Genomic DNA, 54,165 nt, shown 5'->3' with positions numbered 1-54,165 from the left:
CGTCAACGAGTCGCAGCGAGCCCGGCTGGAGGAGGCCGCGCGCTCGAGCTCGCCCGAGCAGTCGCTCGCCGCGCTCGACGCCATCGGGCAGGCCCGCCGTCGGGTCGAGGGCAACACCCCGCCGGTGCTCGCCCTCGAGGCCATGCTGATCACGGCTAGCGGGCGGGTGCCCGCGTTAGGCTCGCCCGCGTGAGGACCCGAACCCGCCTATCCGCCGTCGCCCTCCCTCTGGTCGCGGTTCTCGCGCTCTCCGGCTGCGTGCCGACCTGGCTGAGCGGCCTCACCGGCCAGGACACCTCGACGCCCACCGGCGAGGAGGTCGAGGCCGCGCTCGAGCCCTACTACCGTCAGGCGCTCGTCTGGGAGCGCTGCGGGGGCGGGGCACAGTGCGCGACGGCGATCGCCCCTCTCGACTGGGACGACCCGGGCGCCGGCGACGACATCGAGCTCGCGCTCGTGCGCTATCGCGCGACCGACGAGGCTCAGGGGTCGCTCTTCGTCAACCCCGGCGGCCCCGGCGCCTCGGGCTTCGACTTCGTGCGCGACAGCGTCGACTTCGCGGTGAGCGAGCGCCTGCGCGCGAGCTTCGACGTCATCGGGTGGGACCCTCGCGGCGTGGGACGCTCCTCGGCCGTGACCTGCTTCACCGACCCGGCCGACATGGACGAGTTCATCTACGGCGTGCCGGAGGCCGAGCCCGAGACCCCCGAGTGGGTCGCCGAGGTCGAGCGGAGCGCGCAGCGCTTCGTCGACGCGTGCGCCGAGAACACCGGCCCGCTGCTCGAGCACGTCGACACCGACTCCACGGTGCGCGACCTCGACATGCTGCGCGCGGTGGTCGGCGACGAGGCGCTCAACTACTTCGGCTACTCGTACGGCACGGAGATCGGCGCCCGCTACGCCGACCGCTTCCCCGATCGCGTCGGCCGGCTGGTGCTCGACGGCGCCACCGACCCGACGACGACCCAGTTCGAGGTCGTCCTGGCCCAGTCGATCGGCTTCGAGGCCGCGCTCACGACCTACCTGACCGAGTGCTCCGCCGCGGCGAGCTGCCCGTTCCCGACCGACACGACCGCCGCTCTCGCGATCGTCGAGCAGCTGTACCAGCAGCTCGAGGCCGATCCCATCCCGGCCGCCGACGGGCGCCTGTTCACCGACTCGGTGCTCGACATCGCGGTCGCCACGGCCCTCTACGACGAGGCCTCGTGGGAGTTCCTGAGCCAGATGTTCACCGAGCTGCGCACGGGCGTCGTCGAGACGGGCTTCCTCCTCGCCGACTTCTACTACGGGCGCGAGAACGGCGAGTACGTCGACAACTCGCTCGAGGCCTTCATCGCGATCAACTGCCTCGACTACCCCGTCGAGCGCGACCCGGAGACGATCGTGGAGCAGAACGCCGCGATCGCCGAGGCGGCTCCCGTGACCTCAGACCCGAGCATCCTCGGCGACGTGGTGTGCCAGAGGTGGCCGTTCGCCTTCGAGGGGCAGCTCGGTCCGGCGAGCGCCGAGGGCGCCCCGCCGATCCTCGTCGTCGGCACCACGGGCGACCCCGCGACCCCCTACGTCTGGGCCGAGGCGCTCGCCTCCCAGCTCGACAGCGGCGTGCTGCTGACCTACGACGGCGAGGGCCACATCGCCTACGACGAGGGCGACCCGTGCATCAACGAGCTCGTGGACGACTACTTCGTGACTGGGGCGGTGCCCGCGCGCGATCCCGTCTGCGCGGGCTGAGCGCACCGAGCTGCCGCTCGCCCCGCCGCCACGGCGCCGCCCGGTGCGAACGGCGCCCTCCGGATGGGCTAGACTCCATAGCCGTGTCCCGGTGAGAGCCGTGCACGCCGCCTTAGCTCAGTCGGCAGAGCGATTCACTCGTAATGAATAGGTCGTGGGTTCGATTCCCACAGGCGGCCCCACCTCCCATCCAGCTCCGGCCCGCTCGCGATCGGAACCGCGATCGCGCGCAGTGCGACGGTGCAGCCCTGCGCGTGGCCGGTCGCGTTCGGGTGGAACGCGTCGTACTCCGCCTCGCCGCCGCCGGGCTCGCCGCCTCGCGGTCGGAACCCGCAGCCCCCCGAAGGGGGGTGGACGGGAGCCGCGTGCGCGAGCGGCCGCCCGATGCGCGACGATGGGACGGTGGATCAGGGTGAGGACGACGCCGGCATCGGGTCGAGGGCGTCGTCCGACCCGCCGAGCACCCCGGTCTCGGCCCTCCGCCGGACCGTGCTGACCGTCGCGGTCCTCAACCTCGCGTACTTCTTCGTCGAGGGGGGAATCGCCGTGGCCATCCGGTCGGTCTCGCTCCTCGCCGACAGCGTGGACTTCCTGGAGGACACCGCGGTCAACCTCCTCATCGCGCTGGCCCTGGGCTGGACGCTCGCGGCGCGAGCGGCGGTCGGCCGCGCGCTCGCGGTCATCATCCTCATCCCCGCGGTCGCCGTCGTCGTCCAGCTCGTGCTGAAGGTCGGCGAGCCGGAGGCTCCGGGCGTCGTGCCCCTCATCCTCACCGCGGCCGGCGCGGCGGTCGTGAACCTGATCGCGGCCCTCCTGCTCGCCCGCATCCGCGCCTCCTCGGGCGCGATGGGCCGCGCCGCGTGGCTCGCCGCGCGCAACGACGTCGTGGTCAACCTCGCGATCATCCTCATGGCGCTCATCACGCTCGCGGTCGGCACGGGCTGGCCCGACATCGTGCTCGGGGCGCTCATCATCGCCCTCAACGGCCGGGCCGCTCTCGAGGTGTGGCGGCTGGCCGGCGAGGAGTCGCTCGCGGCCCGCGCTCTCGCGGGGGAGGACCCCGATGTCGACTGAGCCCCGCCACGCCCTCCTCGTCGCGGTCGCCAGCGTCGCCACGGTGATCGCCGGACTCGGCGTCGCCGCGCAGCACCGCGTCAACGGCGAGCTCGGCCAGGTGATCGGCGACGGGTTCACCGCCGCGATCATCTCCTTCTCCACCGGCCTCGTGATCCTCCTCGTCGCCTCGGCGGCCTCACCGCGCGCTCGCGCCGCCTTCCGCGCGATCCGTCCGCTCGTCGCGTCGGGCGAGCTGCGGTGGTGGATGCTCCTGGGCGGGCTCGGCGGAGCATTCCTGGTGCTCGGCCAGAGCCTTGTCGCGGGCATCCTCGGGGTCGCGATCTTCACGGTCGCGACGGTGACCGGTCAGACGGCGATGGGTCTCTGGATCGACGCCACCGGCTTCGCGGGGGGTCGCCGCGCCCCCGTGACGCCGCAGCGGCTCATCGGCACGGTTCTCACGCTGGCCGCGGTCGTCGTCGCCGTCGCGCCCGAAATCGGCGGCCAGGTCCCCGTCGCCGCTCTCGTGCTGCCGCTCCTCGCGGGCCTCGGTGTCGGCGCCCAGGCCGCGGTCAACGGGCGCGTCCGCGTCGCGACGGACTCGCCGATCGCCGCGACGACCATCAACTTCATCGTCGGCACCGCGGCGCTCGCGGTCGTGACGGGTGTCCACCTGCTGATCTCGGGGCTGCCCGCGTCGTTGCCGACCGACCCCGTGCTCTACCTCGGCGGGGCGATCGGGGCGGGCTTCATCGCGATCCAGACGATCACGGTCGCGCGGATCGGCGTGCTCGTGCTCGGGCTCTGCCTCGTCATGGGCCAGCTCATCGGCGCCCTCGTGCTCGACCTCGTCGCCCCGATCGGCGTCCCGACGACCGCCTCGACGGCGATCGGCGCGGCCCTCACCCTCGTCGGCGTGCTCGTGGCCGCCATCCCCGCCCGCCGACGCCGCGATGGGGCCGCGCCGGCGACCGTCGAGCGGTAGGGGCGGGTCCGCGACTCCTGGGCGCTCCTACGCCTCGTCGTTCGCCTGGAAGTCGAGCGCGAGCGAGTTCATGCAGTAGCGGTCGCCCGTGGGCGTGCCGAAGCCGTCGGGGAAGACGTGGCCCAGGTGCGAGCCGCAGTTCGCGCAGCGCACCTCGGTGCGCGTCATGCCCAGAGAGGTGTCCTCGAGCAGCTCGACCGCCTCGGGCCGCACCGACTCGTAGAAGCTCGGCCAGCCGCAGCCGGAGTCGAACTTGGTGCCCGCGACGAACAGTTCGGCGTGGCAGGCGCCGCACGTGTAGATGCCGGAGCGGCTCTCGTCGAGCAGCTCTCCCGTCCAGGCGCGCTCGGTACCGGCCTGCCGCAGCACCTGGTAGCGCTCCTCGCCGAGCTCCTCGCGCCACTGCTCCTCGGTCTTCTGGACGGCGTACGTGCCGGTCTGCTGCTCGGTCATCGTGTCTCTCCTCCTCGCCCCGCAGGGCGGTACGTCACCTCTCATTAAACTCGACGCCGCGGCGGACTCTTCCCCGATCCAGCGTTCCTGGAGCCAGATGACGCCCGATGACGCGTTCGAGATCGTCGCTCTGCGCACGAGCGTCTTCTCCCTCGAGCAGCGCATCGACGAGGAGGGGCTCGACGCGCGCGACCGCGATGAGTCCACGCTGCACGTCTGGATCCGCGACGACGCCGGGGTGGCGAGCTCTCTGCGCGTGCTCGAGAACGACGAGCCCCGTCCCGGTGACGCGGATGCCCGGCGCCTGATCGGCCGCGTCGTCACCCGCGCCGACCGCCGCGGGCGGCTTCGCGCCCTACAGGACGAGCACTTCGAGGCGGGCATCCCGCACATCGGGATGCGGCGCGCGCCGACCGCCTGATCGCGCCGCATCTGCCAGGATTCGAGCGTGATCTCGACCGCCGAGAGGTACCGCCGCTTCGCCCGCGAGGCCGCTCCGCGCTCGCCGATCTACGCAGCGTGGTCGGAGGCGATCGCGGGCGACGACGAGCTTCTCGCCCTCATCGACACGCTGCCCGTCGCCGATCGGCAGCCCGTGCTCGTGCTCACGGCGGCACGTTTCACCGGCCTGAGCCCGCGCGGCGACGTGCGCACGTGGCTCGAGGGGGAGTGGGACGCCGTCGCCGCCGTCGCCCGCGCCCGCGCGACGCAGACCAACGATCCGCGGCGCACGGGCCCGCTCATCGCGGCGCTGCAGGGCATCCCCGGGCCCATCGCGCTCCTCGAGGTCGGAGCCTCCGCGGGGCTCGGCCTCCTCGCCGATCGCTACAGCCACGTCTTCGCCGGGCCGTCCGGTGAGCGCCGCATCGACCCGCTCGACGGTCCGTCGAGCCTCGAGCTGCGGTGCGAGCTCGGCGCGGGCGTGCCGCTCCCGGGACGGATGCCCGACATCGTCTGGCGCGCCGGTCTCGACCGCAGCCCCCTCCGCCTCGATCGCGCCGACGACGAGCGCTGGCTGCGCACCCTCGTGTGGCCCGAGGAGCGGGCGCGAGCGGCGCAGCTCGACGCGGCGATCGGCATCGCGCGCGAGCATCCGCCGCATCTCGTCGCCGCCGACGCGGTCGACGGGGTCGCCGCGCTCGCCGCCCACGCGCCCGCCGACGCGACGCTCGTGGTGTGGAGCCCGGCCGTGCTCGTGTACCTCGCGCCCGCCGAGCGCGACCGCTTCGCGCGCACGGTCGCGCGTCTTCCCGGGAACTGGATCTCGCTCGACGGCCGGCGCGTGCTCGCCGGGGTGGGCGAGCGCGCCGACGAGAGCCTGCCGGGCGCCGACGGCGACTTCCTGCTCAGTCGCGACGGGCATCCGCTCGCCGTCGTCAGCCCGCACGGCGAGCGCATCGACAGGTGGGCCGCTCGCGACTGAGTCGGGAGCGCGCGTCACGAGCGACGACGGGCCGCCGCGGGCCTACCATGCGAGCGTGACCACCGTGCCCGACGCCGACCGCATCGCGAGCGTGCTCGAGTTCGAGCGGCGCTGGTGGGGGGCCGCGTCGGGCCGCAAGGAGGTCAGGATCCGCCAGGAGTTCGGCTGGAGCCCCGCCCGGTACTATCAGGTCCTGAACGCTCTCCTCGACGAGGAGGCGGCCGTGCGGTACGACCCCGTGCTCGTCGGCCGCCTGCGCGAGGTGCGCGCCACCCGCGCCGAGCTGCGCCGCACGCGGCGCCCCGGCACCGGGGCCGCCTGAGCGCCGCCGAACCTCCCCGCTCCGACCGACCCCTCGCCCACCCGCCCCGGAGGCAGCCGACAGCATGGCCGAGTACCCGAGCGATCGCTTCGACGACGTGCCCGCCGAGCTCGGCCGCGTCGGGGCGCACCGCGCCCCCGTCCCGCCCTCGCGCGGATGGGTCGCGGCGGGCGTCATCGCGCTGGCCACGGGGATGCTCGTGGGGCTGGGCCTGCTGGCCCTCCAGGCCATCGACAGCGGTCTCGATCTCGGCGCACCGCCGCCCGTCTCCGAGCCCTCGGCCGAGCCCGAGCCGGAGGTCGCACCCGTCACCGACCCCTCGACCGTCCAGCTGCCGGAAGGCTTCACGATCACGGTGCTCAACGGCGCGGGCGTCGACGGGCTCGGGCAGTCGAGCGCCGATGCGCTCATCGCGGCCGGCTGGCCGGTGGGGGCCGTGACGAACGCCGCGGCCGACGACATCGAGACGACCACCGTGTACTACTCGGACCCCGCGGACGAGGGGATCGCGCTGGGCATGGTCGAGCTGCTCGGGCTCGGGACGATCGAGCTCTCCGACGCCTTCCCCGGGGCCCCGATCACGATCGTCGTCGGGGCCGACGCCGCCGGTTGAGCCGCCCCTGGGGTGCTCGAGGGGCCCCCATCGCTCCGTTCGGGGGCGCGCCTCCGAACGGAGCGCGGCGCGCCCGATCCCCCTGCGCCGCCCGTCCGCGCGCCCGGGTTATCGTGACCGCATGGATCGCCCCGCCCGCCGCCGCTCGACCGCTGTGATCGCGCTCGGCGCCGCGGCGGCGCTGCTCGTCGGGTGCACCGGCGCGGCGGAGCCCGACCCCGTCTCGACGAGCGCGGCCCCCGAGGCGACGCCCGAGCCGGCCTTCACCTCGACCTACGTCGCTCCGGAGGACTTCGATCTCGCCCCGCTCACGGGCGAGCGCATCGCGGTCGGCGGTCTCGCCGCGCCGTCGCTCGCGGCCAAGATCGACAACCACCCGCGCGCCCGACCGCAGATCGGGATCGACCGCGCCGACATCGTGTTCGAGGAGCTCGTGGAGGGCGGCCTCACGCGCTACGTCGCGGTCTGGCACTCCGACATCCCCGCCGAGATCGGCCCGATCCGGTCGATCCGCCCCATGGACCCCGACATCATCTCGCCGCTGCGCGGCATCGTCGCCTACTCGGGCGGCCAGCAGCGATTCGTCGACATGATGCGCGCCACCGACGTGTACAACGCCATCCACGGGCAGGCCGACACGGACGCGGTGATGTACCGGGGCGGCGGCGCCCCCGCGCCGCACAACGTGATCGTCCGCGCCCCGCAGCTCATCGCCCAGCACTCCGAGCTCGCGCCGCCCCAGCAGCACTTCGGCTACGCCGCCGACGCGGCGTCCGCGACCGCCGCGCGCGAGGGCGCTCCTGCCTCCAGCGCCGCGCTCGTCTTCGGCTCGCTCGCGACGCCCTCGTGGGCGTGGGATGCCGGGTCCGCGACGTGGCTGCGCACCATGACCGGCGGCGCGCCGGACGTCGCGGCCGGGGGCGCGCGGCTGTCGGCGGTCAACCTCGTGATCGTGCGCGTCCCGGTCGACGTGATCCAGGACATCCCGACCACCCAGATGATCGGCAGCGGCGAGGCCTGGGTGCTGCAGGCGGGCAAGGCCCTGAAGGCGACCTGGAGCAAGGCGGATCGGAGCTCCCCCGTTCGCCTGGTCGACGCGAACGGGCTCGCGGTGCGCCTCGCCCCTGGCAACACCTGGGTCGAGCTCGTGCCGAACGCGGGCTCGGTCGCCATCGGCTGACGAGGCTCGCTCGCCGCCGCTTCCTCAGTGGGCCCTCGGCTTGCACTCGGCCTACGAGAGTGCCAGAATCGCTTTTAGCACTCCGGTTCTGCGAGTGCCAGAAGCTACCGTACGTACTGCGTCCGGGAGGGACGAAAGACACACATGGCTAAGATCATCGCTTTCAACGAGGAGGCCCGTCGCGGCCTCGAGCGCGGCCTCAACATCCTGGCCGACGCCGTCAAGGTCACGCTCGGCCCCCGTGGTCGCAACGTCGTGCTGGAGAAGAAGTGGGGCGCCCCCACGATCACCAACGACGGCGTCTCGATCGCCAAGGAGATCGAGCTCGACGACCCGTACGAGAAGATCGGCGCCGAGCTGGTCAAGGAGGTCGCCAAGAAGACCGACGACGTCGCCGGTGACGGCACGACCACGTCGGTCGTCCTCGCCCAGGCGCTCGTCCGCGAGGGCCTGCGCAACGTCGCGGCCGGCGCCGACCCCATCAGCCTCAAGCGCGGCATCGAGAAGGCCGTCGCGGCCGTCTCGGAGCAGCTGCTCAAGAACGCCAAGGAGGTCGAGACCAAGGAGGAGATCGCCGCGACCGCGAGCATCTCCGCCGCCGACCCCGAGATCGGCGCGCTCATCGCCGAGGCGATCGACAAGGTCGGCAAGGAGGGCGTCGTCACCGTCGAGGAGTCGAACACCTTCGGCACCGAGCTCGAGCTCACCGAGGGCATGCGCTTCGACAAGGGCTACCTGTCGGCGTACTTCGTCACCGACCCGGAGCGCCAGGAGGCGGTCTTCGAGGACCCGTACATCCTCATCGTCAACGGCAAGATCTCGGCGATCAAGGACCTCCTCCCCGTCGTCGACAAGGTGATCCAGAGCGGCAAGCAGCTGCTCATCATCGCCGAGGACGTCGAGGGCGAGGCCCTCGCGACGCTCGTCGTCAACAAGATCCGCGGCATCTTCAAGTCGGTCGCCGTCAAGGCCCCCGGCTTCGGCGACCGCCGCAAGGCCATGCTCCAGGACATCGCGATCCTCACCGGCGGCCAGGTGATCAGCGAGGAGGTCGGTCTCAAGCTCGAGAACGCGACCCTCGACCTGCTCGGCCGCGCCCGCAAGGTCGTCATCACCAAGGACGAGACCACGATCGTCGAGGGCGCCGGCGAGGCCGACGCGATCGCCGGTCGCGTGAAGCAGATCCGTGCCGAGATCGAGAACACCGACTCGGACTACGACCGCGAGAAGCTCCAGGAGCGCCTCGCCAAGCTCGCCGGCGGCGTCGCCGTCATCAAGGCGGGTGCCGCGACCGAGGTCGAGCTCAAGGAGCGCAAGCACCGCATCGAGGACGCCGTCCGCAACGCGAAGGCCGCCGTCGAGGAGGGCATCGTCGCCGGTGGTGGCGTCGCGCTCATCCAGGCCGGCAAGCTCGCCTTCGAGTCCGACGCCCTCACGGGCCTCGTCGGCGACGAGGCGACGGGTGCGAACATCGTGAAGGTCGCGATCGACGCCCCGCTCAAGCAGATCGCCCTCAACGCCGGCATGGAGCCGGGCGTCGTCGTCGACAAGGTGCGCCACCTCGCGGTGGGCCACGGCCTCAACGCCGCGACCGGCGAGTACGTCGACATGCTCGGCGCCGGCATCGCCGACCCGGTGAAGGTCACGCGCTCCGCCCTGCTCAACGCTGCGTCGATCGCCGGTCTCTTCCTCACCACGGAGGCCGTCGTCGCCGATAAGCCCGAGAAGAACCCCGCCCCCATGGGCGACCCGTCGGGCGGCATGGACTTCTAGGTCTCGCTCGTACGACACGAGAACGGGGCGGTTCCCTTCGGGGAGCCGCCCCGTTCCGCGTGTCCGGGCGCGGCAGCCGGTGGGGGGAGCCGACCTCTCGTGCCGGAGCGGCTCGAGAGCGTCGCGCGTCGGGTCGCGCGACGGCCACGAGCCGGTCGATGCCGGAACGATCAGCGCGCGAAGAGCCGCGCGTTCGCCTGCTCGATCTCGGCGTAGTGCTGGCCGGCGCTGCCGAGCGCCTCGGTGAGGGCCGCGAGCGTCTGCTCGATGCGCTGCTGCGTGGCCGTCCACTCACCGACGAGCGACTGGAACGCCGTCGCGGCCGAACCCTGCCACGAGCCCTGCAGCGCGCCGAGCTGGCCGCTGAGCGAGGCCACCTCCGCCTGCAGGCGCCCGATCGAGGCGCGGGCCGCACCCGTCGCGCTGATGATCGCGTCGCTGTCGACCTGGTACCGGGTCATGAGTGCCTCCTGAGCTCGGTGCGGCGGGGCGTGCCCCCGCCGACGCGAGCAGGTTAGGAGGCCGAGGCGGTGCGGCGCGCCGCGGTGCCGCTCGCGGCGGAGAGCGTCGCGCGACGCGGGCTGGGGAGGAGCGGCAGCGACACCATGAACGTCGCGCCGCCGCCCGCGGTGTCGAGCACGTCGATCCGCCCGCCGTGCTGGTTGACGATCGACGCCACGATCGCGAGGCCGAGCCCCGACCCGCCCGTGTCCCGGGTGCGCGACGAGTCCGCGCGGAAGAAGCGCTGGAAGATCTTCTCCTTGAGCGCCGCGGGGATCCCCTCCCCGTGGTCGACGACCGAGATCGTGCCCATGCTCCGGGCGCGGTCGATGCCGACGACGAGCTCGATGGGCGAGCCGGCCGGGGTGAAGCGCATGGCGTTGCCGACGAGGTTCGTCACGACCTGGCGGATCTTGTTCTCGTCGCCGAGCACGACGGCCTCCGCGGCGGGCAGCTCGGGCACCGCGAGCTCGAGGACGGGCTCGGCCGCGGCGGCGGCGGTGCGGCTCCGTCGCCCGCGCAGGCGGGCGATCGCGGCGATGGCCGCGGTGCTCAGTGAGGAGGTGGTGGCGGGCTCGGGATTCCGTGCGGGCTCGGGCCGGGCATCCGTCGCAGGCGTCGCGGGGGATGCGGCGGCCTCGTCGACCGCGACCGTCACCTCGCGATCGGGGGCACCGGCCATCGCGTCGAGGGCCGCGTCGCGCGCGAGCGGCACGAGGTCGACGGGGCCGGCCTCGAGCGGCTTCGACTCGTCGAGGCGCGCGAGCTCGAGCAGATCGGAGACGAGCGCGCCCATGCGGATCGCCTCCTTCTCGATGCGCTCCATGGCCTGGGCGACGTCCTCCGGCTTCTGGATGGCGCCCATGCGGTAGAGCTCGGCGTAGCCGCGCAGCGAGACGAGGGGGGTGCGCAGCTCGTGGCTGGCGTCGCCGACGAAGCGGCGCATCTGGTCGATCGTCGCGGCGCGGTCGGCGAAGGCCCGGTCGATGCGGGAGAGCATCGTGTTGAGCGAGCGGCTGAGGCGCCCCACCTCCGTGTTCGGCGTCGCGCCGCCGAGGCGCTGACTGAAGTCGCCGCCGGCGAAGCGCGCCGCCGTGGCCTCCACGTCGCGCAGGGGGCGGAAGGTCGAGGTCACGAGCAGCCGCGTCAGGGCGGCGCTGATGATGACCGCGACGATGCCGAATCCGAGGAAGATCGAGGCGAACGATCCGATGATGCCGTTGGTCTCGGCGAGGTTGGCGCCGATGACGAGGGTCGCCCGCATGGGCTCGCCGTCCTCCTCGTCGCGCAGCGTGAGCGAGAACGGGGCGAGCCGCCACTGCGCGGTGCGGTCGGCGCTCGCGACGGTGACGCCCTCGCCGTAGCGCCCGTCGATCGTGTCGAAGGTCAGCCGGCTGACGTCCGGGGCCTGCCGCAGCTGGCTCGCGTCGACGTTGTCGACGAGCACGTCGCCGTCGGAGTCGACGGCCGCGAAGTAGAACGGGCTCGAGAACACCGAGCCGGTGAGGTCGCTGAAGTCGTCGAAGTCGTCGATCGAGAGCTGGTCGGGAGCCTGGGGGAGCTCCGTCGCGGCCTGCCGCAGCTGCCGGTCCACCTCGCCCACGAGGGTCTGCTGCAGCACGGTGAGCGTGCCCATGCCGACGACGAGCAGCCCCACCGTCACCACGAGGACGGTCACGCCCGTGATCTTCGATCGGAGGGAGATGCCCTCCCACCACTGGCTCAGCTGCTCATGCATCGCGCACGACGGCGCCCGTCGGCACGGTCTNGTGCTGGTCGAGCTTCCGGCGCAGGTACGAGATGTAGCTCTCGACGATGCCGGCGTCGCCGTTGAAGTCGTACTCCCACACGTGGTCGAGGATCTGCGCCTTCGACAGCACCCGGTTGGGGTTGAGCATGAGGTAGCGCAGCAGCTTGAACTCGGTGGGGCTGAGCTCGATGACGGCGTCGCCGACGGTGACCTCGTGGGTGTCCTGGTCCATGGTGAGCTCGCCGGTCCGGATGATCGCGTCGTCCTCCTCCTGCATGGTGCGGCGGAGGATGGCCTTGATGCGCGCGACGATCTCGTCGAGGCTGAACGGCTTGGTGACGTAGTCGTCGCCGCCGACGGTGAGACCCATGATCTTGTCGTCGGTGTCGTCCTTGGCGGTGAGGAAGAGGATGGGGCTCGTGTACCCGCTCGAGCGGAGGCGCTTGGTGACGCCGAAGCCGTTGATGTCGGGGAGCATGACGTCGAGGATGATCAGGTCGGGCTCCTCCTCGAGCACCGCCGAGATCGCCTGGGCGCCGTTTCCGACCGCGCGCACCATGAACCCCGCGAAGCGGAGCGACGTGGTGAGGAGGTCGCGGATGTTGGGTTCGTCATCGACGATGAGGATCTTGGGACCGTCAGCCATGGCCTTAGTATCTGCGCGTCCGTTGCGAGTTCCCTGAATGCCGCGCCGATGCGGCCAGAACGGGATGCCCGACCCGGGCCGGAGCGCGCTGTGAGCCGGCGGGGCGACGGTGTCGGTGCCCGGCCGTAGATTCTCCCCATGGACATCGTGCTCATCCCCGGCTTCTGGCTCGACGGCGACTCGTGGAGCACGGTGACCCCGCCGCTCGCGGCCGCCGGCCACCGCGTGCATCCGCTCACCCTTCCCGGCAAGGAGGCCGACCCCGCGGCGCACGCCGGCATCGGCCTCGGGACGCACATCGATGCGGTGGTCGCCGAGCTCGACGCGCTCGCGGCAGCCGGCTCGACGCCCGTCGCGCTCGTCGGGCACAGCGGCGGGGCGGCGATCGCGTGGGGTGCGGCGGACGCCCGACCCGAGCACATCGCCCGACTGGTGTTCGTCGACGCCTTCCCCCTCGGTGACGGCAGCGTCGTCAACGACGAGCTGCCCGTCGAGGGCGACTCGGTGCCGCTCCCGGCGTGGGACGTCTTCGAGGAGGCCGATCTGCGCGATCTCGACGACGAGCTGCGGTCGCGCTTCCGCGCGATCGCCGTGGCCGAGCCGGCGGGGGTGGCCCGCGATCCGCTGCGTCTGACGAACGAGTCGAGGTACCGCATCCCCGCGACGGTCATCGCGTGCGAGTTCCCGGCGTCCGACCTCGAGGGCGCGATCGAGCGCGGGGCGCCGTGGGCCGACGAGCTCGCGCGACTCGACGTGCTCGAGGTCGTCGAGCTGCCGACCGGGCACTGGCCGCAGCTGACGCGTCCCGTCGCCCTCGGCGAGAGCATCCTCGCTGCGGTCGGGCCCGCGCGGTAGCGAGGGCGGCGGCTCCTCCGCGGCCGCTCCTACGCGGCGGCTCCGATCGAGGTCGCGTCCATGATCGTGTAGCTGTAGCCCTGCTCGGCGAGGAAGCGCTGGCGGTTCTGCGCGAAGTCCTGGTCGACGGTGTCGCGCGCGACGAGCGTGTAGAAGTGCGCAGGCAGCCCGCTCTCCTTCGGGCGCAGCAGGCGCCCGAGGCGCTGGGCCTCCTCCTGCCGCGAGCCGAACGAGCCCGAGACCTGGATCGCGACCGTGGCCTCGGGCAGGTCGACGGAGAAGTTCGCGACTTTCGACACGACCAGCACGGGCGTCTCGCCGACGCGGAACTCCTGGAACAACCGCTCGCGCTCGTCGACAGGCGTCGAGCCGGTCAGCTGCGGCACTCCGAGCGCCTCGCTCAGCTCGTCGATCTGGTCGAGGTACTGCCCGATGATGAGGATGCGCTCGCCCTCGTGCTGGGCCACCAGCTGCTTCACGACCTCGAGCTTCGCCGGGGCCGTCGCGGCGAGCCGGTACCTCTGGTCGTCGGCGCTCGCCGCGTACTCGAGCCGCTCGGTCGCGGGCAGGTCGACGCGCACCTCGTAGCAGGAGGCGGGGGAGATGTAGCCCTGCGCCTCGATCTCCTTCCACGGCGCGTCGAAGCGCTTCGGGCCGATGAGGCTGAACACGTCGCCCTCGCGGCCGTCCTCGCGCACGAGCGTCGCGGTGAGACCGAGGCGCCGGCGGGCCTGAAGCTCGGCGGTGAGCTTGAACACCGGGGCCGGCAGCAGGTGCACCTCGTCGTAGATGACGAGACCCCAGTCGAGCGCGTCGAGCAGCGCCAGGTGGGCGTACTCGCCCTTCCTCTTGGCCGTGAGGATCTGGTACGTCGCGATCGTGACGGGCTTGATCTCCTTCAGCTGCCCCGAGTACTCGCCGATCTCGTCGGCGGTGAGCGAGGTGCGGCGCAGCAGCTCGTCGCGCCACTGGCGGGCCGAGACCGTGTTGGTCACGAGGATGAGCGTCGTGGTGTCGGCCGCGGCCATCGCGGCGGCGCCGACGAGGGTCTTGCCCGCGCCGCAGGGCAGCACGACGACTCCCGACCCGCCTTCGAAGAAGTGGTCGACGGCGGTCTGCTGGTACGGCCGCATGCTCCAGCCGCTCAGATCGAGGTCGATCTCGTGCGGGGTGCCCGGGGTGTACCCGGCGAGGTCCTCCGCGGGCCAGCCGATCTTCACGAGCTCCTGCTTGACCTGGCCGCGGGCCCAGGCGGCGAGCTCGAACGCGGAGTGGTCGATGCGCCGCGTGAGAAGCGGGGCGACCCGCTTGCTGTGGGCGATCTCGGTCAGTACCGCCGCATCCGTCGATCGCAGCACGAGATTGCCCTCGTCGTCGCGCACGATGATCAGGCGGCCGTAGCGGCCCACCGTCTCGGTGATGTCGATCGACACCGACTGCGGCACGGGGAACTTCGCGTACTTCTCGAGCACGGCGAGCATCTCGGCGGCCTCGTGGCCGGCGGCTCGGGCGTTCCAGAGGCCGAGGCGCGTGATGCGGTAGGTGTGCACGTGCTCGGGCGCGCGCTCGAGCTCGGCGAACACGGCGAGCGCGTGGCGGGCCTCGTCGGCGAGCGGGTTGGCGACCTCCAGCAGCACGGTGCGGTCGCTCTGGACGATGAGCGGGCCCTCGGGATTCATAACGGGCCAGTCTAGGTGCGCCGGCTGAGAGGGGCGGGCGCGCCCTACTCGAGAGGCTCGAGCGCCGTGATGCTCGAGATCGGCAGGGTGCGCTCGACGTCGGCCTGCAGGTCGCGGCCGCGGACGCGCGAGCCGGCGATGCCCGTGGGCTCGAGCTCGAGCACGCGCTCGGTGCCGTCGGGCATCGCGATCGTCGCGCGCACGCCGAGCCTGCCGCGCACCGCGAGCTCCCACTGCCGCGAGACCCACGCCGCGCCCGACTCGCTGCTCGTCGAGGCGGCGGCGTGCCGCAGGCGGGCGACCGCGGCGAGCACCGGATCCTCCGTCGGAGCGGCGGGCGGGCGGGCCGAGCTGGAGCGCGGGCGCTCCGGCGGGAGCGCCCCGTCGTCGGGAGCTGCAGGGTAGCGGGCGTCGATGAGGGTCCAGAGCACGATCGCGGGCTCGACGCGACTGACGAGCCGGTGCGGCCCGGTGCGGCGCAGACCGAGGGATGCGGTGGCCGCGTCGACGAGGACGGCCTCGAGCATGACGCCGTCATCGCTGCGCACCGCCGTCCGGGCGCCGAGCGCCGTGCTCTCGTCGTGGTCGAGCGCGCCGACGCGCACCGCGCCGTAGCGCCGCGCGGTCTCGCGCACGAGGTACTCGAGCGGCTGCGGCACGCCCGTGAGCGAGATCTCCTGGAGGAACGTCACGAGCGTGTCGGCGGTCTCGCCGAGCGCGATCGCGCGCGTCACCGACTCCTGCGTGACGCGGTAGCGGCCCGCGAGCCCCGCGGCCTCCATGACGGCGACGCGGCGCAGCCGCTCGTCGAGCGCACCCTCGAGCGGTCCGGGCGAGACGATCGTGAGATCGTGCTGGAGGTAGACCCTGTCGACCGCCGGCGGGATGAGCGGAGCGAGCACCTCGGCGGCCGCCGCGGCCCCGGAGGTCACGAGCGCCGCACCGATCGACGACGGGCGGCCGTCGGTCGCGATGCCGAGGCGATCGCCCTGGGCGCCGCGCCGGTGCAGGCGGCGCAGGAGGGCATCCCCGCCCGCCGGGTACAGCCAGTCGACGAAGTCGGCGATGCCCTCGCCCCAGCGGGCGTCGACGCGGTCGGCGAGCAGCTCGCGCAGCTCCTCCGGCAGGGCGGATGCCCAGGCGTCGGCGAGCGCGGCCCACCGGTCGGCGACGGGGAGGCTGCGCCACGCGTCCACGGCAGGCAGGGGGCGCGTGTGGCCCGCCGCGTCGTCGACGAGCCCGGCGAGGACGGCGAGGTCGAGCAGCACGGGGACCTCGTCGAGGTCGGCGTCGGCGGCGGCCGCGAGGCGCTTCGCCTCGGGCAGCGACAGCCCGCCCTTCGCGAGGAGGCGCGCGGGGCTGTCCTGCAGGGCGATGAGCAGCTCGGTGACGCGCGTGACGGTCGTGTAGGCCTTCTCGGCGGCGCCGCGGTCCAGGAATCGGCGGTCGGAGTCGTCGACGGGCTCGAGCGCCGGGGGAGCGGGGTCGTCGCGGAGCGCCTCCGTGCTCGGCAGTCCTCGGGCCGGCCAGCTCGCGAGCTCGGCGGCGACGGAGGGCCAGACGAGCACGGTCGGGTCGCCGGCGACCGTGGGCTCGGTCCGGCCGTCGGCCGCCTCGCCCAGGGCCACGAGCGCCGCGCGCTCGGCGGGCACGAGGTCGTGGAGGACGGCGGCAGGGTCGCGGTCGAGCCCGGAGGCCAGGTCCGAGAGCGGCACGCCATCGGAGTGCTGGGCGGCGGTCGCGATCGCGGCGAGCGCGCGCCGGCTGAGGGCGGCGAGGGAGGAGGCGACGGTGCCGCCGTCGAGCAGCGCCTCGGCGAGGTCGAAGACGTCGCGGAGCCCCGCGGGGCTCACGCCGCGGTCGCGGATCAGGCGAGCCAGGCTCGCGTCATCCCGGTCGCGCAGCCGCGCGGCCAGGGCCAGGGAGGCGGCGCTAGTGCCCGGCATCCCGCGCGGCCCGCCCCCGGCGCACGGCGCTCACGACGAGCAGCGTGATGATGAGGACGAACCCGATGGGCAGGCCGATGAGGGGCAGGACGGTCACGGCCGGCCAGATGCCGACGGCGAAGTCGCCGCGCTCGAGCCCGGAGGCGGTCGCGATGATGACGGCCACGAAACTCGCGAGGCTCAGCACGATGATGCCGGCGACCATGTAAGCCAGGATGCGCTCCACGCGGTTGGTCATCACGACGGATTCTTCTGGCACGTCACCAGGATAGGTGCCGCCGCCGACGCGGCAGTACCCCCGATCCTGGGGCCGCGGGTTCGCGGTATCCTCGAAGGCTGGATCATCCACAGGCGAGGAGTGAGCGCATGCCCACCGGCAAGGTCAAGTTCTACGACCAGGAGAAGGGTTTCGGGTTCATCAGCGGCGACGATGGCTCCGAGGTCTTCCTGCACGCCTCCGCGCTGCCGGAGGGGGCGGTCGTCAAGGCCGGCAGCCGCCTCGAGTTCGGCGTGGCCGACGGCAAGCGCGGTGCGCAGGCACTCTCGGTGCGCGTGCTCGACGCGAAGCCGAGCCTCGCGAAGGCACACCGCAAGCCTGCCGACGAGATGTCGATCATCGTGGAGGACCTCATCAAGCTCCTCGACGGCGTCGGCGGCCGGCTCAAGGGCGGGCGCTACCCCGATGGCGAGCACGGCGCCAAGATCGCCGCGGTGCTGCGCCGCGTCGCGGACGAGCTGGATGCCTGAGTCGCCCGAGGGCTCGACGATCGACCGAGTGACCCTCGAGTCGCTCGCGCGTGCGGCGCTCGGCGAGATCACGAACCCCAAGCACGTCGGAGCGCTGCGCGACGTGACGATCGCCGATGACGTCGCCACGGTGCGCTTCTCGACCACCCAGGGCGGCTACCCCGGCTGGGCCTGGACGGTCAGCATCGCCGTCAACCCCGGCATGGAGCCCGCCATCCTCGAGACCGAGCTCATGCCGGGCGACGGCGCACTCGTCGCGCCCGACTGGGTGCCGTGGTCCGACCGGCTCGAGGACTACCTCGCGCAGCAGGCGGAGGCGGGTGCCGGCGAGGGCGACGAGTCGGACGACGACGACCACGACCACGACCACGACCACGACGACGACCACGAGCTCGATGACGACGTCGACGGCGTCGACATCGACCTGCACGCGGACGACCTCGACGACGATGACGACGATGATGACGACGACATCGAGGACGACGAGGACGACGAGGACGACGAGGACGACGAGGACGACGACGACGACGAGGACGACTCGGGCCTCTGAGCCCCGAACCCCGTCCGGGAGGGGCTAGGTCCGGCGGGAGGAGAAGACCCAGCCGGCCACGCCGAGCAGGAGCCCGACCCCGATCGTGACCAGGGCGCCGACGCTCGCCTCGCGATCGGTCAGCACGAGCATCCCGACCGTCACGATGCCGGCGATGATCCAGCCGACGATGCCGATCGTGAACGCGAGGCGGTCATCGGTGCGCAGCGGCGCCGGGTCGGCCCGGCGCTCGTCGCTGCGCACCCACAGCCGCACGCCTCAGCCCGCCGTGCTCTCGAGGACGAAGTCGATCGCGCGCGTCAGCTGTCGGACGTCGTCGGGCTCGATGGCGACGAACGTCGCGATGCGCAGCTGGTTGCGGCCGAGCTTGCGGTAGGGCTCGGTGTCGACGATGCCGTTGGCGCGCAGCGTCTTCGCGACCGCGGCGGCGTCGACCGAGTCGTCGAAGTCGATCGTGACGACGACCGGCGAGCGGTGGTCGGGGTCGGTGACGAAGGGGGTCGCGAGCGCGTGCGCCTCGGCCCACGCGTAGAGGTGGTTCGAGCTCTCGGCGGTGCGAGCGCTCGCCCAGGCGAGGCCGCCCTCGCCGTTGATCCAGCGCACCTGCTCGTCGAGCATGACGAGGGTCGCGAGGGCCGGGGTGTTGAGCGTCTGCTGCAGGCGCGAGTTGTCGATCGCGGCGGTGAGGGAGAGGAACGGCGGAATCCAGCGCCCGCTCGCGCCGATGCGCTCGGCCCGCTCGATCGCGGCGGGGCTCATGACGGCGAGCCAGAGCCCGCCGTCGCCGGCGAAGTTCTTCTGCGGGGCGAAGTAGTAGACGTCGGTCTCGGTCACATCGAAGTCGATGCCGCCGGCCGCGCTCGTCGCGTCGACCACCGTGAGGGCGTCGGGGGATGCTCCGATCCGCGTGACCGGAGCGCTCACGCCCGTCGACGTCTCGTTGTGGGGGTAGGCGTAGACGTCGACGCCGTCGACGACATCGAGCGAACCGCGCGTGCCGCCGGGGGTCTTGACCACGTGCGGGGCCTCGAGCCAGGGCGCGCTCGCCGAGGCGACGAACTTGCTGCCGAACTCGCCGAAGTCGAGGTGGGCGCTGCGCTGCTCGATGAGGCCGGCCGCTGCGACGTCCCAGAAGGCGGTCGACCCGCCGTTGCCGAGGACGACCTCGTAGCCGTCGGGGAGGCGGAACAGGTCGGAGAGCCCGCTGCGCACGCTCGCGACGAGATTCTTCACCGGAGCCTGACGGTGCGAGGTGCCCAGCAGATCGTGGGCCGCGGCCAGCGCGGCGAGCTGGTCGGGGCGGACCTTCGACGGGCCGCAGCCGAACCGCCCGTCGCGCGGGAGGAGGTCGGCGGGGATCACGGTCTCGGCCATGCCCTGATCCTACCGACGTCGGGTGCGACGGAGCGCCGTCGGGCGTTCCCGTTAGGCTAGCCTCACCATCCGGAGTGCGACGAGGAGGCACCGCGTGACCGATCTGGTCGACACCACCGAGATGTACCTGCGGACCATCCTCGACCTCGAGGAGGAGGGGATCATCCCCCTCCGGGCCCGCATCTCGGAGCGCATCGGGCACTCCGGCCCCACCGTCTCGCAGACGGTCGCGCGCATGGAGCGCGACGGGCTGCTGAGCGTGGAGGGCGACCGTCATCTCGAGCTCACCGCTGAGGGCCGGCGCAAGGCCGTGGGCGTCATGCGCAAGCACCGCCTGGCCGAGCGCCTGCTCGCCGACGTCATCGGGCTCGACTGGTCGCTCGTGCACGACGAGGCCTGCCGGTGGGAGCACGTCATGAGCGAGCAGGTCGAGCGCCGCCTGCTCACGCTGCTGGAGTCGCCGACGGAGTCGCCGTACGGCAACCCCATCCCGGGCCTGGAGGAGATCGGCGGCCCCGCGGCCGAGTCCTTCCTCGACGGCGTCATCTCGCTCCCGACCGCGGTCGCCGCGGGAACCCGGCACTGCACGATCCGGCGCCTGGCCGAGCCCGTGCAGTTCGACCCCGATCTGCTCCACCAGCTCCAGGAGGCAGGGGTCCTGCCCGGTGCGGAGGCCACGATCCGCGGCGAGTCCTCCGGCTACGTGAGCGTCGAGATCGACGGTCGGGCCGAGGGGATCGAGCTGCCGCTCGAGGTCGCGCGGCACATTTACGTCGGCGACTGACGTATTTACACAACATCTAGTGTTCGTGTCCTGATTGTGACCTTCTCGTAACCTCGCGTACACTCGCACAGTCCGACACGGCCACCCAGCCGGCAAGGGCTCTTCGCGCGGCGCTCTCGCTCGCCCGTCCCGCGCGGGGACCGTGGAATACACGAAAGAGGACGGGCCGCCCCAAGGAGCGGCGAGGCGCAGGAGGTCACACTCTTGATCCAAGGCACTGATTCCGGCTCCGTCGCCCGAACGGACACCGGCAGCTCGACCCCCCGCACCACCCGCTCACGCCGCTCCTCCGTGCGCGGCACGGCGCTCAACGTCACCGTCATGGCCGTCGCCACCGGAATCGTCGCCACCCTCGCCCTTCCCGGCTACGCCGTGAATCCCGCCGCCAACGCGGACGGCGTCGAGGCGGCGGAGGCCATGGCGCAGCTGCGCGCGACGCAGTCGCAGAGCCTCACCGTCGAGTCCGAGACGGCGCAGACCGTGTCGCGCGACCAGTTCACCGCCACGAGCGAGGAGGAGCTCGCCGCCGCCCAGGCCGCGCAGGCCGCCGCCGAGCGTCGCGCCGAGCTCGCCGCCAGCTACACGGCGTACAGCGGGCCGACCGCGCAGGACTTCCTCGCCGCGCCGCCCGCCTCGTACAGCCAGAGCGCGGTCGTCAACATCGGCCTGCAGTACGTCGGCACGCCCTACCAGTACGGCGGCACGACGCCCGCGGGCTTCGACTGCTCGGGCTTCACCGCCTACGTCTTCGCCCAGGTCGGCATCGCCCTCCCGCACAGCGTGTCGGGCCAGGCCTCGATGGGCACCAGGATCTCGCGGGCGGATGCCGTGCCCGGCGACCTCGTCGTGCTCAACGACCACAGCCACATCGGCATCTACATGGGCAACGGCGCGATCCTCGACGCGCCCTACCCCGGCAAGACCGTTCAGGCCCGCCCGCTCTGGACCGACGCGTACTACATCGTCCGCATCGGCTGAGCGCCCCGGGCGTCACCGCGCACTCCGGTGAACAGACCATGAATCGGCGTGCCCGCTCAGGCGGGTGCGCCGATTCTGGGTTAGCCTGATGCCCTCGGCGCCATCAGAGGACATAACCGGGAGAGGCCATGTGCGAGCGACGCGACATCCAAACCGTGGATGCGCGCGCCGTCTTCCGCATACGGCACAGCGTTCGCACGGCCCTGCCCTGTCGGGGCCGCGCNCCTCCCGCCCGCGGCGGCACCGGGACGCAAGGACAGCCCGCAGGCCATGCGGGCTCCGTTCATGGAGGTCAGCGGATGCGCACTCTCGTTCTCAACGCCGGATACGAGCCCCTCGCGGTCGTCTCGTTCCGTCGAGCCCTCGTGCTCGTGATGAACGGCAAGGCCGTGGTGCTCGCGCGCGACGACGCGCACCCCGTCATCGGGATCCACGACGCCTTCGAGCGACCGAGCGTCATCGTCCTGCGCCGCTACGTGCGCATCCCGCACGCGCGGCAGGTGCCCCTCACGCGCCGCGGCGTGCTGCGTCGCGACGGCAACCGCTGCGCCTACTGCGGGTCATCGGCCACGACGATCGACCACGTCATGCCGCGCTCGCGCGGCGGCGCCGACTCGTGGGAGAACCTCGTCGCCTGCTGCCTGAAGTGCAACAACATCAAGAGCGACCGCACCCCGGCGGAGATGGGGTGGCGCCTGCGCGTCCAGCCCAAGGCCCCGCACGGGACGGCCTGGCTCGTGCGCGGCATCGAGCGCCCGCAGCCGGCGTGGGACGAGTACCTCGCGCCGCTCGCGGNGCGGGCATCCGCCGGTCGTCGCCGACCGGCGGGCCCGCCCCAGCCGGCGGTCAGCCCGCGAAGGCCGCGTCGTAGAGCGCGCGGAGCTCGGGGGAGTCCTCGCCCGTGACGCCGCAGCCCGTGATCATGCCGTCGAGGGCGCCGACGAGGAACTCGCCGCCGACCGTGAACGGCACGCCCGAGTAGTCGGACGAGGTCGCGTCGATCTGCGGCACCTCGACGCGATCGGCGACCTCGCCGGCGAACGTCTCGGTGACCTCGAGGGTGACGGTGCCGCCGTCGACCTCGAGCACGGTGGCGGCGAAGGCCTGATCCTGCGCGGCGATCGTCGCGGGGTCGAGGGCGAGGCAGCTGCCGCTCGCGAGTCCGCCGCCCTCGGGGGCGGCGAGCTGCTCGACGGTGGGCTGCGTGCCGCCGAGGGCGAGGGGCGCGACGATCGCGGCGGCGATCGCGACGGCCGCGGCGGCGCCGGCCACGGGCATCCAGCGGGGGATGCGCGAGCGGGCGTGGGTCGCCGACTCGGGGGCGGTGGCGGTGCTGGTGTCGGTCATGAGCTGCTCCATCCTGTGGTCGAGCCACGTCGCAGGGAGGGGAGCGAGCGCCCGCGCCGGGTCGGCGGCGCCGAGCTGCTGGCGCAGCTCGCGGTCATCGTCGGACATCGATGCTCCCTTCCTCTTCCCTGACATGTCCAGATGAAGCGGCTGCTTTCAGCGCGGCGTGCGACTCGTCCGACAGCTCGGCCTTCAGTCGCGCCTTCGCGCGGTGCAGGCGGATCGACGCGGCGTTCGCGCTGATGCCGAGCACGACTGCGATCTGCGGGCTCGTGAGCTCGTCCCACGCCCACAGGCGGAGGATCTCGGCGTCGTCGCGGCGCAGTCGGGCGAGGGCGGCGCGGAGCCGGACGTGATCGTCACCATGGGGGTCATCGTCGTCTGCCGCGGCGTCGGGCGCGTCGATCGGCGGCGGGTCGATCGCGATGATGCGGCCGACGAGGCGCGTGCGGCGGCGCTCGGCGCGCTGGGCGTTCGCGAGGCACTGGCGGGCGACGACGATCGCCCAGGGCAGCGCGTCGGCCTCGGCGGGAGGGACCTCGTCGAGCCTCCGCCAGCACACGAGCAGCACGTCGCCGAGCACGTCGTCGGCGGTCGCGGCGTCGGTGCGGCGATGCAGATAGCGGCGCACCGGGTCGGCGAGGAGGTCGACGAGGGCGCGCATCCGCCGCTCGCGATCGGTCGAGGTGCTCACACCCTGCTTATGTCGCGGCGCGGGGCGATCTTTCGTGCTCGCGCCCAGGCAGACCCGCGCTGACTCCGCGTCTCAGTGGTCGAGGGCCGCGTCGATCTCGTCTCGCCGGGCGAGCAGCATCGCGTCGAAGGCCTCGCGCGGCAGCGGCCGGGCATCCGTGAACGCGACGGCGCCCTTCGATCGCTTCAGATCGCCGAGCAGCGGCGCGACCGCCACGATCACGGCGGGGCTGAACGGGTACACCGAGTAGCCCGCGGCGGTCGCGGCGACGGCGATGAGCGGACGCCCGCGGTAGCGCAGGGCGGGCATGCCGTACGAGACTCCCTCGGCGGCGCGCGGCTCGAGCTCGAGCGCGCGAGCGTACCAGCCGGCGAGGACGTCGCGGGAGGGGTGCGGGGCCGCAGCGATCGAACCGGTGAGCGGATGCTCAGGGCTCGAGTCGGGCATCCGGTCATGGTTGCAGAGGCCGGCGCCGGCGGGAAGGGGCCGCGACCGCGGTGCCGTGCCGACGCCCGCGGTTTAGAGTGGAGGCGTCAGCCTCTGTAGCTCAATGGAAGAGCAGTTCCGTCCTAAGGAAAGGGTTGGGGGTTCGAGTCCCTCCAGGGGCACGCACGGAACCATGCGCGGGGACAGGGTCCTGCCGTGGTCGTAGGGTCCTCCACCGAGGCCAGTGAGGCGGCGTCCATGATCGAGTTCCTCGCCGGAGTGGCGGCCGAGATCGGGTGGGCGCTTCCCGTCGCAGCCGTGCTGTGGTTCATCGCGCGACGCGTCACGCGCATCGAGACCACGGCCGGCTCGACCCGCACCGCGGCTACTCGCCCGGCCTGGCAGCGTGCGGTCGGTCTCGTCGGCGCCGCCGCGGCCCTCTGGGGGCTGCTCATCGGGATGGGCGCGCTCATCACGACCGTCCTGGCGCCGGTGCGCGACCTCGACGTCGCCATCATCGAGCGCCTGGTCGAGAGCCGGACCGATCCGCTGACCGCGCTCGCTCACATCGGCGACAAGATCGGGAACACGCCGGGCATCATCGCGATGGTCGTCATCTCGGCCACCGTCGCGCACGCGCTGACGCGGCGCTGGGCGCCGGCGCTGGTCGTCGTGGCCGCTGCGGCGGGCGAGACCTCCATCTTCCTCGCGACCCAGGTGGCGATCAGTCGGGCGCGACCGGATGTCGAGCAGCTCGCCGGCGAGCCGGCGACGTCGTCGTTCCCGTCCGGGCACGTCGCGGCGACGATCGTCACCTACGGCTGCATCGCCCTGCTCGTGCTCGCCTGGTCGCGCGGCGCGGTGCGCGTCGTGGCCGTCGCCGCGGCCATCGTGCTCCCGCTGCTGGTCGCGTGGGCGCGCATGTACCAGGGGATGCACTTCCCGAGCGACGTGCTCGCGAGCTTCCTCTTCGCGCCGCTGTGGCTGGCCGTGTGCTGGTGGGCGATCCGACCGCAGCCGCGAGGCGAGACGGTGCGGATGGGCCGGGCAGTGGCGGACGTGGAGAACGCGACGCCCCCCGCACGCTGAGTCCTCTAGGTTCGTGCGGGCGCCACCGCCGTCTTTCGGAGAGGACCCCATGAGGACAGACCACTACGACTCCTTCGCCGAGGCCTACGACGCGGAGAACGCCTCGAGTCTCGTCAACGCCCATTACGAGCGGCCCGCGATGATCGCGCTGGCGGGGGATGTCCGCGGCCGGCGCATCCTCGACGCCGGCTGCGGATCGGGCCCGCTCTCGGCCGCCCTGCGCGAGCGCGGCGCCGAGATGTCCGGCTTCGACGGCAGCCCCGCGATGATCGAGCTCGCGCGCCGGCGGCTGGGCGACGGCGTACCGCTCGAGGTGGCGGATCTCGCCGAGCCGCTTCCGTACGACGACGAGTCGTTCGACGACGTCGTCGCCTCGCTCGTGCTGCACTACCTCGAGGACTGGTCGGGGCCGCTGGCCGAGCTGCGTCGCGTGCTGAAGCCGGGCGGGCGGCTGATCGTGTCGGTGAACCATCCGACCGTCTACATGGTCAACTACCCGCAGGAGGACTACTTCGTCACCCGGCGGTTCTCGGAGGAGTACGAGTTCGCCGGGCAGCAGGGCACGCTGACCTACTGGCACCGGCCGCTCCACGCGATCACCGACGCCGTCGTCGCGGCCGGGTTCCGGATCGCGGCGCTCGCCGAGCCGCTCGTCGCGCCCGACGCGCCGCCGGAGCTGCTGCCCCCGAAGCTCCGGAGCGGCGAGAAAAGCGGGTTCCTGTGCTTCCTGTTCCTAGTCCTCGAGAAGGCCTGATCGAGGCGGCGTCGGCCGGTTCGGATCCGCACGGGCCTAGGGTCGGGGCATGACCGACTCGCTCCTCTCGCTGGGTGATCAGCGCTTCCTGCTCCTGACGACGTATCGCCGGACGGGAGCCGCAGTCTCCACACCCGTGTGGGTCGCGCGCGACGGTGACGCTCTCCTCGTCTCCACGCCGCGCGATTCGGGCAAGGTCAAGCGACTGCGCAATGATGCGCAGGTGGAGCTCACGGCGTGCGGACGATTCGGGCGGCCGCGGCGGGGCAGTCGAGCCGTCCGCGCCGTGGGACGCCTCCAGGACGATCAGACGGCCGTGGATCGCGTCACCGCGCTGCTGCGCGCCAAGATGCCGCTGGAGTACCCCCTCGTCATGCGGCTCGAGGGCTCCCTGGGCTCCGAGCGCGAGAAGCGCGTGGTCATCCGGATCACCGAGGAGTAGGCGCCCGCCACGGCCGGAGCCGAGCTACGACTCCTCGTCGTACATGAACTCGCGCAGCTCCTGCGGGCACCGGCACGCGGCTGCGATCCGCTGCGCCCAGTGCAGCGCCTCCTCCCGCGTCGGCACCTCGATGATCGTGAAGCCGCCGTCGAAGGGCGGGTAGATCGGCGCGCTCACGGCGCCGTCCGCGGCGACCGTGACCGGCTCGACGTCCTCGTCGATGCCTCCGCCGAAGACGTAGGCGCCTGCGGCCTTGAGATCGCGGATCACCTGGTGCGAATCGTCGACGACCTGCTGCCACTGGCCGTCGGGCACTCGCATGACACCGCTCGGGAACGAGATCACGTACTTCGTCATCACAGACCTCCGATACGGGCGGCGACCGTGCGGGCGACGACGCCGATGACGGAGAAGCTACACCTGCCGCAGCCTCACGGCTGCGGAGTGCCCACCCGGACCGTCCGCCACGTGTCGATCGCGATCACGCCGCCGAGCACGATGAGCGAGAGCGAGATCGACGCGAGCGCATCGGTCGGCCAGTGGTAGCCGAGGTACACCCGGCACACCGCCGTCGCGGCCACGAGGACGATCGCGACGAGGAACGCGATCACGGTCGAGATCGGGTACCGGCGGCGCGAGAACACGAGGAAGGTCGTGATGAGCAGGAAGTCGGTCGCGCCCATGACGTGCCCGGAGGGGAACGACGGCGTGTAGTCCGCGTCGAGCAGCATGAGGGAGATCGGCGGGCGGTCGCGGCCGATGATCGGGGCGAGCGTCTGCACGATCGCCACGCCGACGATCATGCCGCCGGCGAGAACGAACGGTCGCCAGGCGTGCTTGGCGGCGAACCCCCACCACACGGTCGTGACGAGGACGATGATCGGCATCGCGATGGGGCCGAAAACGTTCGCGATGATCGTCATGACGATCGTGAGACCCGGCGACTCCATGCTCCGCAGCCAGTCCTGGATCGGCTGATCGATGACCGACAGCCCATCGCTCTCACGGACCGAGTCGAGGATGACGAGGAAGGCGACGAGCCCGATCGCGCCGAGCGACCCGGCGATGATGTACAGATTCCGTCGGGCGGACGGGCGCACCGTCCGCTCCTCGACGACGAACTTCTCGTGGAAGCGACGCAGCGCCCCCGGCTTCTTCGCGGCCGTCTCTGTCACTCCCGGTACTCCTCCGTCGCTCCGCCCGGCACGCCGAGATGTCACCGCAGGGTATCGCGACCTCCGCTCTACCGCAGGCGCCAGGGAGCGACGGCGTGCAGGGCCGGCAGCGCGGCGGCGATGACCAGCACCGTGCCGAGGACCTCGTCACCCGGGCGGAGGATCGCGCCCGCGATGAGCAGCCCCGCCGCGAGGATCGCCGAGGTCGTGCGGCGCACGCTCGCGTCGATGACGCGCAGGCGCTGCTCCACCTCGGGGCTGCGGACGGCGAGCTCGCCGCGGTCGAGGCGCGTGGCGAGAGCATCCACCCGCTGGGGGAGCCGGGCGAGCGCGGACAGGATGGACACGGCCTCGCGACCGAGCGATCGAGCCGTCGACGCGCCGCCGCCGTTGAGGAGGGTGCGGGCGAAGGGGTCGACCGCGTCCCACATGTTGAAGTCGCGGTTGAGGGCGCTCGTGACGCCCGAGATGAGCGAGATGGTGCGGATCAGCAGCAGGAAGCTCTCCGGCAGCTGGAACGGGAGCGTGCGGATAACCTCGCTGAACTGGCGAGCGAACGCCTCGAGCTCGCGCGGGTCGATGCGCGTGAGCTCGGCGACGCCCATGCCGCCGAAGCGGTCGAAGAGGGCCGAGATCGCGCGCTCGAGCTCGACCGTGTCGGCCGAGGGCAGCAGCACGCCGAGGCGCTGGGTCGCCGCGACCCAGCCGCGGGCGTCCCGGGCGGCCACCGCGAAGATGAACTGCCGCAGGCCGTCGCGCAGCTCGTCGTCGATCTCGCCCATCATGCCGAAGTCGATGAAGGTGAGCGCGAAGCCGCCCGGGTCGCCGCCGGCGGCGGGGGTGACGAAGATGTTGCCGGGGTGCGGGTCGGCGTGGAAGAACCCGGCGACGAAGATCTGCTCGAACGTCGCACGCGCGAGCTCGGCGGCGACGGCGTTCGGGTCGATGCCGGCGGCCTGCAGCGCGGCGATGTCGGTGATCTTGATCGCCGTCACGTCGCTGAGCGTCAGCAGGCGGCGGGCGCTGCGCTCCCACACGACGACGGGGGTGCCGACGCGCGGATCGTCGGCGAAGTCGGCGGCGAAGCGCTCGACGTTGACGGCCTCGTGGACGTAGTCGATCTCCTCCAGGCTCGTCGTCGCGAACTCCTCCACGAGCGTCGGGGCGTCGGTGCGCCGGTTGACGAGCCGCACGCGCGAGAGCCAGCGGCCGACACGGCGCAGCGCGGCGAGGTCGACCTCGACGATCTGCTCGATCCCGGGGCGCAGGACCTTCACGACGACGTCCTCGAAGCCGAGGTCGGCGGCGATGCCGGGCGACAGGCGGGCCCGGTGCGCCTGACCGAGGGAGGCGGCCGCGATGGGCGTCGGGTCGACGAACCCGAACGCGCGATCGAGGGGGATGCCCAGTTCGCGCTCGGCCTGCGCGACGATCGCCGCGAACGGCTCGGGAGCCACCTCGTCCTGCAGCCCCTCGAGCTCGCGCGTGATCTCCGGCGGCAGCACGTCGAGCCGCGATGACAGGAACTGGCCGACCTTGATCATGAGCCCGCCGAGATCGGCGGCGAGGTCGTGGAATCGGCGCGAGAGCCGCTGCAGGCGACGGATGCGCCCGCGCGCTGCGAGCCGGCCGAGGCCGAACCGCGGCAGCACGAGCTCGAACCACCACGCCTGCACGAGCGCGCGCGCCGCGAAGCGCATGATCCGCCGGTAGCGCGCGCGAAGAGCCGGGTTGCGCTGGACCTCGGCGGAGAGCGTCTCGTCGCCGGGTGTCGGCACCCTCCTAGCCTTCGGCGAGGAGGGCGTAGAGCTTGCGCCGCGTCTCGTCGAGGAGGGCGGCCGCGCGCTCCTTCTGCTCGCGCGAGCCCGACTGCGCGACCTGCGCCGCGGCCTGGGCGAGGCGGGCGCCGGCGCGCGGCACGGCGGCGGAGGTCTCGTCCCAGCGGGGCAGGCGCCAGTCGTGCTCGTCGCGTCGGGCGTGCTCGTGGTCGTGCGCGTCGGCGGCCGCGGCCGCATGGGCGGTCGCCTCGGCGGCGGCCGCGCGACCCGTCTCGGTGAGCGAGTAGACCGTGCGCTCGCCGTCGTTCTGCGTGTGGAGGAGCCCCTCATCGGTGAGCTGCTGCAGCATCGGGTAGACGGCGCTCGCGCCGGGCGTCCACGCCCCACCGCTCGCGGCCGCGATCGTCTGCATGACCTGGTGGCCGTTCATCGGCTCGCGGGAGAGCGCGGAGAGCACGGCGACCCGGATGTCGCCGTGGCCCGAGGTCGTGGAGGAGCGCCCGCCGGAGCGAGGCGAGAACGCGTCGCGGAGGCCGTCGACGGCCTCGCGGAGGTCGAAGCCGGCGGAGGAGGAGCTGCGCATCGGGGAGTCCCTTCGGGAGAGGGCGGCGCGAACGGCCGCCGTGCTGATGCCGACGGTACGCCGCGTCTCTGGATGCGCGCTCACCGCCGGCCGCAAGCCCCTGTCGAGCGACCTGAGCGCGTGCTTACCCTTGCCCGATGCTCCTCATCTTCGGCACGACCCTCCGTGATCGCGTGCTCGCCGACGTGCTCTTCGTCTGCGACCGCTGCGGGGTCGCCGCGCCGCAGCGGATCATCGAGACCGCCACGAAGCTCTCGATCTTCTTCATCCCGCTCGCGACCCTCGGGCGCTCGCACGCGGTCGTGTGCTCGAACTGCGGCGCCGCCACCGCGCTCACGCGCGATCAGGCCGAGCACGGCCTGCAGTGGGCCGAGGGCAACCGCCGGATGGTCTAGCGCTCAGCGCAGGTCGGAGAGCGCCTGGATGAGCTCGTCGACCGCGTGCGTCGCGTTCGACGGGTGCCGCATCGGCTGCTCGGGGTGCAGCACGTAGTGGTTGCGGCGCCCGCGGCGCTCGCGCTCGAGGTACCCGGCCGCCTCCAGATCGTTGAGGATGCTCACCGCCGACCGCGTGGAGATCGCGACTCCCGCGGCGATCTCCTGCACCGTCGCATCCGCGTTCTTCGCGACCTCGAGCAGCACGTGCGCGTGGTGCGTCAGGAACGTCCAGTCGGCCATGCGCCCATCCAAGCAGGTCGAGCGCGCGGCGCCGCGGCCCGCCCTCAGTCGGTGAGCAGCTGGGCGATCCGGTGCTCGATGAGCTCCTTGAGCACGAGCGACGTCGCGGTGCGTCGGATGCCCGGGCACCGCAGGATCTTCTGGCCCACCTCGTACAGATGGTCGGCATCGCGCGCGACGACCTGGATGAGCAGGTCGTCGACGCCCGACATCGCGACGCACTCGATGATCTCGGGGATCTCGCGCAGCGCGACCATCGCGTCGTCGAAGCGGTGCTGATCGACCTCGGCGGTCACCATCGCGCGGACCGCGTAGCCGAGCGATTCGGGATGCGCGGTGATCGAGTGCGGGCGCAGCGTGCGGCCGTCGAAGAGCTGGCTGATGCGGTTCTGCACCGTACCGCGTGCGAGGCCGAGCGCCTCGGCGAGCCAGCCGACCGTCGCGCGCGGGTCGCGATCGAGAGCGGCGAGGATGCGCCGGCTCGACCGATCGAGGAGTCTGGGCGAATTGACCATGGTGCGCTCACAGTACGCGCTCATCATGGTCGGATCGACCACTTGTCGCCGGCGCACTGGCGCAGAACGCGCAGACGGCGTTGACTCACTGGTCATGATGCGCACCGGTGCGCGAGCGGCGATCCCGCGCGGGCGCCGGATCGATCCCGCCCACGACCGCACCGATCTCCCTGGAGTCATCATGCCGACCGCACCCCTGCCCGAGTTCACCCACGAGCGCGTCTCGACCGTGCGCGGCGAGCGCTCGGGCCTCGCGATCACCGTCGCTCTGCACTCCTCGGCGATCGGGCCGGCGCTCGGCGGCTGCCGCATGTGGCGCTACCCGCAGTGGATCGACGGGGTCGCCGACGCGATGCGCCTCGCCTCCGCGATGACGATGAAGAACGCGCTCGCCGACATCGGCGCGGGCGGCGGCAAGTCGGTCATCGCGCTCGGCCCCGACGACGTCGTCGACGACGAGCGCCGCCGTGCCGCGCTGCTCGACCTCGGCGACCTCATCGAGACCTTCGGCGGGCGCTACCGCACGGCCGAGGACGTCGGCACCACCGAGCACGACATGCTCGTCGTGCGCGAGCGCACCGAGCACGTCGTCGGCCTCCCTGCCGCGAACGGCGGGGCGGGGGAGCCCGCCGAGGGCACCGCTCTCGGCGTGTACGTCTCGATCGAGCGCGTGATCGAGGAGCTCTTCGACTCCGGCTCGCTCGTCGGCCGCTCGTTCGTGATCTCCGGTCTCGGCCAGGTCGGCTCGCGCCTCGCCGAGCGGCTCGCCCGCGCCGGCGCGCGACTGTTCGTCACCGACATCGCCGAGTCGAAGCGCGCCCTCGCGGCTGACCTCGGCGCGACCTGGATCGACGTCGACGCCGCCCTCACGACCCCCGCGGACGTGTTCGTGCCCGCCGGACTCGGCGGGGTGCTCACCCCGGCGACGATCGCGACGCTGCCGGTCCGCGCGGTCGTCGGCCCGGCCAACAACCCGCTCGCCTACCGGTCGGGAGCGGAGCACCTGGCGGCCCGCGGCATCCTCTACGCACCCGACTTCGTGGTCAACGCGGGCGGCGTCATCCACCTCGCGCTCACCGGCGACGGCGCCTCGCCCGCCGCGATCGACGCGCGCCTGCGCGGCATCGGCGACACGCTGTCGGAGATCCTGTGCGCGGCGCGCGCGAAGGGCGTCACGCCGCTCGCGGCGGCCGAGGCCCTCGCAGTCGAGCGCGTCGAGCGGGCGCGCGCGGCGTCCGCGGTCGGGGTGCTCGCGGTCTGACGGATGTCGCACCCGACGAGTCGACGCCGGTCGCCGTCATCGCGACGACGCTCGACGCACCGACCTTCATCCCGGTCTCCGTCCCGCAGCGCCTGACGCGAGCGGAGGAGGACGAGCAAGGACGCTGCGTGGGCATCGCGACACCGCGCACTGCATCCTTCGTGGGGTCGGTCGGACGCAGCGTTGGGCGGCCAGCGACGGCCGACTGCGGCCAGCGATCCGGCGCGCCCGACGCCTGCGCCCCGGCGGCCGCGAGCAGCCCTGCTCGGAAGCGTCGTGCCGCCGTGCCCCGTCCTGGTCGGCGTTCTCCTGCGCGGCACCTCACGCGCGGACGCCCGCCGAACCTGATGCACGCTCGCGCATTCGTCTGCGTATACGGTTGCGCAATCGCATGCGGAGCTGTTTGACTGTGTTTCGGCACCAACGGGGGATGACCGATTCCAAGGAGGATTCAATGAAGAGTCAGACTGCACGAGCACCGCGCTTCGGACGGATCACCACGGCGACGGCCGCATTCGCGTCCGCTGCCCTGCTGCTCTCCGGATGCGCCGCCTCCGCCGACAGCGGCGCGACCGAGGGCGCCGAGGGCGACGACCCGATCGGCGTCACGCTGATCGTGAAGACCGAGGCGAACCCGTTCTTCGTCGCGATGCAGGAGGGCGCCGAGGCGGCCGCCGAGGAGGCCGGCGTCGAGCTGACCTTCGCCGCGGGCAGCGAGGACGGCGACGAGGCGAGCCAGATCACCGCCATCGAGAACGCGATCGCCCGCGGCGACGAGGGCATCCTCATCGCCCTCAACGGGCCCGGCGTCAACAGCGCGATCGAGCGGGCCCGCGACGCGGGGCTGTACGTGATCGCGCTGGACACCGCGCCCGACCCGGCCGATGTCGTCGACATCACCTTCGCCACCGACAACCGTCGAGCGGGCAACCTCATCGGCTCGTGGGCCGCCGCGCAGCTCGACGGCGAGAAGGCCGTCATCGCCCTGCTCGACGTCTTCGACGACCGCATCGTGAGCGTCGACTACAACCGCGACCAGGGCTTCCTCGAGGGGATGGGGATCGACGTCGCCGACCCGAACCTCAACGGGGATGAGGCGCCGACCGGCACGTACTCGGGCGGCGACTACGAGATCGTCGGCAACGAGGCCACCGGAGGCGCCGAGGACGGCGGCCGCGCAGCGATGGAGACCCTGCTGTCCAAGAACCCGGACATCAACATCGTCTACACGATCAACGAGCCGGCCGCCTTCGGCGCCTACCAGGCCCTCGAGGCGGCAGGACGCGAGGACGACGCCCTGATCGTCTCGGTCGACGGCGGATGCGCGGGCGTCGAGTACGTCTCCGATGGCATCATCGACGCCACGGCTCAGCAGTACCCCGTCGACATGGCGCGGCTCGGCGTCGAGGCCATCGTCGAGCTCGTCGAGACCGGCGAGGCCCCGGAGGTCACCGACGGACTGGACTTCTTCGACACCGGGGTCGCCCTCGTGACGGACGACCCGGTCGACGGCGTCGAGAGCATCGACACCGCCGAGGCCAGCGAGCTCTGCTGGGGCTAGACGGCACCGGATCCACCACGGGCGTCGGCCCTGGGGTCACCCTCAGGGCCGACGCCGCACATCCTGATCCGCGACGAACGAAAAGGCCATCGACATGACATCGAATCCGCCCACGGATGGCATCCATCTCGCCACCGAGTTCCTGGACAGGTCCACGCCGGCGTCGCGGATCCGCCATCTGCTGCTGAGGTACCCGGCGCTCAGCCCGGCGATCGTGCTGCTCATCGCCGTCATCATCTTCGGCCTGCTCAACGAGCGCTTCCTCCTGCCGAACAACCTCTCGCTCATCGTCCAGCAGGTCGCGATCGTCGGGACGGTCGCCGCGGCGCAGACGATCATCATCCTCACCGCCGGCATCGACCTGTCGGTCGGCGCCGCGATGGTGCTCTCGTCGATGGTCATGGCGCAGCTCGCGACCGAGGCCGGCGGGCTCCCCGCGGCCGTCGCGCTCGTCGTCGGGTTCCTGGCCGCGGTGGGCGCCGGGGCCCTCAACGGGGCGCTCGTCACGCGGCTCAAGCTGCCGCCGTTCATCGCGACGCTCGGCACTCTCAACATCTTCATCGCCCTGACCCTCCTCTATTCGGGCGGCCAGACGATCATCGGGGCCGACCTGCCCGAGCTGCTGACCTGGACGGGCTCGATCATCGACATCGCGGGCGTGCGCATCACGACGGGCGTGCTCATCATGGTCGTCCTGTACCTCGTCCTCGCCTTCGTCCTCGGACAGACGGCCTGGGGCCGCCACGTCTACGCGGTCGGCGACGACAAGGACGCCGCGCGTCTCGCCGGGATCCCGGTCACCCGCGTGCTCATGAGCGTCTACCTGACCGCCGGGGCGATCCTCGCGATCGCCGCCTGGCTGCAGATCGGTCGCAGCGACGCGGCCGGACCGAACGCGGCGGTCGACGTCAACCTCGACTCGATCACCGCCGTCGTCATCGGCGGCACGAGCCTGTTCGGCGGTCGAGGGATCATCTGGGGAACCCTCCTCGGCGCGCTCATCGTCGGCGTCTTCCGCAACGGGCTCTCGCTCGCGGGCGTCGACTCGCTCTACCAGACCTTCGCGGTGGGCGTGCTCGTCATCGCCGCGGTCTCGATCGACCACTGGATTCGGAAGGCGAAGTGATGACTGACCGTGAACCCGTGATGCGGGCCGAGCGCCTCGTCAAGACCTACGGCCGCGTCGTCGGCCTCGACGGCGTCGACTTCGAGCTCATGCCGGGCGAGGTGCTCGCCGTCATCGGCGACAACGGCGCGGGGAAGTCGACCCTGATCAAGTGCCTCACGGGCGCCGAGATCCCGGACGAGGGCGACATCTACCTCGACGGGAAGAAGGTGACGCTCTCCCGGACCCAGGACGCGCGCGCGCTCGGGATCGAGACCGTCTACCAGAGCCTCGCCGTCTCGCCCGCGCTGGACGTGGCCTCCAACCTCTTCCTCGGCCGAGAGCTGCGGCGGCCCGGGCCGCTCGGCTCGATCCTGCGGATGATGGACACGCCGGCGATGCGGCGGCGCGCCCGCGAGGAGCTCACCGAGCTCGGGATCACCACGCTGCAGGACGTGACCGTCCCGGTCGAGAACCTCTCGGGCGGCCAGAGGCAGGCCGTCGCCGTGGCTCGAGCGGCGGCGTTCGGGTCGAAGGTCGTCGTCCTCGACGAGCCCACCGCCGCGCTCGGCGTGCGCGAGTCGAACCAGGTGCTCAACCTCATCGGGCGGCTGCGGGAGCGCGGGGTCTCGGTGATCCTCGTCAGCCACAACATGCCGCACGTGTTCGACGTCGCCGATCGCATCCACATCCAGCGGCTGGGCAAGCGCGCGACCGTCATCACCCCGCAGTCGCACAGCATGACCGACGCCGTCGCGATCATGACGGGCGCCGCGCGCTCCTGAGCTCGAGGGGGCCCGCGCGCTCGTCGAGCGTGCGGGCGCTCCTCGCGCTCAGCGGCGCAGGGCTCCGGAGTCGCGCACGATCAGCTCCGTGCGGAGGCGGACCTGGCGTGCGGCGAGCTCGGGCGCGGCCATGCGATCGAACAGCATCGTGACCGCGCGCGAGCCCAGCAGGTCGACCGGCTGGCGGACGGCCGTGAGGCGGGGGTGGAAGAGGTCCGCCCACGGGAAGTCGTCGAAGCAGGCGAGCGCCAGGTCCTCCGGGATGCGGATGCCCCGCTCGGCGAGGCGGCGCATCGAATCGATGGTGGCCTGGTTGTTGCCCATGACGAGCGCGGTCGGAGGCTCGGGGAGCGCGAGCAGAGCATCCACCGCCGCACCGGCGTCCTCCGCGCCGTGCGCGACGTCCGCCTCGCTGCTGGCGAGACCGCGGCGGCTCATGCCCAGATGGAAGCCCTCGATGCGCTCGATCGTCGTCTGCAGGCCCTTCTTGCCCGCCACCATCGCGATGCGCCGATGGCCCTGGTCGACGAGATGCTCGACGAGCTCGGCCATGGGCTCGACGTTCTCCACGCCGATCGCGTCGAAGGGCCAGCTGTCGATCTCGGGGTGCACGCGGTCGATGAGGACGGTGGGGATGCGCCGGCTCGCGATCCGGTCGAGCGCCGTCTGCGGGTCGGAGGACGGTGCGATGAGGATGCCGTCGGGCCGATGGGCGAGCAGGTCGGTCACCGCGCGCAGCTCGTGCTCGGGGTCGTCGTGCGTGTCGGCGAGCAGGAGGGAGTGGCCGTTGGCACTGACCGTCCTCTCGATCGCGTGGACGACGTCCGCGAAGTAGGGGTTCGAGATGGCGGAGATCGCGAGCCCGATCGTCATCGTCTTGCCGGTGCGCAGCGAGCGCGCGACCCGGTCATTGAGGTAGCCCGTCTCGGCGATCGCGGCGAGGACGGCCCGTTCGGTCTCCGCCTCGATCTTGCGGGTCTTGTTGATGACGTGCGAGACCGTCGTCGCGGAGACGCCGGCGACTCGCGCGACGTCCGACATCGTCACCATGGGGTTCTCCGTTCGCGTGCCTGGGGTGCGGGGTGTCAGGGGTGCTCGGGCGGGGGTTCCGCGCGCGTGGGCGCGCGCCTCACAGTAATGATCCGATCGGCCGACGCGCGGGTCGCCTCGACCTCCTCGGCGTTTCGCTGATCGGTGCCGGTGGCCCAGGCCCTCGCGTCGGCGGCGGGCTTGCCGAACTCCATGTGGCGCGCCACGAGCTGGGGGAGCCGGATCTCGGGCGGCGTGTCGAGGTACCACACGGCGTCGAGCAGCCCGCGGACCTCCTGCAGAATCGGGTCGGCGGAGAGCAGGTAGTTGCCCTCGGTGATGATGAGGGGCGTCTCGCGCGGAACGGGGATCGCCGAGGCGATCGGCTCCTCCAGGCCGCGCACGAAGGTGGGCGCGTAGACGGTTGCCTCGTCGCGGCGGCGCAGTCGCTCGATGAGGGAGCGGTAGGCGCCGAGATCGAAGGTCTCGAGGGCTCCGCGACGGGCGGCGAGCGGGGTGCCCTCGAGCACGCTGCTCGCGAGGTGGAAGCCGTCGAAGGGGACGACGACCGCGGTGTCGCGCGCGAGGTGGGCGGCCAGCGCGTCGGCGAGGACGGACTTGCCCGCGCCCGGAGCCCCGCAGATCCCGAGGATGACGCGATGGCCCGACTGCCGCGCCATCGCCAGCAGGTCGTCGGCGAGCTCGCCGATCGTCGATTCCGGCACGAGGTCGCCGCGCGGGGAGGCGCCGAGGCGCTCTGCTGCCGGCCCGTCATCTCGCACGACGCGTTCCTTCCTCTCCTGGTCGGCACGGACATCCACCCCTCGATCATGCCCGTGCGCATGCGATTGCGCAATCGGGTGCGCCTCAGTGTCCCGGGCGCCCCCGATCCGGGCTCAGCGGGTGAGCGCGCCCTCGGGCAGCGACAGCTCGCGCTCGACGACGCGCGCGATGAGGGCCAGGCCCGGGCCGGTCGGGCCGTAGCCGACGAGCCCGTGCGCGTTGAGCCCGTCGACCATCGCGAGCACGTGCGCCGCCACCCGGTCGAGCTCGCGCGCGGGCATCGACGCCGGCGCGGCCTGCGTCAGCACCTCGACGATGGCCGCGTGCCAGGCCGTCATCTGCTCGCGCACCGCGGCGGCGAGGGGGGATGACCGGCGCGCGATGCTCCACGCGTCGACCCACACGCCCGTGACGTCGTCGCGGCTGCCGTCGAGCAGGGTCGCGAGCAGCGCCTGCAGCCGGGCGGTCGGATGACGCACGACGCTCGCGTGCGCGCGCACCTCGGCGAGCTCGGAGGCGACGATGGATGTGAACGCGTCGGCGACGAGCTGCTCCATGCTCGGGGCGTAGTGCGCGACGAGGCTCGAGGCGACTCCGGCGCGCGCGGCCACGGCGCGCAGGGTGAGGGCGTGCAGACCCTCCTCGAGCGCCAGGGCCTCCGCGGCGGCGGCGATCTGGGCGGCGCGCTCAGTGGGCGAGGTCCGGGGGGCGCGGGGGCGGGCATCCGCCCCGCTGCTCGCTGTTGACACGCCGACCCCCGCCTCGGTAGCTTTCGAGCAGTCTAGATATTGATCGCCTGATCAACAAGAGATGCCGCGCCGCGGTCGCGGCGGCGGCGTCCGACACGACGAGGAGCCGACGATGGCCTGGCGCATGCCCGCGGAGACCGCTCCGCACGACCGCATCTGGATGGCGTTCCCGCGCGAGGGCGAGGTGATGGGCGACAGCTCGGCCGCCCGCGAGGCCACCTACGACGCGTGGACGACCGTCGCCCACGCGATCCTCCCCTTCGAGCCCGTCACGATGGTCGTCGACCCGAGCGAGCGCGAGCGCGCCCGCCGCATGCTGAGCGCCGACATCGACATCGTCGAGGCCCCGCTCGACGACTTCTGGATGCGCGACTTCGGCCCCACCTTCGTCATCGACGACGCCACGGGCGAGCGCGGCGGCGTCGACTGGATCTTCAACGCCTGGGGCCAGGGCGCCGACTGCGAGAACGATGCGCTCATCGCCGCGCGCATCCTCGGCGAGCTCGGCCTCGCGCGCGTGCCGAGCCTGCTCGTCAACGAGGGCGGCGGCATCCACGTCGACGGCGAGGGCACCGTGCTCGTCACCGAGACCGTGCAGCTCGACCCCGACCGCAACCCCTGGGCGACGAAGGAGCGCGTCGAGGCCGAGCTCGCCCGCACGCTCGGCGTCGAGACGGCCATCTGGCTGCCGCGCGGCCTCACGCGCGACTACGACGAGCTCGGCACCCGCGGGCACGTCGACATCGTCGCGACCTTCGCGAGCCCGGGCCGCGTGCTCGTGCACGCGCAGCACGACCCGGCCCACCCCGACCACGCTGTGATGCCCGCCATTCACGACGCCCTGCGCGCCGCGACCGACGCGCGCGGCCGCTCACTCGAGCTCATCGAGCTGCCCGCTCCCGCGCAGCTGCGCGACGAGGAGGGCTTCGTCGACTACAGCTATGTCAATCACCTCGTCGTCAACGGCGGCGTCATCGCGTGCGGCTTCGGCGACGACGCGGCGGATGCCCGGGCTCGCGACATCCTGCGCGACGCGTACGGGCGCGAGGTCGTGACGGTCGACGCGCGCGAGATCTTCGCGCGCGGGGGCGGTATCCACTGCATCACGCAGCAGCAGCCGCGGGCGGGGCTCGCGACGCTCGCGGGCGGCGACGCGGCGGGCGCGGGCGACCGGTGACGAGCATCCCCCTCGTCGAGGCGTCGATCGGCGAGCTGCGCCGCGCGCTCGACGACGGCCGCCTCACCGCGGTCGAGCTCGTGCAGGGCTACCTCGATCGCATCGCGGGCTACGACGCGGCCGGCCCGACTCTCAACGCCTACGTCGTCATGAATCCGGATGCTCTCGCCGAGGCCCGCGCGAGCGACGAGCGACGAGCCCGCGGTGAGGTGCTGAGCCCGCTCGACGGGATCCCGTACGCGGCGAAGGACAGCTACATGGTGCGCGGCCTCACGGTCGCGAGCGGCTCGCCCGCGTTCGCCGACCTCGTCGCGCAGCGCGACGCCTTCACGATCGAGCGGCTGCGCGCCGGGGGAGCGATCTGCCTCGGGCTGACGAACATGCCCCCGATGGCCAACGGCGGCATGCAGCGCGGGCTCTACGGTCGCGCCGAGAGCCCCTACAACGCCGACTACCTGACGGCGCCGTTCGGCTCGGGGTCGTCGAACGGCTCGGGCACCGCCGCGGGCGCGAGCCTGTGCGCCTTCGCCCTCGCCGAGGAGACCTGGTCGAGCGGCCGCGGCCCGGCCTCGAACAACGGTCTCGTCTGCTACACCCCGAGCCGCGGCATCATCTCGGTGCGCGGCAACTGGCCGCTCGTGCCGACCATGGACGTCGTCGTGCCCTACGCGCGCACGATCGACGAGCTGCTCCTCGTGCTCGATCAGATCGTCGCCGACGACCTCGAGACGCGCGGCGACTTCTGGCGCGTGCAGCCCTGGGTGGGCATCCCCGCCGCATCGACCGTGCGCCCGCTCTCGTACGCCGCCATCGGCGCGCCCGCGGCCCGGGACGCCGCGCTCCGGGGAGCCCGGGTCGGCGTGCCCCGCATGTACATCGGCGCCGAGCCCGACTCGGACGACCCGATCGAGACGCGCGCGACCGTCATCGCGCAGTGGGAGCTCGCCCGACGCGACCTCGAGGCCGCGGGCGCCGAGGTCATCGAGGTCGACCTCCCCGTCGTGACGAACTACGAGAGCCGCGGGCGCGCCGACGACCGCTCGCTCACCGTGCGGGGCCTCGTGCCGGAGGGCTTCGCCGACTCCGAGCTGTGGGAGCTGTCGATGTGGGGGTGGGAGGAGTTCCTGCAGGCCAACGGCGACCCGCACCTGCACCGCCTCGTCGACGTCGAGCCCGAGCTCATCTTCCCGACCCCGCCCGGGTCGCTGCCCGGCCGGTACGACGATCATCTGAGCCGGTTCGCACCGGAGGACGTGCCGCTCGAGGACTACGTGCACCGCGCGCGCCGCGAGGGCGTGCCCGCGCTCGCGGACATCCCGCACCTCGAGGCGGGGCTGCGCGGCCTCGAGGAGGCGCGCCGCCTCGACCTCGAGCAGTGGATGGACGACCTCGGCCTCGACGCCGTCGTCTTCCCCGCCGTCGCCGACGCCGGCCCCGCCGACGCCGACGTGAACCCCGCGAGCGCCGAGCTCGCCTGGCGCAACGGCACGTGGGTCGCCAACGGCAACCTCGTGCCGCGCCACCTCGGGATCCCGTGCGTGCAGGTCGGCATGGGGCTCATGAGCGATATCGGGATGCCCGTGGGGCTGACCTTCGCCGGTCGCGCCTACGACGACGCGCGCCTCCTCGCTCTCGCGGCGGCGTTCGAGGCGTCGGCGAACCGGGCGGGCTCGGCGCTCGGGTCGACCCGCTCGCCCGCTCCGCGGGCGCCGGAGCTGTGATCGCCTCCGACTCTTGACCTTCCCTCGCTCCGGGTGGATGCTGGCGGCACCATGAGCGACGTCGACGACTACATCGCGCGGTTCCCGGCCGACGTCCAGTCCATCCTGCGCGGCGTCCGCGGCGCGATCCGCAGCGCCGCCCCCGCGGGCGACGAGCGAATCCGGTACGGGATGCCGGCGATCCCGCTCGACGGCGGCTACTGGCTGCACTTCGCGGGGTGGAAGAACCACATCGGCATCTACCCGGTGCCGCGCGGCGATGAGGCGTTCGAGGCGGCCATCGCGGAGTACCGGTCGGCGAAGGACACCGTCAACCTGCTCTACTCCAAACCCATCCCGTTCGACCTCGTGACGCGGATCGCCGAGCACGCCGCCCAGCACTCCGCCGAGCACGCCGCCCAGCACGCGGCCGAGCACGCGGCGCAGCACGGAGTCGTGCACGCGGGGGCCGCGCACGCAACCCCCGCGCGCGGCTGAATCACCTTCAGTAAGGTCGCCCCATGAACCTCTTCTCGAAGAAGGCGGACGCGGACCCCGCGGACGCGCTCGGCGCCGACTCCGCCCCGGTCGGCAGCGCCCACCCCGCCTCGACGGAGGACTCCGCGATCTCGTGGCGCGACGACCGCGTCGGCGCGAGCGCGCGCGGCGAGAACCCCATGGTCATGCTCGAGCTCTCGAGCGGCTGGGCGGTCATCGGCGACACCCAGTTCCTCCCCGGCTACTCGCTGCTCATCAGCAAGCACCGCGACGCCGCGATGCTCAGCCAGCTCACGCGCGAGCAGCGCCTGCAGTTCCTCGCCGACCTCGACCTCCTCGCGATCGCGGTCGAGCGCGCGTGCATCGAGAAGGACCCGGCCTTCCGGCGCGTCAACATCGAGATCCTCGGCAACACCGACGCGTACGTCCACGCCCACGTCTTCCCCCGCTACGAGTGGGAGGGGCCGAAGGCCGAGCGCCCCGTCTGGGAGTACCGCGACACGCACTGGACGGACGAGCTCCACGAGTACAAGCCGGGGCACCAGCCGCTGCGCGATGCGATCACCGCGCAGCTCCGCGAGCTCTCGGGCATCAGGGAGGAGCCGGAGGGCCCTCTCGCCCAGCCGCACGAGATCGAGCTCGAGGGCCCCGTCAGCACGGAGCCCGAGTCGGCGCCCGAGCCGCAGCCCGTCCAGGAGCCCCAGCCCGTTCAGGACCAGAGGCCCGAGCCCGCCCCTACCGCTGGATGACCGGCGCGCCCCAGCCGTCGTAGTCGCCACGGCGCGCCTCGACGACGCCGAAGACCTCCTCGACCATGGCGTCGGCGGTCTCGATGTCGACGGTCGACTGCTTGGTGGCGCGCAGCGTCGCGCGGAACACCATCCGGCGCGTGACGGCGACCTCGTAGCCGAGCGCCTGGAGGTCGCGCGCGGCCGACCGGGCGTCCTTGATGGCGGCGAAGTTGGCGAAGTGCTCGACCTCGCGCGGCAGGTCGACATCGTCGCGCATCTTGATTCGCTGGCTGAACTGCTCGACGTTCGAGGTCAGGTGCGGCTGGATGTCTCCCACGGCGGTTGAGCATAGACCCGACCGAGCGCGCTCGCGTAGCCGACACCGGTCGCCCGGCCGACCCCTCGCACTCGGACTCGCACAAGCTGAGGATTCATGGTCTTATGACTCCATGACGCGCGCGCTCCCCATCACCGGCCTGCACAACGCGTGGGATCTCGGCGGGCTCCCGCTCGACGACTCCCGAGGCGACACCGTGCGCGGCCGTCTCTACCGGTCGCCCCAGCTCGATGCTCTCGATGACGCGGGGTGGGATGCCCTGCTCGAGGCCGGCGTGCGCACCGTCGTCGACCTCCGCAACGACGACGAGGTCCGCACGACCGGGGCGCCGGCCGCCATCACCGTTCACCGCGCCCCCATCGAGGATCAGGGCGACGCCGAGTTCATGGCCCGCTACGGCGAGCACCTCAACTCGCCCCGCTACTACCCGGAGGTCCTGCGCCGCTGGCCGCACCTCGTCATCGGAGCTCTGCGCCCGATCGCCGAGGCGCCCGCGGACGGCGCCGTGCTCATCCACTGCGCGGGCGGCCGCGACCGCACGGGCCTCATCGCCGCGATGCTCCTCCAGCTCGCGGGCGTCATGCGCGCGGGCATCGTCAACGACTACTGGCTCGCCGTCATCGCGACGAACTTCCACCTGCGCGAGAACCCGCGCCCGCACGACCCGTGGCGCTCCAACCGCGAGCTCGGGCCCTGGCTCGATCGGGTCACGGGCGAGCTCCACCTCTTCCTCGATGCGTTCGACGCCGAGGCCTGGCTGCGCGAGCACGGCGCGGGCGAGCTCGTCGCGCCCCTCCGCGCGCGGCTGCGCGACGCATGGCACCCTGACGCGGGTATCGAGTTCTCCTCGCGCTCCACTTAACCTCTGGTGAGGAGGTGCGCATGACCCGAACGCGCGCGCGCGATGATGCGCGTCGTCGTGCCCTCGCGGGCGACGACAGCCGTGCGGCCTCGAACGCCCTCCTCGACGGGCTTCGCGAGGGGCGATTCGGGCCGGCCGCCTGGGGCAGGTTCGCGGTCGACACGACGGCCCGCAGCATCCTGGAGGCCCGCAAGCGGCCGCGCGCGGTCGTGGAGGCGACCGCGGTGCACCTCGCGATGGCCGCCCTCGCGCACCCGCGGGGCCGCGCCTGGGTGCTCACGAGCTGGCTCATGACGGTCACCCATCTGGGGATGCTCGAGGAGCGCCGCACGCTCGGCGCCCCCAATCTGCTCACGATCGCCCGCGCCAATCTGCCCGCGGCCTCGGCCCGACTCGGCGGCGCCGTGCCCGTGCTCGCGCTCGCGACCGACTTCGTCGACGGCAAGCTCGCCCGGGGCACGGGCACGGTCACGCGCTTCGGCACGCAGGGCGACTACCTCTCCGACACCGCGCTCTGGACGTGGTTCGTCGTCACGCACGAGCCGAGCACCGCCTGGCGCGCCATCACGTTCGCCGCGTGGGCCGCGCCCGTGGCGGCTCTCGCCGCGGTGAGCTTCGCGCGCGGCGGCGTCGTCGACCTGCCGCGCTCGGCGTGGGTGCGCCCCGCCGCCGTCGTCGAGGTCATCATCGGAGCGCGCGCGATCGGCCGCATCGTGAGCGGGCGCCGGGATGCCCGGCTCGAGCGCGGGGGAGCCCCCACATGAGCGCGCCCCTGCCGTACCGGCCGCTCGACGCCGAGCTCGCGACCGAGAGGCTGACACTCACGCCCTTCCAGCCGGAGGACGCCGTCGCCTACGCCGCGATCTGGACGGCGCGCGGCGGCGAGCCCGCCTCGGCCGAGCAGGTGCTCGCGCGCATCCCGGCCCTCGAGGGCCAGCTCGCCGACCACCGACTGGGGCTGCGGATGATCCGGCTCGCGGGCGAGCGCTGGCCCGTCGGCTACGTCGCGCTCGTCCCGGGGCGGGCGACCGTCGACGAGCCCGAGCTCGTCTCGGAGCTGCTGCCCGCCGTGCACGGCCACGGGCTCGCGACCGAGGCGGCCCGCGCGCTCGTGGCCGCCGCGTGGCGCACCGGCCGCGAGAGGCTCTGGACGACGATCGCGGCGACCAACGCCGCGTCGCTGCGCGTCGCCGCGAAGGTCGGCTTCGTGGCCCAGCACGTCACGCACGACGAGCGGGGCGAGGTCGTCTGGTGCGCCCTGGAGCGCCCCGCACAGCAGTGAGCGCCCGTACAGTAGCGGCGTGACCCCGGCCCCGCCGCACGACCCCGATGCTCTGACCGCAGCCCTCGAGATCCTCGAGTGCCCGCTCTGCCGCGAGGCGCTCGAGCGCGTCGACGGGGGAGTCCGATGCGAGGCGGGCCACCACTTCGACGTCGCGCGCCAGGGCTATGCGAGCCTGCGCGGGGGCGCCTCGACGGCGACGGGCGATACCGTGCCCATGGTCGAGGCGCGCGAGCGCGTCCAGGCCTCCGGTGTGCACGACGCCATCGCGGCGGCCGTCGTCGACGCCGTTCCGACCGACGCCCGCTGGCTCGTCGACCTCGGCGGCGGCACCGGGTGGCACGCCGCCCGCGCCCTCGTCGCTCGACCCGCGCTGCGCGGTGTCGTGCTCGATGCCTCCGTGCCCGCCCTGCGCCGCGCGGCCCGCGCGCACGAGCGCCTCGCGGCTGTCGGGAGCGACGTCTGGCGCGGCATTCCGGTGGGGGATGCGGGCGTCGACGTCGCGCTCCGCGTCTTCGCGCCGGGCGGCGGCGAGCGCGGAGCCGCGGAGCTCGAGCGGATCCTCGCCCCCGGGGCGCGCGTCGTGATCGTGGTGCCCGAGGCCGACCACCACCGCGAGCTCGTCGAAGCCCTCGGGCTGCTGCGCGTGCCGGCCGGCAAGGCGGAGGAGGCGGCGGCGAGCATCCCCGGCGCCCGCGTGGTGTCGTCGACGCGGGTGAGCGCGGTGCACGAGCTCGGCCGCGAGGAGCTCCTCGACCTCGTGATGATGGGGCCGAACGCCTTCCATCACGATCGTTCCGAGCTCGTCGACCGGCTCGCCGGATGGCCCGAGCCGACGCCCGTGACGATCGCGGTGAGCGTCGTCGTCCTCCAGGTCGCGTGACTCGGCGGGCGCGCGCCCGATTTGCCGCCGAACGGGGCGCAATGCCCCGAGTCGGACCGCACCGCGCGTAGGGTGTCGGCGTGTGGCGTGCCGACCGATACGACGATCCCGATGTCGCTGACGACGACGCTCCCGCGACCGCCGCATCCGGGGGCACGAGCGCGAGCGCGCTCTCGATCGGGGATCCGACGGTGAGCGTCGGCAACATCGCGACCCCCGTGTGGGAGCGCTGGCGCGAGGAGCTCGCCGCTCTCGGCGGGCGCTCGCCCCTGCTGCACTTCGAGGACTCCGACCGCACCCGCATCGAGCTCGGCACGAGCCACCCGGGCGGGCTCGCCCGCTTCATCGCCGGGAGCCCCACCCTGCTGAGCAACCTCGTGCGCGACGACGTCGCTCTGCGCCGGGCGCGCCTCGCCGCCGAGCGCATCGCCGACAAGGGGCTCGAGCTCGCGAGCGTGCGCGGAATCGACGCCGTCGCGCTCGGCATCGGCATGGTCGCCTGGCACCACGACGGCGTCGACCACCGCGGCCCCCTCCTGCTGCGCCCCCTGCGGCTGCGCCGTCGGGGTCGGGATGTCGAGCTCACCCTTCGCGGCGAGGTCGCCGTGAACCCCGCCCTGGTCCGCGCCCTCTCGCAGCAGTTCTCGGTGCACCTCGACACGCACGCCTTCGTCGCCCTCACCGACGACGAGGGGACCTTCAAGCCGAACCCGCCCCTCGACCGGCTCCGCGGGCTCACCGCGCACCTCGACGGGTTCACGATCGCGCCGCGCCTCGTCGTGAGCACCTTCGCGGAGATCGGCGCCCCGATGGCGGCCGATGCGCACGACCTCGCGCATCCCGTTCTCGACGCCCTCGCCGGCAACCAGAGCGCCCGCTGGGCCGTGCGCGAGAGCACGACCCCGGTCGAGCTCGTGCATGCCGACAGGCGCCCGCCCGAGACCGACCTCCTGCTGCTCGACGCCGACGCCGAGCAGGAGCAGGTGATCGCGAGCATCGCGGCCGGCAATTCGCTCGTCGTGAAGACGCTGCCGGGCACGGGCGGCACCCAGACCGTGGTCAACGCCGTCGGAGCCCTCGTCGCCCAGAACAAGCGCGTTCTCGTCGTGAGCCCCCGCCGCGCGAGCGTGCGCTCGGTCGCGAGCCGGTTCGCCGAGATCGGGCTGCCGGGCATGGCGGTCACGGCGCGCTCGCTGCGGCGCGACGTGATCCGCGCGATCTCCCGCAACGAGAAGGCATCCCGCCCCCAGGTCGCCGACGTCAACGAGGCGCTCGCCCGACTCCGCGGCGTGCTCGTCGACTACCGCGAGGCGCTCGCCCGGCCCGATGCGGCGCTCGGCATCAGCGTCTACGACTGCGTCACCGAGCTCAGCCGCCTCGCGCTGCTCCCGACGCCCCCGACGACCCGCGCGCGCCTGAGCCGCCAGGCCGTCGAGCTGCTCGCGAAGGATCGCGCCCACGCGAGCTCCGTCATGGTGCAGGCCGCCGAGCTCGGGCAGTTCAAGTACGGCCCGGACGACTCGCCCTGGTACGGCGCCCGCTTCGCGACCGGTCAGGAAGCGGAGCGCGCTCACGAGCGGGCGAAGCGCCTCCACCGCGAGCTGCTGCCGCGCCTGCTCGAGCGCGCCAACGCCCTCGTCGGCTCGACGCACATGCGCCCCTTCGAGTCGGTCGCCGAGCTCGGCATCTACCTGCGCCTGCTCATCGACATCCGCGACACGCTCGACAAGTTCCAGCCGTCGGTGTTCGACCGGTCGCTCAGCGAGCTCATCGCGGCGACCGCGCCCCGGCGCGAGGGCTCGTCGATGCCCGCGGCGACGCGGCGGCGCCTGAAGTCGCTCGCGAAGGAGTACCTGCGCCCCGGCGTCCACGTCGGCGACCTGCACGAGGCGCTCACGCGCATCCAGCAGCAGCGCGTCCTGTGGCAGCGCTTCGTGCCCGTCGGCATCACCCCCCAGGTGCCGGTCGGCATCGCGGACGTCCATCACGCCTTCCAGCAGGTCGAGCAGGATCTCGACGCGCTCGATGCCCCGCTCGGCCACGAGTCGAAGCCCGAGCTGCTCCGCCAGCGCCGCATCGCCGACCTCGTCGAGCTCGTCGAGGCGCTCGCCGCGGAGAGCGATGTGCTCAACAACCTGCAGGAGAGAACCGAGCTGCTGCGCGAGATGGAGCGCTGGGAGGTCGGCCCGCTGCTGAGCGACCTGTCGGCCCGTCACGTCCCGCACGACCAGGTCGCCGCCGAGCTCGAGCTCGCCTGGTGGCGCTCGGCCCTCGACGCGCTCCTGCAGAGCGATCGCGCGCTGCTCGGCGCCGACACCGCCGTGCTCGACCGCCTCGAGGCCGACTTCCGTCTCGTCGACGAGGCGCACGCCGCGGGAACCGCGTCGCTGCTGGGGTGGCAGCTGGCGGAGAACTGGTCGATCGGCATCACCGACTGGCCCGACGAGGCCGCCGCGCTCAAGGCGCTGCTGAAGGCGGGCATGCTCACCTCGGGCGACCTGCAGAAGTGCGCTCCGCACCTCAGCCGCCCGATCGCCCCGGTCTGGCTCGCCTCGCCGTACGACGTGCACCGCATCAGCGACGACATCCCCTTCGACACCGTGTTCCTGCTCGACGCGGGTGCCGTGACGATCCCCGAGGTCGCCGGAGCCATCCGTCGGGCCCGGCAGGTCGTCGCCGTCGGCGACCCGGTGACGCAGAGCCCGTCGCCGTTCACCGTCGCGCTCGACGCCGACGAGACCGAGGGCGACACCGACGTGGATGCCCGGCACGCGGCCTCGGCGCTCTTCCAGCTCGCCGAGCTCCTGCCCTCGATGTCGCTCACCCGCTCCTACCGCGCGGGCGGGGAGGATCTCGCCGAGCTCGTCAACCGACGCTTCTACGCCGGGCGCATCGACTCGCTGCCGTGGGCCGGGTCCTTCCTCGGCCACCCCTCGATCGCGGTCGACCACCTCGACGGCCACGGCATGCCCGATGACGAGTCGGGGGCGGTCGAGAGCGTCGACATCGAGGTCGAGCGCGTCGTCGACCTCGTGCTCGAGCACGCGACGGCCCGCCCGCACGAGTCGCTCATGGTCATCACCGCGAGCACGAAGCACGCCTCGCGCGTGCACGCCGCCGTGCTCGAGGCGATCGGCACGCGGCCAGACCTGCACGACTTCGTGCTCGGCGATCGCCCGGAGCCCTTCGCCGTCCTCACGATCGAGCAGGCCGTCGCCCAGAGCCGCGACCGCGTGATCTTCTCGATCGGCTTCGGCCGAACACCGCACGGCCGCGTCCTGAGCGAGTTCGGCGCGCTCGGCCGACCGGGCGGCGACCGCCTGCTCGCCGTCGCGATGACGCGCGCCCGCCGCTTCGTGCGCATCGTCAGCTGCGTCCGCGCGGAGGACCTCGACGACGACCGCATGTCGCACGGCGCCCGGGCCCTCGCCGACCTCCTCGCCGACATCGAGGCGCGCCGCTCGCGCGTCGACCTGCCCGACGACAGCGACCCGATGCTCATCGACCTCGCTCGGCGCCTCGAGGCGCGCGGGCTCCGCGTCTCGCTCGGGCACCGCGGGAAGTTCCGCCTCGTCGCGAGCCGCGGCGGCTACTGCATCGCCGTCGACACCGACGCCTCGCTCATGGACATGAGCCTGCGCGAGTCGCTGCGCCTGCGACCGGATCTCCTGCGCCGCCTCGGCTGGCATTACGCGCGCGTCCACGTCTTCGAACTCTTCAGCCAGCCCGACGCGGTCGCCGACCGTATCGCGGCCATGGCGGGAGCGAGCGCGGGGACGACGGGTCGCCCCTCGGCGGCGACCGAGGCCGCGGCGGCCCGGCACCGCGCGGCCCTCACCGAGACGCAGCCGATCGACGTGCTGCCGCCGATGCCGCGGTAGGCCCGGTGCGCGATCTCCCCTCGGATCCCGAGCCTGCGGACTCGGAGCAGCGGCCGTCCGCACCGCCGCGACGACCCCGCGCTCGCCGACGCGCGACGACCCCGCCGCCGCCGGGCTCGGACCCGACCCCGGTCGGCGAGCCGGAGCGTCACCGCCTCGACGAGAACGACGCGCGCCTCACCGCCGATAAGCCGCCCCACTACTGAGCGGTGACGGTCCACCGCGTTCCGCCGTCTCGTCGAGCACCAGGCGACGGCGCCGCTGTCTTGCGGACCGTCTATCGGCCGCTCGTTGCGGGCGGCCGCGCGAGCGTCCGCAACGACTGACCGATAGAGGGCTCAGCCGTCGCCCGCACAGGCGCGGGTGCAAGCTCCGACGCGCGCGCGTGGGCGGGCAGAGCGGGTGCGCGCCGCGCTACTCCTTCGGCTCGGCGGCGTCGCGGCGGGCGAGGAGGTCGCGGATCTCCCCGAGCAGCTCGATCTCCGTCGGCGGCTCGTCGGCCGCTGTCACGGGCTGCCCCGCCTGGCGCGCCGCCTCGGCGCGCTTCGCCAGCGCGTTCATGGGCATCACGAGCGCGAAGTACACGACGGCCGCGACGATGAGGAAGTTCAGGAGCGCGGCGATCACGGCGCCGAACATGAGCTTCGCGGGCTCGCCGCCCGTGAGGGTCGGGATCTCCACGACGAGCGCCGTGCTGAGGCTCTCGGCGCTGAAGAGCGCGCCGATCGCCGGGTTGATGACCGCCGAGACGATGGCGTTGACGAGCGCGGTGAACGCCGTGCCGACGACGACCGCGACGGCGAGCTCGATGACGTTGCCGCGCAGGATGAATGCCTTGAAGCCGCTGAACACGGGGACTCCCGGGGGTGAGGTGGTTGACAGTGCCTCGAGCCTAATCGGCGGTGCGGCCCGGGCGCCCCACCGAGCCGGAATCGATCAGCTCGCGGCCGCGGAGGTGCTCGCCGGAGCGGAGGAGCTCGCGGGAGCGGGCGCGCTCGATCCGCCCGATGACGTCTCGGATGATCCGCTCGACGATGATCCGCCCGACGACGATCCGCCCGACGACGATCCGCTCGCGCGGCTGTCGGTGCGGTAGAAGCCCGAGCCGTTGAAGGTCACTCCGACCGCCGAGAACAGCTTGCGGAGCCGACCGCCGCACTCGGGGCACTCCGTGAGCGAGTCGTCGGTGAACGCCTGCTGGATGTCGAACGCGGTCGAGCATTCCGTGCAGCGGTACGAGTACGTGGGCATGGCGATCCTCCTGGACAAGGATACGGGCGACCGCGCGTCGTTCCGGACCAGGTCGACCCTCCCGGCCCCGACCGCTCAGCCGAAGCGGACGGTGCCGCTCGGCGTCACGACGCCGTCGACGCGCTGGTCATGCGGCTCGCTCGGCAGCTCGTCGACGAGCTCGTCGTCGAAGACCACCGCGAACACCGGCGGGCGGCGGTCCATCGACCCGAGGGTCTTGTCGAAGTAGCCGCGACCCCAGCCCATGCGCATGCCGGAGCGGTCGACGGCGGCGGCGGGGACGAGGATCAGACCTGCGTCGTTGATCGCGAGCGGGCTCAGCAGCTCGGCGTCCGGCACGGGCATGCCGGCGGCGTCGAGGAGCTCGGCGAGGGCATCCGCCCCCGAAGGCGGGAGCGCCGCCCAGTCGAGCAGGCCGTCATCGCGCGAGACGGGCAGCAGGACCTCGATGCCGCGATCGCTCGCCCATTCGAGGAAGGCGCGGGTCGGCGGCTCGTCCGGCGTCGAGAGGTAGCAGCTGAGCCGTTGCGGGGCGAGCGCGGAGACGAGCTCGATGAGCTGCCCCGTGAGCCGCTCGCAGACGGTCTCGCGCTCGTGCCTGGGCCGGATGCGCCGGCGCTCCCGCAGCTCGGCGCGGAGGGCGCGCTTGGCGTGGGCGGCGTGCTCGGCGTCGCTCGGCATGGGGCAATCCTAGAGTTCGCCGGGCGCTCGCAGGAGGCCTGTCGGGGCCCCTTCGCTAGGGTTGCGGGCATGTCTCCCGCACTCACGAAGGCCGTCATTCCCGCCGCCGGACTCGGAACGCGCTTCCTCCCGGCCACCAAAGCGATGCCCAAGGAGATGCTGCCCGTCGTCGACAAGCCCGCCATCCAGTACGTGGTGGAGGAGGCGGTGGGCGCAGGCCTGCACGACGTGCTCATGATCACGGGGCGCAACAAGGCCGCGCTCGAGAACCACTTCGACCGCATGTACGAGCTCGAGTCCACGCTCGAGGCGAAGGGCGACCACGAGAAGCTCGAGAAGGTCGAGTACTCCACCGACCTCGCTGACGTCCACTACGTCCGTCAGGGCGACCCGCTCGGCCTCGGCCACGCCGTCCTCCGCTCGAGGATGCACGTCGGTCACGAGCCGTTCGCCGTCCTGCTCGGCGACGACATCATCGACCCGCGCGACCCGCTGCTCTCGCGCATGACCGAGGTGCACGAGCGTCGCGATGCGACCGTCGTCGCCCTGCTCGAGGTGCCCGCCTCGCAGACGCACATGTACGGCATCGCGACGGTCGAGAAGACCGAGGACGACGACGTCGTCCGCATCACCGGCCTCGTCGAGAAGCCCCCGCAGGGCGAGGCGCCTTCGAACTACGCCATCATCGGTCGGTACGTGCTCAAGCCCGAGATCTTCGATGTCCTCGAGCACACGGCGCCGGGCAAGGGCGGCGAGATCCAGCTGACGGATGCGCTGCTCGAGCTCGCCAACGACGAGAGCTCCGGCGGCGTCTACGGCGTCGTGTTCCGCGGGCGCCGCTACGACACGGGCGATCGCCTCGACTACATCAAGGCGATCGTGCAGCTCGCCGTCGAGCGCGACGACCTCGGCCCCGACCTGCGCCCCTGGCTGCGCGACTTCGCCGCGAACCTCGACTGACCGGCAGTGGCGACGAGCATCCCGACCCTGCGCGACGGGGCGACCACCCTGCGGCCCATCCGCGTGCGCGACGCGAGGGCCCTCGAGCGCGAGCTGCTCGTGAACCGCGCCTGGCTGCGCCCGTGGGAGGCGACGAGCCCCGTGGCCCCCGTCTCGTGGGACACGCGCGGGAGCATCCGCGGGCTGCTCGCCGCAGCGCGCACCGGGTCGGGACTGCCGTTCGTGATCGAGAGCGAGGGCGAGTTCGCCGGCCAGCTCAACGTCTCGGGCATGACCTACGGCTCGCTCGCCTCGGCGACCATCGGCTACTGGGTCGGCGAGCGCTTCGCCGGGCGCGGGCTCACCCCGACCGCCGTCGCGCTCGCCACCGATCACGTGTTCTTCACCCTCGGTCTGCACCGCATGGAGATCTGCATCCGCCCCGAGAACGGCCCGAGCCTGCGCGTGGTCGAGAAGCTCGGCTTCCGCTACGAGGGGCTGCGACGCCGCTACATCCACATCAACGGCGACTGGCGCGACCACTTCTGCTTCGCCCTCACCGTCGAGGAGGTGCCGCAGGGCGTGCTGCAGCGCTGGCGGGCCGGACGCGCCCCCGCGACGGCCGCGAGCATCCCCGAGGTCGACCTCATCGCGGCGCGCCGCGGGATCGCCCTGCCGTAGCGTCCGCTCGGGCATACCGTTGCCGCCATGGAGTTCACAGGCGGTGGAACAGCGATCCTCATCGCTCTCGCCGCAGGGCTCTGGCTCGTCTACCTCGTGCCGATGTGGCGCCGCCGCACCGAGTACCTGTCGACCGAGCGGAACGCTCTGCGGCTGCAGCAGACGCTGCGCATCATGGCGCAGACGGCCGAGCTCCCCGAGGCGGTGCGCGCCGAGATGACGGCGCGCGAAGTCGCCAACCAGGAGCGCACCCTCGCCGCCCGTCAGCGGGAGGAGCAGGCCATCGCCCGCGCTCGTGAGGCCGCCGCGCAGCGCGCCGTCCGCGAGCGTCTGCAGCAGACCGCCCCCGGTCTCGCCGCCGAGGTCGACGCCGCCCAGCGCGGCCAGGCGCGCGTTCGCCGCTCGCGCGCGGCCACCTCCCTGCTCACGCTCCTCGCCCTCGTCGGCGTCGTCGTCTCCGCCGTCGCCGGCGCCTGGGCGTGGACGGCTCTCGCCTCCTTCATCGTCGTGAGCGGCGTCACCCTGCTGGTCGGGCTCGCGCGTGCGAGCCGTCGCCGCTCGACCGGCGCCGTCGTCCCCCGCCGCGCGCAGCGCTTCGTCGACTTCGCCGCCGACGCCGACCGCGGGTCCCGCGCCGCCGAGCCGCGCGACTGGACGCCGGTGCCCCTGCCGAAGCCGCGCTACCTCGCCGTGCCGAGCGCGAGCTCCGGCCGGCCGGGCCTCGGCGCGATCGACCACGCCGCCGTGCTGGCCGCCGCCGCGGCCGAGGCCGAGCGGGCGCAGCGGGCCGCGACGGCGCCGAGCGCGCCCGCGGTCGCGAGCGCCGCATCCGCCGCCCCCACGCCGGCCGACTCGGCCGCGGCCGAGACCGCCCCTGTTCCTGCCGCTCCGGTCGCCGTCCCCGCTGCTGACGCGACCGGGGGCAGCTCCTCCGAACCGGTCAGCCGGTTCGCCCGGATGGGCCTGCTCGAGGGGCTGCCGACCGCGGCGCCCGACCTCGACGAGGTGCTCGAGCGCCGTCGCGCCGCCGGCTGAGCGGGGTGCGATCGGCCTCGTCGGCAGTGATAGTGTTGTCGTCGTTCACGGGCCTGTGGCGCAGTTGGTAGCGCGCTTCGTTCGCAATGAAGAGGNNTCAGGGGTTCGAATCCCCTCAGGTCCACCGA

General features: G+C 72.8%; 60 protein-coding genes, 3 tRNA genes and 1 pseudogene (1 of these 64 running past the window's edge). 39 read left to right on the top strand and 25 right to left on the bottom strand.

What is annotated here, in order from left to right; all coding sequences use genetic code 11:
• The 5 genes from ASG83_RS03015 to ASG83_RS02995 form a co-directional block, all read left to right on the top strand.
• Positions 1-193, top strand: the end of a protein-coding gene (locus ASG83_RS03015; RefSeq protein ID WP_055859143.1) for a DNA polymerase III subunit delta'. It extends 962 nt beyond the left edge of the window; 193 of the gene's 1,155 nt are visible here — the last part of the coding sequence; the start codon falls outside the window, past its left edge; it ends in the stop codon at positions 191-193.
• Positions 190-1,731 (top strand): alpha/beta hydrolase, encoded by a 1,542-nt coding sequence (locus ASG83_RS03010; RefSeq protein ID WP_055856979.1) that lies wholly within the window; start codon positions 190-192, stop codon positions 1,729-1,731. Before ASG83_RS03015 ends, ASG83_RS03010 begins: the two co-directional genes overlap by 4 nt.
• A gap of 106 nt (positions 1,732-1,837) precedes the next feature.
• Positions 1,838-1,913, top strand: a tRNA-Thr gene (locus ASG83_RS03005).
• 220 nt (positions 1,914-2,133) lie between these two features.
• On the top strand, positions 2,134-2,805 hold the full coding sequence (locus tag ASG83_RS03000) for a cation transporter (protein ID WP_235451383.1): 672 nt from the start codon (positions 2,134-2,136) through the stop codon (positions 2,803-2,805).
• Positions 2,795-3,772: a DMT family transporter gene (locus tag ASG83_RS02995; RefSeq protein WP_055856978.1), complete on the top strand. Its 978-nt coding sequence runs from the start codon at positions 2,795-2,797 to the stop codon at positions 3,770-3,772. The genes ASG83_RS03000 and ASG83_RS02995 overlap by 11 nt, the downstream gene beginning before the upstream one ends.
• A 27-nt stretch (positions 3,773-3,799) precedes the next feature.
• Here the strand turns inward: ASG83_RS02995 and msrB are convergent, their stop codons facing one another.
• Positions 3,800-4,225, bottom strand: a complete 426-nt coding sequence (gene msrB / locus ASG83_RS02990; protein ID WP_055856971.1) for a peptide-methionine (R)-S-oxide reductase MsrB — start codon at positions 4,223-4,225, stop codon at positions 3,800-3,802.
• Positions 4,226-4,322: 97 nt separating this feature from the next.
• Here msrB and ASG83_RS02985 point away from each other — a divergent pair, with 97 nt between their 5' ends.
• The 6 genes from ASG83_RS02985 to groL all read left to right on the top strand — a co-directional run bounded on the left by ASG83_RS02985 (position 4,323) and on the right by groL (position 9,536).
• Entirely contained in the window at positions 4,323-4,646 is a 324-nt protein-coding gene (locus ASG83_RS02985) for a hypothetical protein (protein WP_055856966.1), read from the top strand.
• A gap of 27 nt (positions 4,647-4,673) precedes the next feature.
• Positions 4,674-5,648, top strand: coding sequence for a DUF2332 family protein (locus ASG83_RS02980; protein ID WP_162253779.1), 975 nt, complete (start codon positions 4,674-4,676; stop codon positions 5,646-5,648).
• Positions 5,649-5,703: 55 nt separating this feature from the next.
• Positions 5,704-5,970 (top strand): DUF3263 domain-containing protein, encoded by a 267-nt coding sequence (locus ASG83_RS02975; protein ID WP_055856963.1) that lies wholly within the window; start codon positions 5,704-5,706, stop codon positions 5,968-5,970.
• 64 nt (positions 5,971-6,034) lie between these two features.
• Positions 6,035-6,583 carry a LytR C-terminal domain-containing protein gene (locus tag ASG83_RS02970; protein ID WP_055856958.1) on the top strand — a complete coding sequence of 183 codons (549 nt, stop codon included), beginning with the start codon at positions 6,035-6,037 and terminating at the stop codon, positions 6,581-6,583.
• 121 nt (positions 6,584-6,704) lie between these two features.
• On the top strand, positions 6,705-7,763 hold the full coding sequence (locus tag ASG83_RS02965; protein ID WP_055856956.1) for a DUF3048 domain-containing protein: 1,059 nt from the start codon (positions 6,705-6,707) through the stop codon (positions 7,761-7,763).
• Between the two features lie 144 nt (positions 7,764-7,907).
• Positions 7,908-9,536 carry a chaperonin GroEL gene (gene groL, locus ASG83_RS02960; RefSeq protein ID WP_055856952.1) on the top strand — a complete coding sequence of 543 codons (1,629 nt, stop codon included), beginning with the start codon at positions 7,908-7,910 and terminating at the stop codon, positions 9,534-9,536.
• Positions 9,537-9,706: 170 nt separating this feature from the next.
• Here groL and ASG83_RS02955 read toward each other — a convergent pair whose 3' ends face one another.
• From ASG83_RS02955 to ASG83_RS02945, 3 genes are all read right to left on the bottom strand, one after another.
• Positions 9,707-9,997 (bottom strand): WXG100 family type VII secretion target, encoded by a 291-nt coding sequence (locus tag ASG83_RS02955; protein ID WP_055856949.1) that lies wholly within the window; start codon positions 9,995-9,997, stop codon positions 9,707-9,709.
• Between the two features lie 53 nt (positions 9,998-10,050).
• Positions 10,051-11,775 carry a cell wall metabolism sensor histidine kinase WalK gene (locus ASG83_RS02950; protein WP_055856946.1) on the bottom strand — a complete coding sequence of 575 codons (1,725 nt, stop codon included), beginning with the start codon at positions 11,773-11,775 and terminating at the stop codon, positions 10,051-10,053.
• 31 nt (positions 11,776-11,806) lie between these two features.
• The coding region (locus tag ASG83_RS02945; protein ID WP_156711014.1) for a response regulator transcription factor at positions 11,807-12,433 on the bottom strand (627 nt) is incomplete at its 3' end.
• Between the two features lie 138 nt (positions 12,434-12,571).
• Between ASG83_RS02945 and ASG83_RS02940 the strand changes: the two genes are divergently transcribed.
• Positions 12,572-13,288: an alpha/beta fold hydrolase gene (locus tag ASG83_RS02940; protein WP_055856940.1), complete on the top strand. Its 717-nt coding sequence runs from the start codon at positions 12,572-12,574 to the stop codon at positions 13,286-13,288.
• A gap of 29 nt (positions 13,289-13,317) precedes the next feature.
• Here the strand turns inward: ASG83_RS02940 and ASG83_RS02935 are convergent, their stop codons facing one another.
• From ASG83_RS02935 to ASG83_RS02925, 3 genes are read right to left on the bottom strand one after another with little or no spacing between them, the layout of a single operon-like run.
• The gene (locus ASG83_RS02935; protein ID WP_055856938.1) at positions 13,318-14,967 is read right to left on the bottom strand and encodes a DNA repair helicase XPB; all 1,650 of its coding nucleotides are present in this window, start codon (positions 14,965-14,967) and stop codon (positions 13,318-13,320) included.
• Between the two features lie 44 nt (positions 14,968-15,011).
• On the bottom strand, positions 15,012-16,913 hold the full coding sequence (locus tag ASG83_RS02930) for a helicase-associated domain-containing protein (RefSeq protein WP_055856935.1): 1,902 nt from the start codon (positions 16,911-16,913) through the stop codon (positions 15,012-15,014).
• Positions 16,900-17,151, bottom strand: a complete 252-nt coding sequence (locus ASG83_RS02925) for a hypothetical protein (protein ID WP_055856932.1) — start codon at positions 17,149-17,151, stop codon at positions 16,900-16,902. Before ASG83_RS02925 ends, ASG83_RS02930 begins: the two co-directional genes overlap by 14 nt.
• Positions 17,152-17,279: 128 nt before the next feature.
• Between ASG83_RS02925 and ASG83_RS02920 the strand changes: the two genes are divergently transcribed.
• The gene (locus ASG83_RS02920; RefSeq protein ID WP_055856929.1) at positions 17,280-17,660 is read left to right on the top strand and encodes a cold-shock protein; all 381 of its coding nucleotides are present in this window, start codon (positions 17,280-17,282) and stop codon (positions 17,658-17,660) included.
• Entirely contained in the window at positions 17,653-18,210 is a 558-nt protein-coding gene (locus ASG83_RS02915; protein WP_055856926.1) for a DUF3027 domain-containing protein, read from the top strand. The genes ASG83_RS02920 and ASG83_RS02915 overlap by 8 nt, the downstream gene beginning before the upstream one ends.
• Before the next feature lie 24 nt (positions 18,211-18,234).
• Here ASG83_RS02915 and ASG83_RS02910 read toward each other — a convergent pair whose 3' ends face one another.
• Together ASG83_RS02910 and serC are read right to left on the bottom strand one after the other, a co-directional pair.
• Positions 18,235-18,453 (bottom strand): hypothetical protein, encoded by a 219-nt coding sequence (locus tag ASG83_RS02910; RefSeq protein WP_156710924.1) that lies wholly within the window; start codon positions 18,451-18,453, stop codon positions 18,235-18,237.
• A gap of 15 nt (positions 18,454-18,468) precedes the next feature.
• Positions 18,469-19,584 carry a phosphoserine transaminase gene (serC, locus tag ASG83_RS02905; RefSeq protein WP_055856920.1) on the bottom strand — a complete coding sequence of 372 codons (1,116 nt, stop codon included), beginning with the start codon at positions 19,582-19,584 and terminating at the stop codon, positions 18,469-18,471.
• A 94-nt stretch (positions 19,585-19,678) separates the two neighbouring features.
• Between serC and ASG83_RS02900 the strand changes: the two genes are divergently transcribed.
• The 3 genes and pseudogenes from ASG83_RS02900 to ASG83_RS02890 form a co-directional block, all read left to right on the top strand.
• Complete coding sequence (locus ASG83_RS02900) at positions 19,679-20,368, top strand: metal-dependent transcriptional regulator (protein WP_055856918.1); 690 nt, start codon at positions 19,679-19,681, stop codon at positions 20,366-20,368.
• A gap of 204 nt (positions 20,369-20,572) precedes the next feature.
• On the top strand, positions 20,573-21,346 hold the full coding sequence (locus ASG83_RS02895) for a C40 family peptidase (protein ID WP_156710922.1): 774 nt from the start codon (positions 20,573-20,575) through the stop codon (positions 21,344-21,346).
• Between the two features lie 299 nt (positions 21,347-21,645).
• Positions 21,646-22,141, top strand: a pseudogene (locus tag ASG83_RS02890) (HNH endonuclease); the annotation flags it as partial.
• A 51-nt stretch (positions 22,142-22,192) separates the two neighbouring features.
• Here the strand turns inward: ASG83_RS02890 and ASG83_RS02885 are convergent.
• From ASG83_RS02885 to ASG83_RS02875, 3 genes are all read right to left on the bottom strand, one after another.
• Complete coding sequence (locus ASG83_RS02885) at positions 22,193-22,801, bottom strand: hypothetical protein (RefSeq protein ID WP_055856912.1); 609 nt, start codon at positions 22,799-22,801, stop codon at positions 22,193-22,195.
• Positions 22,788-23,387 carry an RNA polymerase sigma factor gene (locus ASG83_RS02880; protein WP_200959256.1) on the bottom strand — a complete coding sequence of 200 codons (600 nt, stop codon included), beginning with the start codon at positions 23,385-23,387 and terminating at the stop codon, positions 22,788-22,790. The genes ASG83_RS02885 and ASG83_RS02880 overlap by 14 nt, the downstream gene beginning before the upstream one ends.
• A 72-nt stretch (positions 23,388-23,459) precedes the next feature.
• Positions 23,460-23,834 (bottom strand): iron chaperone, encoded by a 375-nt coding sequence (locus ASG83_RS02875; protein ID WP_055856910.1) that lies wholly within the window; start codon positions 23,832-23,834, stop codon positions 23,460-23,462.
• An 89-nt stretch (positions 23,835-23,923) separates the two neighbouring features.
• Between ASG83_RS02875 and ASG83_RS02870 the strand changes: the two genes are divergently transcribed.
• The 4 genes from ASG83_RS02870 to ASG83_RS02855 all read left to right on the top strand — a co-directional run bounded on the left by ASG83_RS02870 (position 23,924) and on the right by ASG83_RS02855 (position 26,098).
• Positions 23,924-23,995: transfer RNA gene (locus ASG83_RS02870), tRNA-Arg, on the top strand.
• 76 nt (positions 23,996-24,071) lie between these two features.
• Positions 24,072-24,902, top strand: coding sequence for a phosphatase PAP2 family protein (locus ASG83_RS02865; protein ID WP_055856907.1), 831 nt, complete (start codon positions 24,072-24,074; stop codon positions 24,900-24,902).
• A 49-nt stretch (positions 24,903-24,951) separates the two neighbouring features.
• Positions 24,952-25,656 carry a class I SAM-dependent methyltransferase gene (locus ASG83_RS02860; RefSeq protein WP_082599035.1) on the top strand — a complete coding sequence of 235 codons (705 nt, stop codon included), beginning with the start codon at positions 24,952-24,954 and terminating at the stop codon, positions 25,654-25,656.
• Between the two features lie 49 nt (positions 25,657-25,705).
• On the top strand, positions 25,706-26,098 hold the full coding sequence (locus ASG83_RS02855) for a PPOX class F420-dependent oxidoreductase (protein WP_055856902.1): 393 nt from the start codon (positions 25,706-25,708) through the stop codon (positions 26,096-26,098).
• A 24-nt stretch (positions 26,099-26,122) separates the two neighbouring features.
• On the opposite strand, the gene ASG83_RS02850 is transcribed toward ASG83_RS02855, so the two are convergent.
• From ASG83_RS02850 to ASG83_RS02835, 4 genes are all read right to left on the bottom strand, one after another.
• The gene (locus ASG83_RS02850) at positions 26,123-26,455 is read right to left on the bottom strand and encodes a YciI family protein (RefSeq protein ID WP_055856900.1); all 333 of its coding nucleotides are present in this window, start codon (positions 26,453-26,455) and stop codon (positions 26,123-26,125) included.
• Between the two features lie 74 nt (positions 26,456-26,529).
• Entirely contained in the window at positions 26,530-27,273 is a 744-nt protein-coding gene (locus tag ASG83_RS02845) for a phosphatase PAP2 family protein (RefSeq protein WP_055856898.1), read from the bottom strand.
• 68 nt (positions 27,274-27,341) lie between these two features.
• Positions 27,342-28,973, bottom strand: a complete 1,632-nt coding sequence (locus ASG83_RS02840; RefSeq protein ID WP_082599138.1) for an AarF/ABC1/UbiB kinase family protein — start codon at positions 28,971-28,973, stop codon at positions 27,342-27,344.
• 82 nt (positions 28,974-29,055) lie between these two features.
• Positions 29,056-29,634, bottom strand: coding sequence for a PadR family transcriptional regulator (locus ASG83_RS02835; protein ID WP_055856893.1), 579 nt, complete (start codon positions 29,632-29,634; stop codon positions 29,056-29,058).
• 137 nt (positions 29,635-29,771) lie between these two features.
• On the opposite strand from ASG83_RS02835, the gene ASG83_RS02830 reads away from it, so the two are divergent.
• A complete protein-coding gene (locus tag ASG83_RS02830) occupies positions 29,772-30,029 on the top strand; it encodes a zinc-ribbon domain-containing protein (RefSeq protein WP_055856890.1) in 258 nt (85 codons plus the stop codon).
• Between the two features lie 3 nt (positions 30,030-30,032).
• Here the strand turns inward: ASG83_RS02830 and ASG83_RS02825 are convergent, their stop codons facing one another.
• The gene (locus ASG83_RS02825; protein ID WP_055856887.1) at positions 30,033-30,311 is read right to left on the bottom strand and encodes a helix-turn-helix domain-containing protein; all 279 of its coding nucleotides are present in this window, start codon (positions 30,309-30,311) and stop codon (positions 30,033-30,035) included.
• Positions 30,312-30,355: 44 nt separating this feature from the next.
• On the bottom strand, positions 30,356-30,826 hold the full coding sequence (locus ASG83_RS02820) for an Lrp/AsnC family transcriptional regulator (RefSeq protein ID WP_055856885.1): 471 nt from the start codon (positions 30,824-30,826) through the stop codon (positions 30,356-30,358).
• Between the two features lie 178 nt (positions 30,827-31,004).
• Between ASG83_RS02820 and ASG83_RS02815 the strand changes: the two genes are divergently transcribed.
• From ASG83_RS02815 to ASG83_RS02800, 4 genes are all read left to right on the top strand, one after another.
• Positions 31,005-32,087, top strand: a complete 1,083-nt coding sequence (locus tag ASG83_RS02815) for a Glu/Leu/Phe/Val dehydrogenase dimerization domain-containing protein (RefSeq protein ID WP_156376781.1) — start codon at positions 31,005-31,007, stop codon at positions 32,085-32,087.
• Between the two features lie 454 nt (positions 32,088-32,541).
• Positions 32,542-33,648, top strand: coding sequence for a substrate-binding domain-containing protein (locus ASG83_RS02810; protein WP_055856880.1), 1,107 nt, complete (start codon positions 32,542-32,544; stop codon positions 33,646-33,648).
• Positions 33,649-33,742: 94 nt separating this feature from the next.
• Positions 33,743-34,774 (top strand): ABC transporter permease, encoded by a 1,032-nt coding sequence (locus ASG83_RS02805; RefSeq protein ID WP_055856877.1) that lies wholly within the window; start codon positions 33,743-33,745, stop codon positions 34,772-34,774.
• Positions 34,774-35,538: an ATP-binding cassette domain-containing protein gene (locus ASG83_RS02800; RefSeq protein ID WP_055859128.1), complete on the top strand. Its 765-nt coding sequence runs from the start codon at positions 34,774-34,776 to the stop codon at positions 35,536-35,538. The genes ASG83_RS02805 and ASG83_RS02800 overlap by 1 nt, the downstream gene beginning before the upstream one ends.
• A 48-nt stretch (positions 35,539-35,586) precedes the next feature.
• On the opposite strand, the gene ASG83_RS02795 is transcribed toward ASG83_RS02800, so the two are convergent.
• The 3 genes from ASG83_RS02795 to ASG83_RS02785 all read right to left on the bottom strand — a co-directional run bounded on the left by ASG83_RS02795 (position 35,587) and on the right by ASG83_RS02785 (position 38,099).
• Positions 35,587-36,588, bottom strand: coding sequence for a LacI family DNA-binding transcriptional regulator (locus tag ASG83_RS02795; protein WP_055856875.1), 1,002 nt, complete (start codon positions 36,586-36,588; stop codon positions 35,587-35,589).
• 35 nt (positions 36,589-36,623) lie between these two features.
• Entirely contained in the window at positions 36,624-37,349 is a 726-nt protein-coding gene (locus tag ASG83_RS02790) for a nucleoside/nucleotide kinase family protein (protein WP_235451385.1), read from the bottom strand.
• Positions 37,350-37,463: 114 nt separating this feature from the next.
• The gene (locus tag ASG83_RS02785; protein ID WP_055856873.1) at positions 37,464-38,099 is read right to left on the bottom strand and encodes a TetR family transcriptional regulator C-terminal domain-containing protein; all 636 of its coding nucleotides are present in this window, start codon (positions 38,097-38,099) and stop codon (positions 37,464-37,466) included.
• Positions 38,100-38,211: 112 nt separating this feature from the next.
• Here ASG83_RS02785 and ASG83_RS02780 point away from each other — a divergent pair, with 112 nt between their 5' ends.
• Genes ASG83_RS02780 through ASG83_RS12865 form a run of 4 tightly spaced genes read left to right on the top strand, consistent with a single transcriptional unit; the run spans position 38,212 to position 42,223 of the window.
• Complete coding sequence (locus tag ASG83_RS02780) at positions 38,212-39,276, top strand: agmatine/peptidylarginine deiminase (protein ID WP_055859123.1); 1,065 nt, start codon at positions 38,212-38,214, stop codon at positions 39,274-39,276.
• Positions 39,273-40,997, top strand: coding sequence for an amidase (locus ASG83_RS02775; protein ID WP_055856870.1), 1,725 nt, complete (start codon positions 39,273-39,275; stop codon positions 40,995-40,997). Before ASG83_RS02780 ends, ASG83_RS02775 begins: the two co-directional genes overlap by 4 nt.
• Before the next feature lie 51 nt (positions 40,998-41,048).
• Positions 41,049-41,474: an iron chaperone gene (locus tag ASG83_RS02770; protein ID WP_200959255.1), complete on the top strand. Its 426-nt coding sequence runs from the start codon at positions 41,049-41,051 to the stop codon at positions 41,472-41,474.
• A 23-nt stretch (positions 41,475-41,497) separates the two neighbouring features.
• Positions 41,498-42,223 carry an HIT family protein gene (locus ASG83_RS12865; RefSeq protein ID WP_200959254.1) on the top strand — a complete coding sequence of 242 codons (726 nt, stop codon included), beginning with the start codon at positions 41,498-41,500 and terminating at the stop codon, positions 42,221-42,223.
• On the opposite strand, the gene ASG83_RS02760 is transcribed toward ASG83_RS12865, so the two are convergent.
• A complete protein-coding gene (locus tag ASG83_RS02760) occupies positions 42,210-42,542 on the bottom strand; it encodes a ribonuclease E inhibitor RraB (RefSeq protein WP_055856867.1) in 333 nt (110 codons plus the stop codon). The two genes, ASG83_RS12865 and ASG83_RS02760, sit on opposite strands and share 14 nt — an antisense overlap.
• Before the next feature lie 112 nt (positions 42,543-42,654).
• Here ASG83_RS02760 and ASG83_RS02755 point away from each other — a divergent pair, with 112 nt between their 5' ends.
• The 5 genes from ASG83_RS02755 to ASG83_RS02735 all read left to right on the top strand — a co-directional run bounded on the left by ASG83_RS02755 (position 42,655) and on the right by ASG83_RS02735 (position 49,450).
• Positions 42,655-43,404 carry a tyrosine-protein phosphatase gene (locus ASG83_RS02755; RefSeq protein ID WP_055856865.1) on the top strand — a complete coding sequence of 250 codons (750 nt, stop codon included), beginning with the start codon at positions 42,655-42,657 and terminating at the stop codon, positions 43,402-43,404.
• 20 nt (positions 43,405-43,424) lie between these two features.
• Entirely contained in the window at positions 43,425-44,168 is a 744-nt protein-coding gene (locus ASG83_RS02750) for a CDP-alcohol phosphatidyltransferase family protein (RefSeq protein ID WP_055856862.1), read from the top strand.
• On the top strand, positions 44,165-44,686 hold the full coding sequence (locus tag ASG83_RS02745; protein WP_055856860.1) for a GNAT family N-acetyltransferase: 522 nt from the start codon (positions 44,165-44,167) through the stop codon (positions 44,684-44,686). Before ASG83_RS02750 ends, ASG83_RS02745 begins: the two co-directional genes overlap by 4 nt.
• 19 nt (positions 44,687-44,705) lie before the next feature.
• Entirely contained in the window at positions 44,706-45,569 is an 864-nt protein-coding gene (locus ASG83_RS02740; RefSeq protein WP_055856857.1) for a putative RNA methyltransferase, read from the top strand.
• A gap of 80 nt (positions 45,570-45,649) precedes the next feature.
• Entirely contained in the window at positions 45,650-49,450 is a 3,801-nt protein-coding gene (locus tag ASG83_RS02735; RefSeq protein ID WP_055856854.1) for an ATP-binding protein, read from the top strand.
• 414 nt (positions 49,451-49,864) lie between these two features.
• Here the strand turns inward: ASG83_RS02735 and mscL are convergent, their stop codons facing one another.
• The 3 genes from mscL to ASG83_RS02715 all read right to left on the bottom strand — a co-directional run bounded on the left by mscL (position 49,865) and on the right by ASG83_RS02715 (position 51,382).
• Positions 49,865-50,302, bottom strand: a complete 438-nt coding sequence (gene mscL / locus ASG83_RS02725) for a large conductance mechanosensitive channel protein MscL (protein ID WP_055856850.1) — start codon at positions 50,300-50,302, stop codon at positions 49,865-49,867.
• An 84-nt stretch (positions 50,303-50,386) separates the two neighbouring features.
• Positions 50,387-50,701 carry an FmdB family zinc ribbon protein gene (locus tag ASG83_RS02720; protein ID WP_055856847.1) on the bottom strand — a complete coding sequence of 105 codons (315 nt, stop codon included), beginning with the start codon at positions 50,699-50,701 and terminating at the stop codon, positions 50,387-50,389.
• 75 nt (positions 50,702-50,776) lie between these two features.
• Positions 50,777-51,382, bottom strand: coding sequence for a 5-formyltetrahydrofolate cyclo-ligase (locus ASG83_RS02715; RefSeq protein ID WP_055856845.1), 606 nt, complete (start codon positions 51,380-51,382; stop codon positions 50,777-50,779).
• Between the two features lie 69 nt (positions 51,383-51,451).
• On the opposite strand from ASG83_RS02715, the gene galU reads away from it, so the two are divergent.
• The 4 genes from galU (at position 51,452) to ASG83_RS02695 (ending at position 54,161) form a co-directional block, all read left to right on the top strand.
• Positions 51,452-52,342, top strand: coding sequence for a UTP--glucose-1-phosphate uridylyltransferase GalU (gene galU / locus ASG83_RS02710; protein ID WP_055856842.1), 891 nt, complete (start codon positions 51,452-51,454; stop codon positions 52,340-52,342).
• A 6-nt stretch (positions 52,343-52,348) separates the two neighbouring features.
• Positions 52,349-53,002 carry a GNAT family N-acetyltransferase gene (locus ASG83_RS02705; protein ID WP_082514852.1) on the top strand — a complete coding sequence of 218 codons (654 nt, stop codon included), beginning with the start codon at positions 52,349-52,351 and terminating at the stop codon, positions 53,000-53,002.
• Between the two features lie 27 nt (positions 53,003-53,029).
• Entirely contained in the window at positions 53,030-54,037 is a 1,008-nt protein-coding gene (locus ASG83_RS02700) for a hypothetical protein (RefSeq protein WP_055856840.1), read from the top strand.
• A 49-nt stretch (positions 54,038-54,086) separates the two neighbouring features.
• Positions 54,087-54,161: transfer RNA gene (locus ASG83_RS02695), tRNA-Ala, on the top strand.
• The last annotated feature ends 4 nt before the right edge of the window (positions 54,162-54,165 follow it).

It is taken from the genome of Yonghaparkia sp. Soil809, from assembly GCF_001429705.1.
In the GTDB taxonomy this organism is placed as follows: domain Bacteria; phylum Actinomycetota; class Actinomycetes; order Actinomycetales; family Microbacteriaceae; genus Microcella.
This window is presented reverse-complemented; position numbering and strand designations above follow the sequence as displayed.

Coding starts and splice junctions, on each gene's coding strand:
- ASG83_RS02995 (WP_055856978.1), top strand. CDS start 2,795: ATGTCGACTGAGCCCCGCCACGCCCTCCTCGTCGCGGTCGCCAGCGTC.
- msrB (WP_055856971.1), bottom strand. CDS start 4,225: ATGACCGAGCAGCAGACCGGCACGTACGCCGTCCAGAAGACCGAGGAG.
- ASG83_RS02985 (WP_055856966.1), top strand. CDS start 4,323: ATGACGCCCGATGACGCGTTCGAGATCGTCGCTCTGCGCACGAGCGTC.
- ASG83_RS02970 (WP_055856958.1), top strand. CDS start 6,035: ATGGCCGAGTACCCGAGCGATCGCTTCGACGACGTGCCCGCCGAGCTC.
- ASG83_RS02965 (WP_055856956.1), top strand. CDS start 6,705: ATGGATCGCCCCGCCCGCCGCCGCTCGACCGCTGTGATCGCGCTCGGC.
- groL (WP_055856952.1), top strand. CDS start 7,908: ATGGCTAAGATCATCGCTTTCAACGAGGAGGCCCGTCGCGGCCTCGAG.
- ASG83_RS02955 (WP_055856949.1), bottom strand. CDS start 9,997: ATGACCCGGTACCAGGTCGACAGCGACGCGATCATCAGCGCGACGGGT.
- ASG83_RS02950 (WP_055856946.1), bottom strand. CDS start 11,775: ATGCATGAGCAGCTGAGCCAGTGGTGGGAGGGCATCTCCCTCCGATCG.
- ASG83_RS02940 (WP_055856940.1), top strand. CDS start 12,572: ATGGACATCGTGCTCATCCCCGGCTTCTGGCTCGACGGCGACTCGTGG.
- ASG83_RS02935 (WP_055856938.1), bottom strand. CDS start 14,967: ATGAATCCCGAGGGCCCGCTCATCGTCCAGAGCGACCGCACCGTGCTG.
- ASG83_RS02930 (WP_055856935.1), bottom strand. CDS start 16,913: ATGCCGGGCACTAGCGCCGCCTCCCTGGCCCTGGCCGCGCGGCTGCGC.
- ASG83_RS02925 (WP_055856932.1), bottom strand. CDS start 17,151: ATGACCAACCGCGTGGAGCGCATCCTGGCTTACATGGTCGCCGGCATC.
- ASG83_RS02920 (WP_055856929.1), top strand. CDS start 17,280: ATGCCCACCGGCAAGGTCAAGTTCTACGACCAGGAGAAGGGTTTCGGG.
- ASG83_RS02915 (WP_055856926.1), top strand. CDS start 17,653: ATGCCTGAGTCGCCCGAGGGCTCGACGATCGACCGAGTGACCCTCGAG.
- serC (WP_055856920.1), bottom strand. CDS start 19,584: ATGGCCGAGACCGTGATCCCCGCCGACCTCCTCCCGCGCGACGGGCGG.
- ASG83_RS02885 (WP_055856912.1), bottom strand. CDS start 22,801: ATGTCCGACGATGACCGCGAGCTGCGCCAGCAGCTCGGCGCCGCCGAC.
- ASG83_RS02875 (WP_055856910.1), bottom strand. CDS start 23,834: ATGCCCGACTCGAGCCCTGAGCATCCGCTCACCGGTTCGATCGCTGCG.
- ASG83_RS02865 (WP_055856907.1), top strand. CDS start 24,072: ATGATCGAGTTCCTCGCCGGAGTGGCGGCCGAGATCGGGTGGGCGCTT.
- ASG83_RS02860 (WP_082599035.1), top strand. CDS start 24,952: ATGAGGACAGACCACTACGACTCCTTCGCCGAGGCCTACGACGCGGAG.
- ASG83_RS02855 (WP_055856902.1), top strand. CDS start 25,706: ATGACCGACTCGCTCCTCTCGCTGGGTGATCAGCGCTTCCTGCTCCTG.
- ASG83_RS02850 (WP_055856900.1), bottom strand. CDS start 26,455: ATGACGAAGTACGTGATCTCGTTCCCGAGCGGTGTCATGCGAGTGCCC.
- ASG83_RS02840 (WP_082599138.1), bottom strand. CDS start 28,973: ATGCGCTTCGCGGCGCGCGCGCTCGTGCAGGCGTGGTGGTTCGAGCTC.
- ASG83_RS02835 (WP_055856893.1), bottom strand. CDS start 29,634: ATGCGCAGCTCCTCCTCCGCCGGCTTCGACCTCCGCGAGGCCGTCGAC.
- ASG83_RS02830 (WP_055856890.1), top strand. CDS start 29,772: ATGCTCCTCATCTTCGGCACGACCCTCCGTGATCGCGTGCTCGCCGAC.
- ASG83_RS02825 (WP_055856887.1), bottom strand. CDS start 30,311: ATGGCCGACTGGACGTTCCTGACGCACCACGCGCACGTGCTGCTCGAG.
- ASG83_RS02820 (WP_055856885.1), bottom strand. CDS start 30,826: ATGGTCAATTCGCCCAGACTCCTCGATCGGTCGAGCCGGCGCATCCTC.
- ASG83_RS02810 (WP_055856880.1), top strand. CDS start 32,542: ATGAAGAGTCAGACTGCACGAGCACCGCGCTTCGGACGGATCACCACG.
- ASG83_RS02805 (WP_055856877.1), top strand. CDS start 33,743: ATGACATCGAATCCGCCCACGGATGGCATCCATCTCGCCACCGAGTTC.
- ASG83_RS02800 (WP_055859128.1), top strand. CDS start 34,774: ATGACTGACCGTGAACCCGTGATGCGGGCCGAGCGCCTCGTCAAGACC.
- ASG83_RS02795 (WP_055856875.1), bottom strand. CDS start 36,588: ATGGTGACGATGTCGGACGTCGCGCGAGTCGCCGGCGTCTCCGCGACG.
- ASG83_RS02780 (WP_055859123.1), top strand. CDS start 38,212: ATGGCCTGGCGCATGCCCGCGGAGACCGCTCCGCACGACCGCATCTGG.
- ASG83_RS02770 (WP_200959255.1), top strand. CDS start 41,049: ATGAGCGACGTCGACGACTACATCGCGCGGTTCCCGGCCGACGTCCAG.
- ASG83_RS12865 (WP_200959254.1), top strand. CDS start 41,498: ATGAACCTCTTCTCGAAGAAGGCGGACGCGGACCCCGCGGACGCGCTC.
- ASG83_RS02755 (WP_055856865.1), top strand. CDS start 42,655: ATGACGCGCGCGCTCCCCATCACCGGCCTGCACAACGCGTGGGATCTC.
- ASG83_RS02750 (WP_055856862.1), top strand. CDS start 43,425: ATGACCCGAACGCGCGCGCGCGATGATGCGCGTCGTCGTGCCCTCGCG.
- ASG83_RS02745 (WP_055856860.1), top strand. CDS start 44,165: ATGAGCGCGCCCCTGCCGTACCGGCCGCTCGACGCCGAGCTCGCGACC.
- ASG83_RS02720 (WP_055856847.1), bottom strand. CDS start 50,701: ATGCCCACGTACTCGTACCGCTGCACGGAATGCTCGACCGCGTTCGAC.
- ASG83_RS02715 (WP_055856845.1), bottom strand. CDS start 51,382: ATGCCGAGCGACGCCGAGCACGCCGCCCACGCCAAGCGCGCCCTCCGC.
- galU (WP_055856842.1), top strand. CDS start 51,452: ATGTCTCCCGCACTCACGAAGGCCGTCATTCCCGCCGCCGGACTCGGA.
- ASG83_RS02700 (WP_055856840.1), top strand. CDS start 53,030: ATGGAGTTCACAGGCGGTGGAACAGCGATCCTCATCGCTCTCGCCGCA.